This window comes from Aquimarina sp. AU474, assembly GCF_900312815.1.
Taxonomy (GTDB): domain Bacteria; phylum Bacteroidota; class Bacteroidia; order Flavobacteriales; family Flavobacteriaceae; genus Aquimarina.
Map to the genome: position 1 here is coordinate 1,557,132 of NZ_OMPE01000009.1, position 57,671 is coordinate 1,614,802.

General features: G+C 34.4%; 34 protein-coding genes (2 of these 34 cut by a window edge). 12 read left to right on the forward strand and 22 right to left on the reverse strand.

The genetic code is table 11. The annotated features are described in order from the left end of the window. From DK508_RS20185 to DK508_RS20220, 8 genes are all read right to left on the reverse strand, one after another. Window positions 1-1,814 carry the 5' end (the start) of a DUF4114 domain-containing protein gene (locus tag DK508_RS20185; RefSeq protein ID WP_109302578.1) on the reverse strand. The gene continues 2,194 nt to the left of window position 1, outside the view, so 1,814 of the gene's 4,008 nt are visible here — the first part of the coding sequence; the start codon lies at window positions 1,812-1,814; its stop codon lies beyond the left edge, outside the window. A gap of 120 nt (window positions 1,815-1,934) precedes the next feature. Continuing rightward, a complete protein-coding gene (locus DK508_RS20190; protein ID WP_109302579.1) occupies window positions 1,935-2,648 on the reverse strand; it encodes a LytTR family DNA-binding domain-containing protein in 714 nt (237 codons plus the stop codon). Between the two features lie 15 nt (window positions 2,649-2,663). Further along, on the reverse strand, window positions 2,664-2,984 hold the full coding sequence (locus DK508_RS20195; protein WP_109302580.1) for an Hpt domain-containing protein: 321 nt from the start codon (window positions 2,982-2,984) through the stop codon (window positions 2,664-2,666). Beyond that, a complete protein-coding gene (locus DK508_RS20200; protein WP_109302581.1) occupies window positions 2,981-4,048 on the reverse strand; it encodes an ATP-binding protein in 1,068 nt (355 codons plus the stop codon). Before DK508_RS20200 ends, DK508_RS20195 begins: the two co-directional genes overlap by 4 nt. 1 nt (window position 4,049) lies before the next feature. Then, the gene (locus DK508_RS20205) at window positions 4,050-5,183 is read right to left on the reverse strand and encodes an FIST signal transduction protein (RefSeq protein ID WP_109302582.1); all 1,134 of its coding nucleotides are present in this window, start codon (window positions 5,181-5,183) and stop codon (window positions 4,050-4,052) included. A 5-nt stretch (window positions 5,184-5,188) separates the two neighbouring features. Then, complete coding sequence (locus DK508_RS20210) at window positions 5,189-6,784, reverse strand: PAS domain S-box protein (RefSeq protein WP_109302583.1); 1,596 nt, start codon at window positions 6,782-6,784, stop codon at window positions 5,189-5,191. Next, the gene (locus DK508_RS20215) at window positions 6,777-7,322 is read right to left on the reverse strand and encodes a heme NO-binding domain-containing protein (protein ID WP_109302584.1); all 546 of its coding nucleotides are present in this window, start codon (window positions 7,320-7,322) and stop codon (window positions 6,777-6,779) included. Before DK508_RS20215 ends, DK508_RS20210 begins: the two co-directional genes overlap by 8 nt. A gap of 12 nt (window positions 7,323-7,334) precedes the next feature. Next, a complete protein-coding gene (locus tag DK508_RS20220) occupies window positions 7,335-7,742 on the reverse strand; it encodes a response regulator (protein WP_109302585.1) in 408 nt (135 codons plus the stop codon). Between the two features lie 442 nt (window positions 7,743-8,184). Between DK508_RS20220 and DK508_RS20225 the strand changes: the two genes are divergently transcribed. From DK508_RS20225 to DK508_RS20250, 6 genes are all read left to right on the forward strand, one after another. Continuing rightward, window positions 8,185-15,951 carry a SpvB/TcaC N-terminal domain-containing protein gene (locus DK508_RS20225; protein WP_109302586.1) on the forward strand — a complete coding sequence of 2,589 codons (7,767 nt, stop codon included), beginning with the start codon at window positions 8,185-8,187 and terminating at the stop codon, window positions 15,949-15,951. Between the two features lie 194 nt (window positions 15,952-16,145). Beyond that, a complete protein-coding gene (locus DK508_RS20230) occupies window positions 16,146-25,421 on the forward strand; it encodes a neuraminidase-like domain-containing protein (protein ID WP_109302587.1) in 9,276 nt (3,091 codons plus the stop codon). 272 nt (window positions 25,422-25,693) lie between these two features. Next, complete coding sequence (locus tag DK508_RS20235) at window positions 25,694-26,404, forward strand: hypothetical protein (RefSeq protein ID WP_109302588.1); 711 nt, start codon at window positions 25,694-25,696, stop codon at window positions 26,402-26,404. 79 nt (window positions 26,405-26,483) lie between these two features. Then, complete coding sequence (locus tag DK508_RS20240) at window positions 26,484-27,731, forward strand: OmpA family protein (protein WP_109302589.1); 1,248 nt, start codon at window positions 26,484-26,486, stop codon at window positions 27,729-27,731. A 131-nt stretch (window positions 27,732-27,862) separates the two neighbouring features. After that, window positions 27,863-28,633: a hypothetical protein gene (locus DK508_RS20245; RefSeq protein ID WP_109302590.1), complete on the forward strand. Its 771-nt coding sequence runs from the start codon at window positions 27,863-27,865 to the stop codon at window positions 28,631-28,633. A gap of 213 nt (window positions 28,634-28,846) precedes the next feature. Then, entirely contained in the window at window positions 28,847-31,609 is a 2,763-nt protein-coding gene (locus tag DK508_RS20250; protein WP_109302591.1) for a CHAT domain-containing protein, read from the forward strand. On the opposite strand, the gene DK508_RS20255 is transcribed toward DK508_RS20250, so the two are convergent. The 11 genes from DK508_RS20255 to DK508_RS20305 form a co-directional block, all read right to left on the reverse strand. After that, window positions 31,606-32,346, reverse strand: coding sequence for a tol-pal system YbgF family protein (locus DK508_RS20255; RefSeq protein WP_160114809.1), 741 nt, complete (start codon window positions 32,344-32,346; stop codon window positions 31,606-31,608). The two genes, DK508_RS20250 and DK508_RS20255, sit on opposite strands and share 4 nt — an antisense overlap. Beyond that, on the reverse strand, window positions 32,343-32,915 hold the full coding sequence (locus DK508_RS20260) for an RNA polymerase sigma factor (protein WP_109302593.1): 573 nt from the start codon (window positions 32,913-32,915) through the stop codon (window positions 32,343-32,345). The genes DK508_RS20255 and DK508_RS20260 overlap by 4 nt, the downstream gene beginning before the upstream one ends. A 130-nt stretch (window positions 32,916-33,045) precedes the next feature. Next, complete coding sequence (locus DK508_RS20265; RefSeq protein WP_160114810.1) at window positions 33,046-34,317, reverse strand: hypothetical protein; 1,272 nt, start codon at window positions 34,315-34,317, stop codon at window positions 33,046-33,048. A gap of 11 nt (window positions 34,318-34,328) precedes the next feature. After that, window positions 34,329-35,855: a hypothetical protein gene (locus DK508_RS20270; protein ID WP_160114811.1), complete on the reverse strand. Its 1,527-nt coding sequence runs from the start codon at window positions 35,853-35,855 to the stop codon at window positions 34,329-34,331. 14 nt (window positions 35,856-35,869) lie between these two features. Continuing rightward, entirely contained in the window at window positions 35,870-37,840 is a 1,971-nt protein-coding gene (locus DK508_RS20275; RefSeq protein ID WP_160114812.1) for a hypothetical protein, read from the reverse strand. 14 nt (window positions 37,841-37,854) lie between these two features. Next, window positions 37,855-39,777 (reverse strand): hypothetical protein, encoded by a 1,923-nt coding sequence (locus DK508_RS20280; protein WP_109302597.1) that lies wholly within the window; start codon window positions 39,775-39,777, stop codon window positions 37,855-37,857. A gap of 30 nt (window positions 39,778-39,807) precedes the next feature. Beyond that, window positions 39,808-41,550, reverse strand: coding sequence for a hypothetical protein (locus tag DK508_RS20285; protein ID WP_109302598.1), 1,743 nt, complete (start codon window positions 41,548-41,550; stop codon window positions 39,808-39,810). Between the two features lie 13 nt (window positions 41,551-41,563). Beyond that, the gene (locus tag DK508_RS20290) at window positions 41,564-43,330 is read right to left on the reverse strand and encodes a hypothetical protein (protein WP_109302599.1); all 1,767 of its coding nucleotides are present in this window, start codon (window positions 43,328-43,330) and stop codon (window positions 41,564-41,566) included. Further along, complete coding sequence (locus DK508_RS20295) at window positions 43,327-44,475, reverse strand: hypothetical protein (protein ID WP_109302600.1); 1,149 nt, start codon at window positions 44,473-44,475, stop codon at window positions 43,327-43,329. The genes DK508_RS20290 and DK508_RS20295 overlap by 4 nt, the downstream gene beginning before the upstream one ends. A 29-nt stretch (window positions 44,476-44,504) precedes the next feature. Then, on the reverse strand, window positions 44,505-46,928 hold the full coding sequence (locus DK508_RS20300) for an RICIN domain-containing protein (protein WP_109302601.1): 2,424 nt from the start codon (window positions 46,926-46,928) through the stop codon (window positions 44,505-44,507). 13 nt (window positions 46,929-46,941) lie between these two features. Then, window positions 46,942-47,517: a hypothetical protein gene (locus DK508_RS20305; protein WP_109302602.1), complete on the reverse strand. Its 576-nt coding sequence runs from the start codon at window positions 47,515-47,517 to the stop codon at window positions 46,942-46,944. A gap of 259 nt (window positions 47,518-47,776) precedes the next feature. On the opposite strand from DK508_RS20305, the gene DK508_RS21300 reads away from it, so the two are divergent. Further along, window positions 47,777-47,938, forward strand: a complete 162-nt coding sequence (locus DK508_RS21300) for a hypothetical protein (RefSeq protein ID WP_235016447.1) — start codon at window positions 47,777-47,779, stop codon at window positions 47,936-47,938. A gap of 126 nt (window positions 47,939-48,064) precedes the next feature. On the opposite strand, the gene DK508_RS20310 is transcribed toward DK508_RS21300, so the two are convergent. The 3 genes from DK508_RS20310 to DK508_RS20320 form a co-directional block, all read right to left on the reverse strand. Continuing rightward, window positions 48,065-48,814 (reverse strand): LytTR family DNA-binding domain-containing protein, encoded by a 750-nt coding sequence (locus DK508_RS20310; protein ID WP_109302603.1) that lies wholly within the window; start codon window positions 48,812-48,814, stop codon window positions 48,065-48,067. Window positions 48,815-48,821: 7 nt separating this feature from the next. Continuing rightward, the gene (locus tag DK508_RS20315) at window positions 48,822-51,887 is read right to left on the reverse strand and encodes a two-component regulator propeller domain-containing protein (protein WP_109302604.1); all 3,066 of its coding nucleotides are present in this window, start codon (window positions 51,885-51,887) and stop codon (window positions 48,822-48,824) included. Window positions 51,888-52,047: 160 nt separating this feature from the next. Then, window positions 52,048-52,623, reverse strand: a complete 576-nt coding sequence (locus DK508_RS20320; protein WP_109302605.1) for a hypothetical protein — start codon at window positions 52,621-52,623, stop codon at window positions 52,048-52,050. Window positions 52,624-53,239: 616 nt separating this feature from the next. On the opposite strand from DK508_RS20320, the gene DK508_RS20325 reads away from it, so the two are divergent. The 5 genes in view from DK508_RS20325 to DK508_RS20345 are tightly spaced (at most 38 nt apart) and all read left to right on the forward strand, a layout consistent with a single transcriptional unit that may run on beyond the window. Next, window positions 53,240-53,815: a DUF4255 domain-containing protein gene (locus DK508_RS20325; RefSeq protein WP_109302606.1), complete on the forward strand. Its 576-nt coding sequence runs from the start codon at window positions 53,240-53,242 to the stop codon at window positions 53,813-53,815. Next, window positions 53,815-54,816: a hypothetical protein gene (locus tag DK508_RS20330; protein ID WP_109302607.1), complete on the forward strand. Its 1,002-nt coding sequence runs from the start codon at window positions 53,815-53,817 to the stop codon at window positions 54,814-54,816. The genes DK508_RS20325 and DK508_RS20330 overlap by 1 nt, the downstream gene beginning before the upstream one ends. 28 nt (window positions 54,817-54,844) lie before the next feature. Beyond that, window positions 54,845-56,767, forward strand: a complete 1,923-nt coding sequence (locus DK508_RS20335) for a phage tail sheath C-terminal domain-containing protein (protein WP_109302608.1) — start codon at window positions 54,845-54,847, stop codon at window positions 56,765-56,767. Window positions 56,768-56,805: 38 nt separating this feature from the next. After that, on the forward strand, window positions 56,806-57,249 hold the full coding sequence (locus DK508_RS20340; RefSeq protein WP_109302609.1) for a phage tail protein: 444 nt from the start codon (window positions 56,806-56,808) through the stop codon (window positions 57,247-57,249). A 1-nt stretch (window position 57,250) separates the two neighbouring features. Then, window positions 57,251-57,671, forward strand: partial view of a phage tail protein gene (locus tag DK508_RS20345; protein WP_109302610.1) — the 5' portion only. 23 nt of this gene lie beyond the right edge of the window; only the first 421 of its 444 coding nucleotides appear in the window; its start codon is at window positions 57,251-57,253; its stop codon lies beyond the right edge, outside the window.

A 57,671-nucleotide genomic window follows, 5' to 3' on the forward strand; every position in this document is an offset into this window, starting at 1 on the left:
GTGTTTTTGTATCCTGCTCCTTCGCCTACAAAAGTAACCCATATATCAGCTTCTTCTTGTAATACTACATCGGTATCATATCCTGATGAGATGTAATGAGGATTAAAATCTGGTACCGGATAACTTTCAGGTAACGCATCATTAATCATATCAATGGTTTCTTCACTAACAACATCTTTTTCGTCTAAGTATAGCGGTGCACCATCTGCAGTAAATTCGCCTAAATAATTATATCGGTCACATATTTCTGGAATTGGGAAACTATCAGGGGTTTGTCCTCCGTTTTCTGGAGAAAGACTAGTTTTTCTTAAATCAAAACTATCGTCTAATCCATCTTGATCAGCATCATTACCAGAAGCTGTGGTTTCTGCAATTCCGTCACCATCACTATCATAAGCTTCAGTAGTATCAAGTACTCCATTATTATCAGAATCAGTATCTAAGTGATCAAAATTATCTGCACCATCGGTGTTTACTGTTCCGTTAAGAGTACCTCCAAAATCAGGATCAAAAGCATCATCTAATCCGTCATTATCTTCATCTTTATTAGATAATGGTTTGTACGAGTCGCTATACTGTCCTTCTATAATATCAACAATTCCGTCATTATCAGAGTCAGTATCATAGCAATCAAAAATACCGTCATTATCAGTGTCTACTGGTATAAACGTACTTCCTGTTTGATCTGCATCAAAAGCATCGGCTATCCCATCATTATCACTATCTTGAAAATTGGCATCAGATCCATTACATACACCATCATTATTTGTGTCTTTATCCCCACGTCCCGTTTCAACAATATCATAGATTCCGTCATTATCAGAATCAATATCTAAAAAATCAGGCATACCATCGCCATCTCTATCAAAAATGTCTTGAACTACATTATCACCATTACCGCTTATGTCATTATCCAGATAATTGAACAAATCATCCCCATCATCATCTCCATAAGGATCGATTCCATTACATTCTACGATATTTAATATTCCATCACCATCACAATCCGCATCCATAGAATCTAATATACCATCTTGGTCTTTGTCTAATGGAGAAATACCATTAGCACATTTAAAACCATCATTAGAGTTAGTTGTTTCGGTAAGATTAAGTAAAGTAGCCGTTGGTGTATTACCCTCATAATCGTTAATAAGGTATAAACCACCATTATTATCTGAAAAATAAAGTCGATTATTCGCATCTGCATAAGCAGCGCCAAAAGTGCTTTTGGGTAGATTAGCAACTGTTTTATAGGTAAACACTGGAGATCCTGAAGAAAGATCCCATTTATAAATTTTCCCTCTACTACCACCATAAAAAGCTCCATTTACATAAGCAATATCGGCACAAGTACTAGGAGAAGCTACATTGGCTTCGATAACCTCAAAAACAGGTGAAGAAGAACCATTATAATCTTGTAAGTTCGTTATTTTATGAAATGTTTTTTTATTGTTGTTTTGAAATACCCATAGGTTACCTTCTGGATCTACATCGGCAGCATAACCACCTCCGAAGGCTGTATTGCCAGCAGGAGTTAAAGCGCCCAAATCGACAACCGCATCTTTACCTATTCGTAACAAGTGTTTGTCACTTCTTTTTATGGCGTATAGATAATTGTCAACTGCATTATATCCCCCTGCGTTATAAGCAGAATAGCTATGCAATGCATCAGAGTAGCCACCAGTTACAGGGTCATATGCTTTTAATACTCCAGAGATCACCTGGTAAAAATTACCTTCGGCACAATCAAAGGGTTGTTGTGCACTTAAAATCGTGGTCACTAGAATTGCTAGTAGAAGAGTAATTTTTTTCATAGTACTTAGTTTTTGGGTTTCAGAATACTCAAAACTAGTTCAAAAGCACGATGAAGATGATCGTTATTCGGTCACTGGACGTTTGCTATAGACGAATGGAAATATAGAAAAGATAAAGGTTTATAATAGGTTGAGTCGTTTCATTAACTCTGGACGATTAGAACGACTTACTGGGATTACATCTTTTTTGATAAGAACGCTATTGTCTTCTATATCAATGATTTTCTTGGTATTTATGATGTATGAGCGGTGTACTTTTAGAAAAAGATCATCGGGTAACTTTTCTTCAATCTTTTTAAGGGTAGAATGCACAGTGTAGTTCTGGTTTTCTGTTTTGATTAATATATAATCACCCTTAGCTTCAATAATATTAATAGTAGGGATGTCAATTTTAATGAGTCTACGATCAATATTGACATACAGATCGTTTTCTTCAGAAGATATTCCTGATACGCTTTCTGTAGAATTTGTAGAAACCGAAGTTTCTTTACTTTCTGCTTTTTGAATTGCTTTTAGAAACCGAGGTAATGTTATAGGCTTTACCAAATAGTCAACTATGCAGTCATACTCAAAGGCTTCTAGCGCAAAATTCTTGTCAGAGGTAATAAGAACAATTTTAGGAGGGTTTTTTAAAGTCTGAATAAAATCAAAACCGGTAAAATCGGGCATATGAATATCTAAGAATATAAGATCAACCGAATTTGTATTAAGGAATTTCATTGCCTGTATGGCATTAGGGAATTCATTTATAACATCAAGTTGATCAACCTGTGAGCAAAGCTGTTGAATGATTGCTCTTGAGGTTTCTTCATCATCTATAATAATGCAATTCATATACGTAAATTATTTTTATATTCCCTTCAGGAATTTTTCTATAGCTTCTAAAATTAATATAAATTCTTTAAATAATACTGGATTATCCTCCTTTAATCCTTCTTCAAAGTCAATAGCAACCTGATATCCTCTTTCAAATCCAAGCATTCCAATTTTATGTTTTAGTTTGTGCACATTCTCAGCAGCTTTAGTAAATACTTTACTATTATAATTCGCAAGAAACTCTTTCTTTTCCTCGGGAAACTCACGCTTTATGATACTGATAAGTTTTTTTTCAAAATCTTCAGATCCTGCAGCCAAGTCTTTGATATATTTTAGATTAGGGGTTTCGGTCATTTATGTTTTTTTAAAGTAAAGTAAAATGTAGTTCCTTTATTTTCTTCGGATTCTAACCAAATTTTACCATTATAAAATTCAACAATTTTTTTGACAATGGATAACCCTATCCCTGTAGATTTTTTTTCATCATCTAGAGTTTGAAATATTTCGAATATCTTATGGTGATATTTTTTAAGAATCCCTTTTCCGTTATCTTTAACTCCATACTTCCAGAAACCAGGAAGATCTTCAAATAGAACCTCTATTTCTCCTTTCTCTTTATCTATAGCATTACAAGCATTGTTAAGTAAGTTTTGAAACACTTGCTTTATTCTAGATGGATCGGCATGGATGATAGGAAGCGAACTGGGAACATGGATAGTTATGTTTTCTGGAAGTTGCATGAGGTATACAATTTCTTCGACCAAGTCGGTTACATTAATATCAGATTCAAGATTCCTTGATTTATCATCAATGATTGAATATTCTAAAATCCCGCTGATTAGGTTATCCATTTTTTCAATATTTTGATCGATGAGATTAAGATTATTCACTGTTGACGTATCTAGACTTCCTTCAGAGTCTTCTTTGATCCATGCAATAAGCGTATTAATACTTCTAAGAGGAGATTTTAAATCGTGCGAGACTACTTGTGCGTAATCGTTAAGTTCTTTATTACTTTTTTCTAAATCTTTGAATAGTAGTTCTCTTTGTTTCTCTATTTCTGAAATCTGAATTGCCTGTTCTTCGATTAATGAAGCGAGTTCAATACCGCTAAGCTCTTTTCCTTGTTTATCACCTTTTGGATTTTTAATGGTTAGTGATTGTAATGTTTTAGTGGCATCGGTTAGACTAGCGATTACCTTTTGTTGTTGTTCTGCCTCTTGTCGTAGTCGATGATTTGCTTCTGATAATTCTTGAGAGCTTATAGACATAGCTCTTTGTAACATGCTGAACTGTTCTTCAAAATTATGATAAGATTTGTCTACAGCATTAAGAAATTTTTGAACTTCTTCAAGTTCTTTGATTTCCTCGCTTACATGTAAGAATTTTCTAATTTGTCGTGCTAATAATGAATGCATATTATTCACTAAATAGAGTTAATGTCATCGTTTGATTATGTAATTCGCAATTTATATTCCCAGAAAAAGGAGCTAATTCACCATAAGAATAAAATCCGGCTACAGTTGATTGAGAACCTATATGTTCCATAACTTCTTCTACCTCTTCTTCGACACGTTGATCCATTACTAATTTTCGACCTATACAACTCACTAATAATGCTAGTTCTGGTTTATTCTTTCTATGTTCCATACCTATTTCGGCAGCTCGTAAAGCTCCATCAACAATATGATCAATATTGGCCATCATTAGCTGTACGATAGATCCTTCTGGCACATCACCTGCCAAAATCATGGCATTGGCTTTTTCATCGATAGTTAGTATGGTTCTAACAATAGATTCTTTTTTATCCTTAGATTTAACACTAAGAGGGTATAATAAAGCAGATTGAGGAAGTTCTGCAGCCTTGTCTCCTAAATACTTTTTATATAAATCTAAAGCCGGTAGATTATCTAATTCATACAAAATATTATGATCCGATTTGGTAATCATTCGTTCTGGTCCAAATGGAGTCCAACCACCATATTGCGCAAAACTAATTTCGAGAGATTCGCCATAAAAAGCAATTAATACTACTTCTCCTTCACTAGGGTTTTCATTATAACCGGAAATGGTCTTTTCAAATCTAGAATCATCACCGCACAAACCACCTGTTATTGCTACGTCATTTGTCATGGTTTCGAGACCTTCAATTAATGCCGAACCGTTTACAAAACTTCCTTCAGAAACAATGAAAATATGTTTTAATCCTTTTTGTGGTACCTTATTGATAAGTTTACGTCCTAATTGTATGGCATCTTTATCATTGTCAAGGCTATTCTCTCTAAAAACAGAAAAAGTACTTTTTTCAAACTCTATTGCCGTAAGCGTTATAGATTCATCAAGAACATTGCCTCCAATAATTTCGCCAGCGGTAGAACCAAAAACAATTTCACCATCAGGAAAGAGTTCTTTTACTTCATTATAAATATTCGTATTTTCTAATGCATATCGATTTCCAAAGACCAACACAAGGGGTTTTTTTAATGTTATTTCTGTTTTCTCTTTGGCAGTCCACTCTTGATTTTTCTTCTTTTCAAATTGTTGAAATCTCATAAGGTTTATTTTTTTAGTGTAAAGTAAAATGTTGTACCTATTCCTAGGGTACTTTCTAACCATATCTTTCCTTCATATAGATCTACTATTTTCTTTACGATAGCAAGTCCTATTCCAGATGAGTTTTCATTATCACCAACAGATTCGAACATCTTAAATATTTTACTGTGATGTTCTTTTTTGATTCCTACACCGTTATCTTTTATTGTAAAAAGATGATGTGTTTTTTGATCCTTATAATCGATTTCTACGATCCCATTTTCTTTATCGGTATAGATTACAGCATTACCAATTAAATTTTGAAACAATTGCTGTATTCTTGTAGCATCGCCTTTTATTACCGGTAATGGTTTAACAGTAGAAACTGCGATGTGTTCGGGAATCAATATCACGTTTTTGATTTCACTAATAAGGTTGTTAAGATCTATGTTTTTACTTTCAAGATTTTCTTTATTGTTGACACTCGAATAGCTAAGAATGTCATTGATTAAGGTCTCCATTTTCTCCAAAGTTTTTTCAATCATTGATAAATGATTTAGTCCTCCTTTATCAAAAACATCTCCATAATCTTCTTTAATCCAATTTACAAGAGCATAGATATTTCTCAAAGGAGATTTTAAATCGTGGGATACGATATGGGCATAATCTTTTAACTCTTCATTGGTTTTCTCGAGATCTGCTACTAATTTTTCACGCTGCTTTTCAAACTCCAATTGTTCTGTAATATCTTCTATTAAAGCTACCTGATATTTGATGTTTCCGTCTTGATTTCGTACTGCAGCAACATTGGTTTTAGCCCAAAAAGTTGACTGATCTTGCCTAACATACCTTTTGTTTATCGAAAAGTTATCAATTTCTCCTTGATTCATTTTCTCAAGATTATCAACAGCTTGATCATATTCATCTTTTAGAGAAATGTCCTTTACGTCCTTTTCAAGGAGTTCTTGTTCGGTATATCCCAAGATATTTTGAAAGGCTTTGTTGGTCTGTAGTATTTTACCAAATTGGGTGAGAGCGATACCTAGAGAAGAATTTTCTACAATTACAGAAAGCTGTTTTTTCTGTTCTTCAAATATTTGTTTTTGTAAAAGTTCATCGGTTATATCTCTAACAATACCTTGTGCTCCTATAGGATTGTTTTTTTTATCTTTTATAAGACTAGCATTGATATGAACAGTTCTTACTCCATTATTTTTGGTATATACTCGAGCTTGATAATCTGAAAATGATCCTTTTACCACAAGTTCTTGAAAAGAAGTCATAGCATATTTGATGTCTTCTTTATAGATAAGACTGGTGACATTTAAGTCTTCTTGCGTTATATCGTATCCAAATAATGTGTTGGCAGCATGATTCATTTCCAAAACATTACCCATGATATCCATAAGGACATATGCGTCGACCAAATTATCAAACACTCCCTGTAGTTCAGATTCTTTTTTATCTACCCTGTATTCTAATTTTTCATTAGTTTCTTTTAATTCTTGGGTAAGTGTATAGAGTTCTCGGGATTTTTCTTCAAGGATCTGTTCTGCTTGTTTTCTAGCATCTTTTTGTCTTTGAAGGGCTCTTTTCAGTATGCGTATTTCTTCATCACTCATTTGTCTTAACAATACTAAATTTCACTTCGGTTCCATCTGGTTTTAATTTTTCGAGAGAAATGTGTGCTGTAGAGTCAAAATGTTCAAAAGTTTTGCGCATCAAGCCTAATCCAAAATTATACATGGCTCTGCTAGATTTGTAGATCATGACTAATTTAGATTCTGATTTTTCGAGTACTTCAAAAGTGGGTAATTCTGCGTCTGGGTATATTTTACGAACTTCGACATGAATATGATTTTCAATAGAAGATAACAGTTCTATCGGATCTTTATATTTATCGATTAAACCAGGATAACTACTGGCCAAAACACTAAAAAAATGTTCAGAATAAACAAGAAGAAGATCATCAATACTTAGTTGTGTATGTTCACTTAAATGTTTTAACAAACCAAGCATTTCAGAAAAATCATAAGTACCAATAGCGGTATATACTCCTTGTGATGGGAGATTAGATTGTTCTATGATTTTATCGACAACTTCTAAGCCAAATTTGTCTTCTACCAATTCTAAAAATTCTGTAAATACAATACCCTTCATATAAATTATAATTTATCCTTTTATAAGCTCATTTACGGTCCAATAATCTACAAGGCATTTAATTTTATATGCGTAATCCTCATATTTTAATGGTTTAACAATATATCCTGCCGCTCCAATTTTATAAGCTTCTTTTAAATCTTGATGATTGTTAGAAGTACTTAAAATAACCACTGGCAAATATCGCAAAGAGTCATCTGATTTTAGTGCTGTCAAGAACTCCAAGCCGTTCATTTTTGGCATGTTTAGATCCAGAAAAATGATATCTGGTAATTGTTCTTTATTAGCTAAAACATCGAGTGCTTCCTCTCCATTTTTGGCTTCAATAATGTTGTAGGGGTAATTGTTTTTTTGCAGAACTCTCGCAAATTTTAATCGTTCTATTTCGTCATCATCGATTAATAAAAAATTTAAGCTCATATCTAATATGTGTTTAAGGTAAACATAATTTTTGAATTATGCTAAGATGGTTTTTTTATTCATGTAAAATCATTGTCTTTCGTCGAATGGTAGATAAGTGTAGTCGAATGGTAGATTTGTTTCGGTTATTAAAATCCTCCTTAAATCATTCATGCTACTGCCATACATAGATGGATGGATATTGGATTAGTTTTACAAATAACTCAGTGTTTTTCCTTAAAATAGGGGTGATTAACCCTTTGTAATTCAGGTGTGTATATTCTTATATTTAACTCCTCTTTAATGCAGTGCTAGAGTTTTGAATCTGTTATAACTCTGTATGTACTAATATTTTTCTTGTTCGATATTACTCCAGTGCAAGAAGTAATCCCCACGTAATTAAATCAATTATTATAATTGATAACCCCAGAAAAAGAATATAAATAATTTCAAATTATTTGATATGCTAAAAAATGATTCTGAGGATAAAAATACCGGGAAACAGCAGTCAACAACAAATGTTGATCTTCTTACAAAAGAAAACGCAACACAGTCTAATGCAATAGAGGTTCCTTCAATTTCGCTCCCAAAAGGCGGGGGCGCCTTAAAAGGGATCGATGAGAAATTTGAAGTAAATCCATCCAATGGTACAGCAGGGTTTAGTATTCCATTACCCATTTCTCCAGGCCGAAACGGTTTTTCTCCGTCGATAGGATTGAGTTATAATTCTGGAGTAGGTAACAGTGTGTTTGGCATAGGTTGGTCTATGGGATTATCTTCTATAAAAAGAAAAACCGACAAGGGATTGCCTAAATATCTAAATGATGATCTTGCTGAGGATACATTTGTTTTTTCTGGGGTAGAAGACCTGGTTCCTTGTATTGAAAAAGCATCTTCTGAAAAATGGGAAACAAAAATTAATCAAATTGATGGTTATACAATTAAAAAGTACCGTCCCCGTATCGAAGGAGGGTTTGCAAAAATTGAAAAAATCAGCCATTCTGATCAGGGTGTATATTGGAAAGTAACGACACCTAATGATCAGGTTACATTTTATGGTTACTCTTTAAACGCTCGCATAGTCGATCCAGAAGATGAAGAAAGAGTTTTTGAGTGGCTACCAGAGTTTTCATATGATAATAAAGGGAATTACATTTCTTATGAATATAAAGAAGAAAACCTTGATAATGTTGCAAACGAAGTTTATGAAAAAAATAGAATTAACGGCTTAGCATCTTTTACAAATAGATACCTAAAACGGATCACGTATGGAAACCAAAACCCTTATTTTCCTAACACTCAAAAACCATACATGTTTGAAAAACCATTGAATGACCCATGTCATTTTGAATTGGTGTTTGATTATGGTGAGCATAATAACGAGGTACCAACACCAGATGGATTTTATGCACAACAATGGGGTTATCGCAACGACCCGTTTTCTTCGTACAGATCAGGTTTTGAAATTCGTACCAATCGATTATGTCAACGAATATTGATGTTTCATACTTTTCCAGAGTTACATACAGGTACTCCAACTTTGGTTCGATCATTAGATTTTGAGTATTTGTCTTCAACATCATTAAAAGAAAAGACAGATCGTCCTGCAGAACTCACCTATTTGGTAGGAATTACACAAAAAGGATATGTTAGAAAACCTGACGCAACCTATGCTGTAAAAGCATTACCTAAAATGACTTTTGATTATCAATGGTTGCATTGGAATACGGAGGTAAAAGAAGTTTCTGAAGAAAATTTGAGACATGCTCCTACTGGCCTTTCAGGTAATTATCAATGGGTAGATCTTTATAATGAAGGAATTAACGGAATTCTCACAGAGCAGGCCAATGCCTGGTATTATAAAAGTAACTTAGGAGAAGATAATCATGGAAATGTACGTTTTACTAATGCTAAAGCGATTATCCCTAAACCTTCATCTTTAGGAATTAATAATGGAGTAGTGCAACTACAAGATTTGGATGCTAATGGATTAAAACAAATTGTAGTACATGCTCCCGGACAGCAAGGATATTTTGAATTAAATGATGATGGCAAATGGCAGCCATTCAAGAGTTTCTTAAAAGAACTACGTATAGATCTGCGTAATCCCAATGTGCGCATATTTGATCTTAATGGAGATGGAAAACCAGAAGTAATTTTAAGTGACCATGGAGCTTTTTGGTGGTATGAAAACAAAGGAAAAATTGGTTATGATAGTGCGCAATTTGTACCAAAACCTTATGATGATGAATCCGGACCTGCAGTAGTTTTTCAAGATCAACAACAACGTATTTTTTTGGCAGACATGACAGGAGACGGTCTTACAGATATTGTAAGAATTATGAATGGTGAAATATGCTATTGGGCAAATCTGGGTTATGGCCGATTTAGTGCCAAAATTACTATGGGAAATGCCCCTTGGTTTGATACTCCAGAACTTTTTAATCCTCAATACATACAGATTACAGATATTAGCGGAACAGGAGTATCGGATATTATATACCTGGGTAAAAACACGTTTAAAGCATATCTTAACCATAGCGGAAATGCATGGAGCGATGCAACAGACATAGGACCATTCTTTACTACAGAACAACCCAATAAAATTACAATAACTGATCTATTGGGTAATGGTACCTCTAGTATTGTTTGGTCTTCAGAGCTTCCGGCTTATAAAAATGCCCCTATGCGATATATAGATCTTATGGGAGGTGTTAAGCCACATATCATGAAAAGCTATGAAAACGGATTAGGTAAGAAAAGCCAGGTAGAATATAAGAGTTCGACATATTACTACCTTAAGGATAAGCAAGAAGGAAAGCCATGGATAACCAAACTACCGTTTCCTGTACAGTGTGTAAGTAAAACCATTATAACCGAAGAAGTAACCAAAGTTAGATTTGCTACAGAATACTCGTATCATCATGGATATTATGATCATGCCGAAAGAGAATTTAGAGGTTTTGGTAGAGTAGAACAAAGAGATAGCGAGTTTTTTGAAGTTTTTAAAAAAACAGGAGCGAGTAATGTGGTAACCAAAGAAGATCACCAACCGCCAGTACTGACCAAAACCTGGTATCATACCGGAGCTTTTCTCGATGTCAAAAAAATAATCACCCAATTTAAAAAAGAATATTGGTACGAAGGGTTTGTACAAAAAGGATTTGATGTCGACCCTATCGAATATGAATTACCAGATGCAGTACTATCTGTAGCAAAACATCTAGCCGATTTTAATATAGACACATTAGATGTTCAGGAATATAGAGAAGCGCTAAGAGCCTGTAAAGGAATGGTACTTCGTACCGAGGTATTCTCTTTGGATGCAAAAGACGAAAATGATCTTGAACAGTTAAAAAAGCAAGCTACTCCTTATAGTGTGGCTACCCATAATTGTGAAATTCAATTACTACAACCAAAATATCAGAATAAACATGCTGTATTTATAGTAAAAGAAATCGAAGCTATAACCTATGCTTATGAACGCAATCCTGAAGATCCCAGAATAGCTCATTCCTTAAATATCGAAATAGACGAATATGGTAATGTTCTTGAATCGGTTGCTGTGGTATATCCACGTATACAAACAGAAGAGATATTAAATGATTCCCAGAGTGATACAATGGCAGCTCGCCAAGCAAAACAGCACGCTCGTAATGCTCAACAAAAAAACTGGATTACCTATATAAAAACCGATTATACCGATGACATCATTACTGACGAACATTATATATTAAGACAGGGTTGGCAAACCAGAACATATGAATTAACGGGTCTCACTCCTGGGAATAATATTTTTGTTATCGATGATTTTAAAAATCTTGTAGATGCATTACCTGAAATCGAGTACCATAAAAAAACCAATGACGCTCAGCAACAAAAAAGGTTAATTGAGCATGTAAAAACTAAGTTTTATGATAATGAATTAAAAATACCATTAGCCGATGGTAAAATAGGGATTTGGGGAATTAATTATGAAAGCTACCAATTGGCATTTACTCCTAATCTTTTACAAGATATATACACTCCTAGTGATCATTCGCAAGCCTTTGAAGTGGCCGATCAGGATATGTTACTGGCAAAATATTATCAGGAAGATACGCATTGGTGGATTAGATCAGGAACCATTCAATTTATTAAATCGGGAGAAACTATAGAGGATGTGAAAAATCGTTTTCTACATCCAATATCATACACTGATCCTTTTGGTACCAAATCCGAAGTGTTTTATGATCCACTTTTGTTATTTGTGAACCGTACTTTGGATGCAATAGGCAATGAAACAAAAGTACTAGAATTCGATTATCGCACATTTTCTCCTACAAAAATGATGGATATCAATGATAATATATCGGCTACAATACTAGATGAGCTGGGATCTGTAAAAGCTATGGCGATAGAAGGTAAGGATACTAATAATGATAATATAGGTGAAGAAGGAGATACTTTAATTGGCTTAACCGAAATAACCAGTGGTAATGAGCAATCTCTAATTGATAATTTTTTTGCTACTGCTCAGGTACATGAGATTTGTAACTATACCCAACTACAAAGCTTAGCAAAAGACTTATTACAATCGGCAAGTAGCAGATTGATTTACAATTTTGATCAAATACCAACTGTAGTGGCTAGTATTAGTAGAGAACAACATGCCACCGAAAATCAGGATGGCCCTTTACAAATCGGTTTTGAGTATAGTGATGGTTTGGGTAATGTGGCAATGGCCAAGGTACAAGCTGAGTCTGGCATTGCCAAAAAAGCAATTCCTCTAGCCAATGATAACTGGCAAATAGAAGAAGTAGATACTGCCAATCAATTACGGTGGGTAGGTAATGGACGTACGGTTTTAAATAATAAAGGAAATCCAATAAAACAGTATGAACCTTATTTTTCAGTATCTCCTGTATATGAAGATGCTGCAGGTTTGGTAGAAACAGGTGTTACGCCACTATTATTTTACGATGTAGCTGGGCGAGCTATCAAAACCGAATTACCTAATGGAACATGTACAAAAATAGAGTATGATGCCTGGAAACAATATTCGTATGACACCAATGATACTGTAAAAGATAGTGCATGGTATAAAGAAAGAATGATTCTTGCTGATAATAATCCAGAAAAGAAGGCAGCCTTAAAAACAGAAATACATGATAATACCCCTTCCTGCGTCGTATTAGACACCTTAGGTCGAGCAGCTGTTGCCATTGATCATAACCGATTTAAAGATGCCAATGAGCAAACTATAGAAGAATTTTCATATACCTATGCCATTACTGATATTGAGGGTAATGCTCTAGCGGTAATTGATGCCAGAGGCAATACAGTAATGCAGTATCAATATAACCTTTTAGGGCATCGCGTTGTGCAAACGAGCATGGATGCAGGTAAACGATGGATGTTTATGAATGTATTGGGCAATCCGGTCAAAACCTGGGATGAGCGTAAATACGAATTCTCGTTTGTATATGATGTTATACACCGACCTATAGAACAATGGGTAAAAGGAGGAGAAGAAACTGTTCCCATTCATGTGTTATACGAAAAAATAGAATATGGAGAGGGGCAACCCAATGACAAACAAAATAACCTACGAGCTAAGGCAATTACAGTATATGATACTGCTGGCAAAATAGTAACCGATCAATACGATTTTAAAGGAAATGTACTTTCTTCAACTCGAATATTTGCAAAAGAATACAAAACTACGCCTAATTGGAATGTTGTTAATCCTGATGATCTATTAGAAGGGGCCAAATATAGCTTTACTTCGAGTACTGAATATGATGCATTAAATCGCCCGATCAAACAGATACAACCTGATGGTAGTGAGCATATGCCATTTTTTAATTCCGCAGGTTTCCTAGAAAAAGTTGAAGTCAAAAAAGAGAATACTACCACAAATTATGTACAAAACATCAATTATGACGAAAAAGGGCAACGTAAAAATATCCTCTACGGAAACCAGATACAAACACAATACAAATACGACCCCAAAACTTTTCGCCTAAAACAACTTAGAAGTATAAAAAATAATGGAGAAGTACTACAAGATCTCAATTATACCTATGACCCATCTGGGAATATAACTCAAATACAGGACAAAGCAATCCCCGTAGTGTTTTATAATAACCAAAAAATAAATGGTAAAAATGAGTATACCTATGATGCCTTATATCGCTTGATTCATGCTGTTGGTAGGGAACAAAGTACCTATACCACAGACTTTAGTACTGGTGATAATTGGAGCGATGGCAATACCAAATTTAATCACAATCCTAATGACCCAATGGCAATGCATAGTTATACGCAACGCTATCAATATGATCATGTAGGTAATATAATGCAGATGAAACATATGGCAGGCCCTAGTTCATGGACACGGGATTATGTGTATGAGACCAAAAATAATCGGATCAAAAGTACCGAAGTTGGTAATTATACGCATGAGTATATGCATCATCAACAGCATGGATATATACTAGCGATGCCTCACCTACCTCTAATGCAATGGAATTTTAAAGAGGAACTTACAGTGAGTGCGAAACAAGTACGAACCGATGGTGGTGTTCCCGAAATGACCTACTATGTATATGATGGTAGTGGGCAACGAGCTAGAAAAATAACCGAAAATCAGGCAGGTGCGGGCAATACCCCAACTCAAAAAGATGAACGTATCTATGTAGGAGGGTATGAGGTGTATCGACATGAAAATGGGTTAGAACGAGAAACATTGCATGTCATGGATGATCAACAGCGCATTGCTATGATTGATACAGAAACCGAATCAAAAGTATTGCTTGGGATCTCTATTGGCCGAACCACACCGGTACAAACGATACGATATCAATTAAGTAACCACCTCGGATCTTCTAGCCTCGAACTTGATGAAAATGCGACGGTTATAAGTTACGAAGAATACCATCCTTATGGTACCACGGCCTATCAAGCCAAAAATGCAGCGATCAAAGCGGCCGCCAAACGCTACCGGTATACCGGTATGGAACGGGATGAAGAAACAGGATTAGCATACCACAGTGCACGCTATTATTTACCATGGTTAGGACGATGGTTAAGTGCCGATCCTAGTGGAGTTAATGATGGAATAAATGTTTATAGTTATGTAAGTAATAACCCTATTAATTTATATGACCCTACCGGGCATGAAGGAAAATCTTTTTGGGATACTTTTAAACCTGGAGGGGCTGTATTTGAAACATTAGATAGCGCGGTTAATCCTTCGAACCCAGTCGCCAGAGCAGTTATGAATAATTTAAATGATAGAGGGGAAGCTATAGTCGATTCTACTTTAAATAGTTTAAAAGAAAAGGGTGAAGATTTAGGGGATATAGCTTATGGTATAACTCATATAAATGAAGAAGGGTCAAAAGACAAACTTACTGCCGCGTTAAAACGTAGAGGGGAGGCTCCTCTCAAAAGTTTAGTAGGTGCTGCTAAGGGTTTTGCTGGTCTTGTAGAAAACACTGGGAATGGACTTGGAGATATAGCTTATTATTCGACTCATAGTGATGAACCCGATGCAGGTGCAAAAATAGGAAATGCTGTTACAGATGTTATTTTGGATGGAGCAGCAATTGTGTCAACTATAGCAGGAGCAAAAGCCTCTCTAAACAATGTAAAGAGTGCACTTGCTAAACCAAATCCTCCTGCACCAAAACCTCCTGCACCAAAGCCCCCTGCACCAAAACCTCCTGCACCAAAACCTCCAGTATCTGCACCTCCCGTTGCTTCGCCTCCCGTTGCTTCGCCTCCTGTCGCTTCGCCACCACCAGTGACAGCGGCTCCCAAACCCGTGTTACAGTTGCCAGATAATCCTAGAAGATTACCTATTGGGCCAGATGGTAAACCAGAATTCCATGTTTGGAAAGGAGCACTACTAAGAAAGAAAATTGTTACAGGTGCGACATCAGATGGTATTACTGCTTCGCTTAGAAAAAGATTTCAAAGATGGGCAGAAAAACATGGTACTGCAGATGGACCAGCTATTCCAGGAGCAACAGGTAGAGATGTTCAGGTAGGACATGTTGAAGGTCAGGCACATGTGCTCTCTCCGCAAGGGACTACTGTGCAAGTAATGCCTCAGTCGGCATCTGGAAATCGATGGTGGAGTACTTTCGAAAAATCGTATGCCGATAGAATAAGAGATTGGAATCAAGCTCACCCTGGCGAAACTCCAATACCTGTAAGACCTAAAGGTCAACATAGGAATTAATAGGATAACGAATTAAATGATATAGAATAATAAAATATTGAGGTAACTGATCTTCAAAATAATTATTCAAAGAAGTTAAGAACTCGATAGCGCGGATTTCCAATCTGTGTTATCCAAAAAACCAAATGTACTCTAGTCTTGTACCAGTGACAAATATATTTAGAAATTAAGAAGAATATAAGAACAATATAATCATGAAAACCACAGTCAATACTAAAACCACAACACGCCTTAATTTCTTTAAAGCAGATTTAGGGAAGGAGAAAATCATAAATGAAAAATTTACTTCGATTTATGAAGAATCTAAAGGGAATTGGGATAAGATCTCGGTAAGATTAGAAAAAGAACCAGGGTTCTCAAAAGAGATGTGCGAAAAATTACATTTCACTCATAAGATATCTCAATGGTGTGATGATAGAGAGAAATTAGTTGAGCGATTTCAAAAGGATAAGAAAATCAATTCCATGCGGGATGTGGCACTTAATTTCAATAAAGAGGCTTTAGTAAAAGTGGTAAAAAATACTAATGCTGTTATAGAAGCAAAAACTCCGAAGATTATAGCAAGCGAGTTACATACGCGTTTATTTCATGCGCAACCTACAGCGACAATACAACGCATGCTGGGTGACCCTAAAGAAAGCCCCGTTAGCGATAAAACCAGAAGCGGCCAATTAGCAACGTTCTTAAGTAATCAACCCCAGAGTTTTAATATAAAAACGATGTCGGTATATGAGGCATTTAAACATGAGAATGCCTTTAAGGATATCAATAGCGAAAGTGCAGAAGAGGTTGTACAAGAAATAAAAACACTACAACGAGTGGTAGCTTTAAGTCCAGTCCCAGAAGTACTGCCTGTTTTGATAAAAAGTAATATGACTTCGGCATTGCGAATTAGCGATATGCCAGAAACTCAATTCATACATACATTTTCAAAAGATTTTGGTGAAGACGGAGAATTAGTAGCAAAGCAGTTACATACCAATGCCGTTAATGCTAGAATCCGGAATGAACATGCATTGATCGCTCTTAAAGAGGTAGGACAGGGAACAGGTGTTGATTTTATAGATCGATCATTACAAAAAACTTCTGCTGACGATATTAAGAGTGTGGGAGCCATGGCTTCTACCTCGCATGCTACCGAGGGAGTCGTTCATAGAGTGTTACAAGATCATCATTTAAGTTGGGATGCATTATTTGGTGATGCCGATTTTTGCGAATGCGGAGAGTGTAATTCAGTATATAGTGCTGCTGCATATTTCGTAGAGTTATTACAATACCTAAGAAATAATAATCTGGATCCTCATGCAACTGGTCCAACCGCAATACAACCGCAAGATAATCATGATATATCCAACACGCCACTAGAAAAACTCTTTAAACGCCGTCCGGATTTAGGATGTTTGCAACTTACCTGTAAGAATACCAACACTATACTCCCATATATCGATCTGGTCAATGAGGTAATGGAAAACTATATCGTCCATCATCATACCAAACCTTTTAATGTTACGGATCAAACTTCTGGCGAGCTATTGGCACAACCTCAAAATACCGAATATGAAGCCTATTGTATTTTGCATAAGGCAGTGTATCCTTTCACTTTGCCGTATCATCAGCCTATTGATGTAGCCAGAGTATACCTCAATCATTTAGATACCAGTCGTACCGAGCTGATAGATACTTTCAGATCGGTACGAAAAGAAAAGACCGAACCTGTACCAGACGAAGGAGATCCATCTACTGATTCATCAATTACCTTTACCGAAGAAGAAGAAAAAGAGTTAGATGATTTACATACAACCTATATAGATCGGGCGGTAGATGCAGAGTGTTTGCAACTTACACAAGAAGAATATGTAATCCTTACAAAAGAGGCTTTTGTTACCAAGGAGTATTGGGATAAGCAATGTAAAAAGGAACACACAGATCAGGAGTATCTTGATAAAATTGGTGTAAAACCTATACACGAGTACTACGGATATGACACAGAAGCAGCAATGCTAGATGATGCAGAGACTTCAAAAGTAGGGCTTACCTTTGTTAAAGATCAATTTTTGAGGCGTACAGGAGTTTCGTATGTAGAATTAGTAGCATTACTCAAAACCCAATGTCTTAATCCTAATATCCCCAGCGGAGAAGCTTTGCAAATTATGCAAAGTATTGCCTTTAGCTATCGGTTTTTACAAACATTAGTTGATCATAGTGCCAGCAACCCAAAGGATAAATATAAAGTATTGATAGAAGGTTTAAATAAGGCACAACCACTAGTTCCTATATATGAAGAATTACTAAATCCCGACCCTTGTGGTCCAAAAGCTGATCCTTGTGCAGATAATAAAGATTTTGAAAAATGGGTGTATTGCTATTTTGAACGTATCGGAAAGATCATCGTGCTAGAAAACGGAGTGAGTTGCATTGATGGTGAGTTCACCTATCACTTTTCTTCAGACATCGGTAGTTTAACCTTGGGAATAGTTAGAAATTGTCAAATCATTTTTACCGATCCCACAACGGGCGAAGAGTCTGTTATTGCAACTATCGATAAATATACGGGATTAATAACCATAATAGATGAAGATCCCGGTGCAGATTATAGTACCTGGACACTTTTTAAGTTTGAAAGTAGTAATGGCGAGAAAGGAAAAATAATTGAAGTAGGTGATGATTTGTATCTGGTAAGTGAAAGAAGAAACCTTCCTTTTTCTGTAGGTAAAGTCGATAATTGCGATCTCGATACCGTAAGATTGATTCATTTAGACGGAAGCCCGGTAACAGCACAGGAATATGATCATATTCATCGATTTATACGGTTATGGAAAAAATTGGGATGGACTATTGATGAAGTAGATAAAGCGCTTATTGGTTTAGGAGATCATCAAGATGATTGTATGGACGACCTTTTACCAGGTGATGCAGATTGTATTTCAGATTGTGATGATTTGTTTGAAGATACAGAAGACTGTGGCGAAAGTGAAAGTAATGGAGATTGTTTTAGAGCAAAAGATATTCAAAAAATACAATGCGAGATTACGCCAAACTTTTTACATCAATTAATTGCCGTTAAAAAACTGTTGGATGTCACCGGATTAGAATTAATCAAATTGCTCACCTTTTGGACAAACATTAGTACTGCCGGAGAGAAATCTTTATATAAACGCTTGTTCCTGAAACATAACCTAAAGGGAATAGACAAAGTTTTTGTCGAAGATAAGAACGGGAATTACCTAACCAAACAAACCAAAATCACAGAGCATATGCCTGTTATTATGGCGGCATTTAATAGTTCTTCAGATGACATAAAAGCAATTATGAAAGTTGAAGGGATAGAAGATATTTTGAATATTTCCAACCTTACTATGATATACCGCTATCGACTTCTTTCAAAAGTTATTGGATTGAAAATTCCTGCCTTTATACGTGTTCTTCCGGTATTTGGAGACCCTTTTATTGACGCACATACCTCTTTGATGTTTACGGATAATTGGGCCAAAATGGAAGATACAGGATTTAATTATCGTCAGTTAAATTATGTAATAAAGGATGATGATGATCCCAAAAGACCTTTAGCACCATCGTCACAAGAAATACTACTGTTGGCCAAAACACTTTATGATGGATTAAATGCCATAGATGAAACCCATAAAGATATTAAAGAAGAGGACGAACTGACCATCGAGATGATTCGTACAAAAGCCGTTTTGTTATACCCCCAGGAATTAGTAGAGAAAATTATTGGAATTATAGAAGGAATGAACCCTTTTATAACCAATACTCCTAAAAACTTGACAATTGAAATTGCGGAAGGCAAAACATTAAAAAACAAATTGCGCTATAATCCCGAAAAAGGAAACATTCAGATCACAGGAATATTATCTCAGGCCGAAACAACTGATTATAACAGTTTAACCAATGACCCTAAATGGGGGGAAGCCTTAGAACGAATTGAAAAACAGCAAAGTAAATTATTTAAAGAAGTATTATTTCATGTTTTTGAAACTGAAAAACAAAAATCACCAGAGCGAAAAATAGAAGTAGAAGCCGCTGAGGTAATTCTGAAATCGGGTGATATCCTTGTTCCATTTGAGGAAATAAATGAAGGAGAAGAAGATCCAAATACGGCTCCTAAAAAGAGTAGAGCCTTTATGAATGTATTCTTACCCTATTTGAGAGATCAGCTCACACATCGGTTTGTCGTCGAAACCCTATCACAGTCTATCGGCCTTGAAGAAGAAGAGACTGATGTACTCATTTCAGAAATATTGACTGCAGGCAATCCCAAAAAACCTATCTACACTATTTTTGAAGCCATAAAAGAAAGTGCAAAACCTGTACAAACCGATTGGAATGGTTATCTAATTCCTTCAGCAAAAAATGAATATACTTTTATTATAAAAGACACCGATACAGTACCTGTTATAACTTTAGATGGTAATATGCTATCATTTGCTCAACAGGAAGACCCTACCAACGAATGGTGGAGTGACCCGATAAAACTTGAATCAGGAAAGTTATATACATTACATGTTTCAGGTAAAGAGTTGAATACTGTTTTCTGGAAAACACCAACATCATCAATCGAGAATATTCCGCCCTCTTTACTACTTCCGGATTTCACAACAACAATGACAGAACAGGCATATATTCTTTTGTATAAGACTTCGATTCTGGTAAGCGGTTTTGATATTGCTAATTTCGAACTTAAGCATTTCAATGAATATCCTTCTGATTTCGGAAATATAGATTTTAATGCTATCACTTTTGATCATTGGTTGCGGTTAGAGGCTTATATCCGCTTACGAAACTCATTACCTAAGACAGCAACTAATTTAATAGAATTTTTTAAGTGGACACATACCCCTGACGATGCCTCTAAGCTTAGCGAAAATATGTCTACACTTACCCTTTGGGAAAAAGAGAACATCGACATATTGATTCATGAAGACCATTTTGATATGAACAAACCTGAAGCTTTTCAGAATGAAATTAACTTGTTGAAATTACAAAAAGCTTTAGAAGTCGCCGATAAGATAGCTATGGATATCGATCTATTGTTCGAATGGGCCAAACCGACATCAAACTTCAAAAAAACCAGAAAAATAGCAGATAGTATACAACATGCCATTCGGGCAAAATATAAACAAGAGGATTGGGAGCAAGTTGTAAAACCTTTGAATGATCAAATTAGAAATCACCAGGAAGATGCTCTAATCGCGTATCTATTACAACAACCTGATCTTATCCAATGGGGAGTAACGGATGCCGATGGATTATTTGAATATTTTTTAATCGATGTACAAATGGATGCTTGTATGGAGACTTCCAGGATCAAACAAGCACTATCCTCGGTACAATTATTTGTTCAAAGATGTTTTCTAGGTTTAGAAGAAGTGCATAGTGGGATTACTCCCGATATTCTAGATAGAGAACGTTGGAAATGGATGCAGCGCTATCGCGTTTGGGAAGCGAACAGAAAAGTGTTTTTATATCCCGAAAACTGGATCGAAAGTAATCTTAGAGATGATAAAACGCCTTTCTTTAAAGAGCTAGAATCCGAATTACTGCAAAATGATATCACCAAAGAAAATACAGAATACGTCCTTAAATCTTATCTGTATAAAGTTGATGAAGTAGCTAATATGGAAATTGTTGGACTTTATATCGAAGGAACTAAAAATGTTTCAGATATATGGACCGAAGGAAGTAAGCTTCATGTGTTTGCCAGAACCCGAAATGCCCCTTATTTCTACTATTACCGATACTTGACATTAGATCAGATGAATTGGTGCCCTTGGGAAAAAATGGAAGTAGATATTCCGTCGTATGATGTAGTAAATTCAAATAATGAAATTGCGAATAATGGATGTTATTTAATTCCTATTGCATGGCAAGATCGATTATTGGTGTTTTTTCCTCAGTTCATGAAAAAAGTAAAACCTGCAAATGATGGTAGCCAAACGATAACTGATATGGCAAATACTTCTGTAGCGAATAATAAACCTAAAGAATATTGGGAAATAAAAATGGGAATGAGTGAATATCGTAATGGTAAATGGACTTCAAAACAATTGAGTAAAGATACCATCAATTTTGTAGATGGTAGTACACTTCCAGATATCGAGCGTTTTGAATTTATACCATCAATACACTCTTCCAACAAAGAATTCAATATTAAGATAAGCTATAAGAATAGTAGTACAATAATTGGTAAAAATTCTTTTAAATTTAGTGGAACTAACTTAACCACTTTTTCAGATTCATCCACTAACAATAACGATATTGAAGTAGTCCGTTTTCATCATGATAATCTTGGTATAATAAAATCTCTACAACCACAAGGTGCAATTAAAGACGAAATTGATAAGTACGAATTCAAGGATCAAAATGCAACTACTTATAATGGAGGAGATAATTTTTATTTTGCAGATAACCATAATTTACTCAGTAAATTAAACTCGGGAAACCTCACCACTTTTTTTGGCTATAATCTTAATATTTCTAATCCTGACGAAGCTTTTGGAGCATATAATCATGATAATGATTTAGCGACCCATGATGTATACCATGAGTTAAAAAGACCTTACTCCCTTTATAATTGGGAATTATTTTTTCACACTCCGATGATATTGGCCAACACTTTAAGTGAGTCGCAACAGTTTGAAGATGCTATGAAATGGTATCACTATGTATTTAATCCTACAGCAGATGGGATTGATAATAAACGTTTTTGGCAGTTCAGACCGTTTAAAGAAATAGATACTAAACAGATTTTGGATTCAATTTTTAAGAATTTAGAACCTAATACATCTAATCAAGATATTACCGCATGGCGTAATGATCCTTTTAAACCACATTTGATAGCGAGAAGCCGCCCTGTAGCGTATATGAAATGGGTAGTCATGAAGTATATCGATAACCTGATAGCTTGGGGAGATTATTTATTCCGTCAGGATACTATCGAAAGTATTAATCAGGCAACACAACTTTATGTATTGGCATTTCATATACTAGGCAAACGCCCTCAAATGATTCCTAAACGTGGGAAAATCAAACCGCAAACGTATAATTCGTTATTACATAAGTGGGACGCCTTCTCAAACGCTATGGTAGAGCTTGAGATGGCAGTACCATTTAGCAATCAAACTTCATTACCTGTAGGAGTTGAAAGTGGAGTCGTGGGATTTGCTAATATATTTGGTTTTTCATCTTCATTGTATTTTTGTATTCCTAATAACCCAAAATTGATGCGATATTGGGATACTGTTGAGGATCGTTTGTTTAAAATAAGACATTGTCTAAATATTGAGGGAATCTTTCGTAAACTTCCACTGTTCGAACCGCCTATCGACCCAGCATTATTAGTGAAAGCCGCTGCACAAGGCCTCAGTATTGCTTCAGTATTAAATGATCTTAATACGCCAATGCCAAATTATCGTTTTTACTATTTACTACAAAAATCAATTGAACTTTGTAATGAATTAAAATCTTTGGGAGGAGCAATGCTATCTGCATTAGAGAAAAAAGATGGCGAATCTCTGGCATATACTAGAGCTACTCACGAAGGGATAATGAATAGTCTAATTATGGAAGTTAGAAAGAAACAACTAGAAGAAGCAGAGAGTACTATTCAAAATCTAATGGAAAACAGAAGGTTACCTGAACAGCGAATGAAGTTTTATTTGAAATTGATTGGAGAAACTGAAGATAAGGTGCCAAATTTCGAAACCGACTTTAGTCCATTAGAAAATAAAATCAAGATACCCGAAAGTTATAGTAATGTGTATGTAAATACATATGAGAAAGTGGATATGCAAAAGGCCAAAGATGCTCATGATTTACAAGATACCATTGGGAAAATAGAATCTATGGGTAGCGCATTATCATATATACCAGATATTGAAGTTAATGCAAAACCATTAGGTTTGGGGGGAACAATAGTTTTTGGAGGCTCGCAATTAGGTCCAGCTACTGCAGCAATTGCCCGTTGGATGCAAACTGATGCGGCAGAACATAGTTATGCATCAGGTAAAGCAGCTAAAAAATCAGGTTTCCTTCGTGCTCACCAAAATAGAGTACTACAAGCAAATATTGCAGGTTTAGAACTTAAACAAATAGACAAACAAATCTTGGCGCAGCAAATTAGGGTAAACATTGCCAATCAAGAAATTAGTAATCAGCAAAAGCTAATTGATAATGCCAAAGAAGTAGAAAATTTCTTGAGAGATAAATATACAAATGAAGAATTGTATACCTGGATGAAAGGGAACCTTAAAACGGTATATCACCAAGTATATAGTTTGGCTTATGAGTTGGCAAAAAAAGCAGAAAAAATATATCGTTTTGAACGTGGACTGAGCACTTCGGATTTTATACAATCAGGATATTGGGATTCGGGACGTGATGGATTACTAGCCGGAGAACAATTATATGTAGGATTAAAACAACTTGAATCTGCATATCACGAGAAAAAAACTCATGATTATGAAATCACAAAACACGTATCCCTACGACAAATAAACCCGTTAAGTTTGATACAACTCAAAGAAACAGGTATTTGTGAATTTAATCTTCCCGAAATTTTGTTCGATATGGATTATCCAGGGCATTATAAGCGTCGTATCAAATCAGTTTCGTTATCTATTCCTTGTATTGTGGGCCCATATACTGGGTTAAATGCTTCATTAAGACTATTAGAACATAAGTTTCGCAATAGTGCTATAGCAAAAAACAAGAATGATTATAAAGAGAAGATAGAAGAAAGTGATGATCGTTTTATGACGTTTAATATTCCTGTTACTGCTATTGCAGCTAGTTCTGCACAAAATGAAAGTGGAATGTTTGAACTTAATTTCAAAGATGAACGGTACTTGCCTTTTGAGGGAGCTGGAGCGATTAGCAAATGGCGATTAGAATTGCCAGATTTCCGTCAGTTTGATTATGATACTATCTCAGATGCCATCGTTCATGTTCGTTATACGGCTAATGAAGGAGGAGAGCGAATGAAAAAAGCTGCAATTGATACAGTTGTTGATTTTAATAAGAATAATGAAGAATTGGGACAGCAAGAGGGGTTGTTTTCAATTATTGACCTTAAACACGATTTGAGTAACGAATGGTACAAGGCAATGCAGGTCAATGAAGGAGATGCAGAGCGAATACTACCCATTAAAAATATTATAGATTTTTTACCATATTATGTGAGGTTGGACCAGAATGGTAAACCTAGAGAAGCAAAAGATATTAAATTAACAGATATTATTTTAACAACAGATTCGGATTTACAAGCTTCAGAAATTGTAATTGAGCAAGGAGATGATGAGGTTAATTTTACTGATGGTATATCCGTTGGCGAAACTAAAACTTTTGCAATAAGAGATGAAGAAATTAAAGCCGACAGTATGAATGTAATAATTAAGAATGTAGATAAAGAAATCAAGAAAGCGTTACTGGTGGTTCGGTTTATTTTAAAATAAAATCTAGTCAAAACGATTGATTACGTGCCTTACAACAATTTACCCTTTCAATTTTTATTGGATTACAGATTGTAGACCTTGATTAACTTAGCGTAAAAGCCATTTAATTTTTTATTAAATGGCTTTGTCATTTGTTATGGTGAATATAAAATAACAGGTACTAGGTGTTAACCTTTTTAGGATAAAAACATAAAAAGGAAATAAATAGTAAAACCATGACTAGAGTCTTCATTTTCGTATGTATTTTTCACTTTGCCATATTGGGTTCATGTATGTCAAAAGATAATTATGCCTATTGGTTGCCAAAGAGTATAATTGAAGTAAACACTGCTAATCCAAACCAACAAACAAAAACTTCATTTGGTTATGATGCCTCTTATCGCTTGACCGCTGTAACTAGGAATACAACCTATAATGATGATGTGTTTACTGCATTTATAACGTATAACGAAGATGGGCTTATTTCTAAAATCCAAGAAATTTCAACCAACCCATCAATATCAAATTCAGAGTTCTTATTTGAATACGAAAAGAATAGTGTTACACAAATAAGAATCATCAACACCAGTACGACAAAATACATTAATGTAACCCATAATAAAGAAGAAAATATCTATTCGTATGTAATGAATAAATCTACACAATCATTCAATTTTAATGATGATGGGAACCTTAAAACATTACAAATCGGTGATATACAAATGATCGAAATAGCAATGACGTATCAAGATGGTTTATGTAAAGATGTTAATATCCAACCAGCATTGTTTTTGGTGCAAAATTTACTTCATGCTACAAATTCATTTGGGATGCTATTATACAATACTCAAGAAGTTCATTCGATTAGTTACGAAGGTCATGAAATGGCAATTGAAAATGAATTTGATGAGTACGGAAATATTGTAAAAGTTAGATTTCTAGATCATCCAGATGATCCGTTAGAGCTTAGAATAGCTTATGAAATGAACAATATGAGATTATAAATTCACATAAAACTGTTCAAAATTAAAATAACAAGATGTAATTCGTATCGAATTAAAAAAGTAAGAAAAATTAGAAATTATGAAATTATTGACACTACTATTAGTATGCATTACACTGGGCATATCAAACCCAGCAGAAGCTCAGATATGGAAAAAATTGACAAAATCTGCTGGGAAGACAGCAGAAAAAGCAATTTTAAAAAAAGCCGAAGAAAAGGCGGCTAAAACCATCAAGGGAAACTCGGAGAAAAAAACAAAAAAACAATCTAAAAAAGATAAAAATAACTCTCAAGAACCTATAGAAGAGGTATATGCTGAGGATACTTTTGGATCGGTAGAGATGTATTCTAAATTTGATTTTATACCTGGTGAAGAAATTTTGTTTTATGATAATTTTGAGAGAGATAATGTTGGAGATTTCCCTTCTAGATGGGATGGTAATGGAGGAGGTGAACTGGTCGAGATAAACCATCAAAAATGGTTAAAGTTGTCTTCAAAAACGATATATATGCCCTTGCCTTTAGAACAGTTACCAGAAAATTTCACGATAGAATTTGACGTATATCCCGTTAATTTTAAACAAAGTGGTGGTGGGCCAGCAGTACGGTTTTGGTTTTGGATAGATGATGATAAAAATTATAAAGCAGGTAGAAATTGGGCAGGAACATCATTTACATTTTGGACCGCTATAGATACACGGGTACAAGTGAAAAATAATAGAAACGGAAAAGTAGAAATAAATAATAGAATAGAATATGCTGATCTGGCACAACATTTTTTTCATCCTGCACATGTTTCTGTTGCAGTTAATAAAAGGAGATTTAGGTTATGGGTAAATGAGAAAAAAGTAGTTGATATGCCTAGACTAGCTCCCGAGGCTAATTGGGCAACGTTTAAGTTTAATGTTGATGGATATAACGATCCATTTTTGGTATCAAATTTTAAGGTGGCAGCTGGGGGAGTAGATTTTAGAACGCAATTAATCAACGACGGTAAATTTTTCACAAACGGAATACGTTTTGACTCAGGATCAGCTGTTCTCAAACCAGAGTCTTATGGGATACTAAAAGAAATAGCAACGGTCTTGAAACGAGATAATTTTAAGATTCATATTATCGGACATACCGACTCAGATGGAAGTGAAGAAATTAATCTACAACTATCCGAACAAAGAGCTATGGCAATAAAAAATAGTTTAGTATCTCAATTTAATATTTCAGAAACTTTGTTGAGTACAGAAGGTAAAGGGTCCTTAAAACCTCTTGCAGATAATACAATACCAGAAGGAAAAGCAAAAAATAGAAGGGTAGAATTTGTTAAAATGTAATTAAAGATATTCTAAGCAGATATAGTTTGATCCGTAAATTATTGATTTCAAATTGTTTAGTTCATTAGTAATTACTTATTTTTAAGAAAGGTAAAAAATAAAGTAAACAATCAACCATAAAAATTCACACAATGAAAACCACAAAAAGGCTAGCTTTGATTTTATTTTGCACTGTTTTTTTTGTTGCGCATTCTGTTAATGCACAAATAAATAACAAGGAACTAAAAACCAAAGTGAAAATTAAAAATAATCAGATTATCCCAAAGAAAATAACGAAATGGGATCTAAGATTAAATACAAAGAAATTTAATGGAGAATATGTTTTATTCGAATCTGATTTGTACGTAGCACATCTTAAAAGAAAAAAGGGAAGATTGCAATATCAAAAAAAGAATGCTGCAAAACCTTCAAAAAGTTCGGGTAAAGTTTGGAAAAAGGCTAATCATGAAATGACAGTTGTAAACAATCAAATTAAGACTATAAAAGAAAATCCGAAACAATATGACTATTCCTTAAATAATGGTAGTGATTGTGGTAAACGAATTACACAACAGATATGCGATAATATTAAAAATGCAATGAGGATAGAAACCATAGAAGAGGATGAAATACCTCGAGATTGTCCAGATGATACACGACCTCATTGTTTTCCTATTAATATTAATAGAAATCTAAAGTATTTAGTCTTACCAAAGTCTGTTACCAAATTTAAAGCGGTCTTTTATGATGTAAGAGGAGTAAAAATAGGATCAACTGGTAAGCCGTTATTGATAGATGGTGATAAAAATCATATTGTGTACCCAGTAAATATAAAAAATAGTAAAGGAAATATTTTTGTTAAAGTTTTCAGGTCTGGACCAAAACTTAAAGGTAGTTATCTGGCCGCTATAAAAATGAATTAAAATAAAGACTATTAATAATAGTATTTATGTCAAGTTTTATATAAGTCTAATTAAACTTAATAAATTCAAGATTTAGAGATAGGCGGGATTGTAACATTATAAGCACTATATAAGCAGTAATTGAGGAGTTGAAAAGTAAGAGATTTTAAATAAATATTACAAATAATTGTTTAATAATTAATACATTAACCTCACATAAAATGTGAGGTTTTTATGAAACTAGTTTGGATACTTTTTATTTTATCAATGATTTTTAAAGTCCAAGGTCAAGAAATTGATTCCTTAGATATAATAACTGCTAATAAACTTTATAGTAAAGGAAGGACGTATCGATTTAAGAACTTAGATTCTACATGTTATTACTATAAGCAATCCTATCAGCTTTTTAAGAAACAACAAGATTGGTTAAATGCCATTTTTGTTTTAAAAGGAATTAGTTTTTCAAGTAGCTACCATTATGATTTAAATAGATTTAGGAAAACTTTAAATTCTATTGATTCTGTTTTAGAACAAAGGTCATTGTATTTTGATTCGTTAAATGTCAACACATCATTAAAAAGTCGACATTTTCTCGAAAAAGCAAACTATTATTCAAAAATTAGAAATTACAAAAGAGTAAGAGAACACGGAACTAGTGTTATTGAAATTATCGAATCTATTCCAGATTCTCTGATTACAGCCAAAGATATTAAACTAAAATGTGCTGCTTATGAATATATTGCAGGAGCGTACAAACATGAAGGAGAATACACAAAAGCCGAGGAGATCTATAAAAAAAGTCTAAGAATCATCTCTGAACATTTGGATGAAGATTTTGCACTGCCTACCTATAGATTATTGGGTGATTTGTATAGAAAAAAGAGAGCATATCTTAAATCCAACCAATATCTTAGAAAAAGACTAGACCAAGAGATAAAAAAGGGAACTGCATCCAAAAATAGAATTGTAAAATCTTGTTTTGCTATTGCAGATAATCATATACAATTGAGTAATTCAGATAGTACCCAATACTATCTCACTATTGCTAAGCAACAATTTTTGGATAATGACCCATTAGCATTTCAATATTATCAAAAACTAGGTGAAGCCTATCTCGCTGAAGGTATAGGGCAAAAAGCAATTACCCAATTTGATATGGCCATTGTGCTTTTAACAAGGGATAATTCTAAATTAAAACGTGTGGAAGAAGCTAGGTTGTATGTCTTAAGAGCTCAGGCTTATGACCAAATTGAAAATCATGAGATGGCCCTACAAAATTATCAATTTGCACTGGCAAAATTGTCTATCGAGTTTGATTCAAAATCCCCTATAGAAAACCCTGAACCTAGTACAGTACAAAACAAATTTGAATATCTTAAGGTGCTTATTGAAAAATCCAAAACACTTGTTAAAGCAGATAAACTCAAGGCAGCTTTACAAACCTCTAAAGCGGCAATACACATTATGGATGAGCTGAAACCATCTTTCCATAACGAAGAAGATAAACAGTTTTTAATAGAAAACTTTTATACAGTTTTTGATACAGGTTTAACTTCGGCATATCGATTATATCAACAAACTAAGGATAATACTTATATTGATGATGCTTTTTTCTTATCTGAAAAGAGTAAAAGCGCTATTTTATTAGGAGCTTTGATTAATTCAAGGGCTTATAAATTTTCTGATATACCAGATCATCTTTTAGAACAAGAGCAACAACTAAAAGCTTCAATTAATTACCTTCAAAAAAAGGTAGCAAAAAAGAAGAATAGGAATAAGTGGGAAGATCTCTTATTTGAAGAAAAATCAAAATATAGTGCACTTATTAATGAATTTGAAAATCAATTTCCTAGGTATTATAATTTGAAACATAATAATAATGTTGTTAGTATAAGTGATTTTCAAGACATGATAGAAGATCATACAATGGCTATTTCCTATTTTTACGGAAAAGAAGCGTTATACATACTGTCACTATCAAAAAGAGGTAAGGAGTTAACTTCTATTCCTTTAACCAAAAATGTAAATAAGCAAATACTCGAATTATATTCATTATTAACTAATTCTTCTTCAAAATTGTCAAAATTACAAGCGACTTCTAAGCTAGTTTTTGATCAAATAATACATCCAGTTATTGATAATAAAGGGTATCACGATCTGATAATTATACCAGATGGGATATTAAATTATATCCCTTTTGAAAGCCTATATGATGGGGAGAAGTATGTAATCGAAAATTCAACAATAAGTTATAATAATTCTGCTACCTTATTAGCGCAGTTACGGCATAAGGAAATCAACAATAGTGAAGTTCTTGTTTTTGCACCAAGTTTTTCAGAGAGGTATACGCGTCTTAATCATTCTGAAACAGAAGCTAAACATATATCATCTTATTTTAAAGGAACAACCTATAGTGGAAATCAAGCAACATTGGATAAGTTCACAACTAAAAGTTCTAATTATGGAATTTTACATTTAGCTACTCATGCGATAATAGATGATAAAAAACCTGAAAATTCTCATTTAGTTTTTGCTCCGCAATCTGATGATGAATTATTATACATTAATGATATCTATACTATGGATATTAACGCTTCCTTGGTTTCTTTAAGTGCTTGTGAAACAGGGATAGGAAATTTAAAAAGCGGAGAAGGTATGATTAGTTTATCTAGAGCTTTTTTCTACGCTGGAGCTTCGAGTTTGGCGAATACAAAATGGCAGATTAATGATCGTTCGACAGCGGATATCATGAATAACTTTTATAAAGAATTATCCAAAGGTAAAAGAAAAGATGTGTCTTTGCATTTGGCCAAAATTAATTTTCTGAAGAGAAATTATGATAATGGATATAGACATCCATATTATTGGGCTGGACTTGTTATTACTGGCGATACTGCTGCTATAAAAAGTAATACGCCTATCTGGGTATGGTTGGCAGGATCAATAATGTTAATACTATTGGTAGTTTTATGGAAAAAAAAGAAACGTAAAACTTAATCCATAATTCCTAATAGTACTTTTGCCTCCTTGTTTTTATAACCTCCTTTTTCAATAATAGTTTCTAGTGTGGCCGTCGCTTTTTTGATATCATTGTTTTTAAGATATGCAAGTGCTAAGTACCATCTTGAAGGTGAAGAAAATTCGTTATTTTCCAAAATTGTTTTTTGAAATTGCCCTATTGCATGCACTAGCTGACCATTTTTTAAATAAGATTGTGCCAAATAAAAATCAATATATTCTGGATGTGGTTTTTCTTTAAGGGCTATAAAAAGCTCAATTGCTTTGGTATCATTATCAGTTTCATAAGCTTCAAAGGCTAGTTGTTCGGGAGTTTGCGGTTGAGTACCACTACGAACAATTGGAGATACAGTATTGGGGTATTTCTCATAATTAGAAGCAAATAACTCTTCGGTACCCTGATTAAATACAGTGTTGTACATGTATACTCCTAATGAAATGATAACCGCTAAAGAAGCTGCAATACCAAGAGGTTTCCAGTTTATGACTTTTCTCTTAGTGATGTTTTTCGATTGATCCTCATCCTCAAATCCCTGTATTTTCTTTTTTAAACCAATTCTTTCTTTATGTTTGATAACACGTTGTACACTCTTTTCAAATTCGAATTGAGCTTTAAATTCATCATCATCTTGTAAAAGAGAAGTAAACATAGTCTCTTCTTCAGATGTGAGTTCATCCAAAAAATACCTGTGTAGTAATTCTTCTTTATTCATCATTTTTTTGGGGTATTGGTGAATAATTGTTTTAGTGTTTTTAAACACCTTGATTTCTGGCTTTTTACAACATTTTCAGAATTGTATTTACCAGCAGACATAATTTCCCGAATACTGTATTTTTTATAATAAAACATGACCAGTATGGCTTTGCACTTTTCGCCTAACTGATTAAAATATTTTTCTAATAATACTTCTTCAGGAGTTAATTCTTTGGTCTCGAGTTCAAAAGATTCTAAATGATCATCTTTTTGATTAGCGAGTTCAAGAACCAATTCATTGTTTACGTTTTGTTTATTTTTCCTTAATCTATCTAGAATCTTATATTTTCCGATACTAATTAAATATGTGGACAAAGTGCTAGATAATTTCACCAATTTTCCATCCTGAATATTTTCATATAAAGTGATAAACGAATCCTGGTATATATCTAACAAATCATCTTGGCCTAATCCATATTTTCTAGCAAAGCTTAAAAATAATGATTTGTTTTTTTGGTAAACTTCTTTAAAAGCCTCATCAGAGCCGTTTTTTAAAGATTCAAAGAGAGTAAGTTCTGATTTTTGTACCATACAATGACCTGGGTGAAGGGTAACATTGACCTAAAGGTAAAAAAAACAAATAAAATGCAAACCTGTTTTGCTATTTCATCATACTTTAAAAGTTAAGTTTAGTTCTTTAAAAGAGTTTGATATTATCTTTTTATCTATTTTCTAATAGTCTTTGTTCAGTTCTTTCTATGTTATTATCTATTTGTTCTAAAATGTATTCATGTTGTCTAATAACTCCTACTTTTACCCATTGGGGCTGATTATCTAATGATTGCATTTCTCGTATTGCCCGTTCCATACCGGGTTGTTGAAATTCTGCATATCCCCATGATCTTACCTGATCAATACTTCCGTACTGAAAGTACCTTTCCCAAGCTCTTCTATATCCTGTTAGTTGAGACATAAACTGTATATGAGAAAGCCTTCCCGATTCGCCAGTACCTCTGGGAGGTAATCTCGAAGGCCCCATTCGGGTCACAATTCGTTCCATACGTTGTCGTATTCTTTGTTGTCGATCCTCACTGTGTTCTGATCGTACCTGATCATCGTCAAATGTATGTTCTTCAGTACGAGTACTAAAACGAATAAATAAGACATATCTACGAGAATCTCTAACTATATTCCCGGATAGACAAACTTCTTGCCCTTCTCTAAAACCAATTCTCATAGAACCTCTATGGATGTGTCGTAGATCTGGCCTTCTATCGATAACTGTTCCGGCATGCAAAGAATCACTTCTATAAATCATACCTCTTCGTAGTTCGGTAGAATTACGCACAACAGATTGTCTAAATTCTTCATAATTTCGTTTAAATGGAGCACATACCTCGAAAGACGATGCAGAGGCTTCACTTTCTGGTACTTGATCATACCAACCTGTATTTCCGCTAGCACCTCTCAAAACTCTCAAAAATTGTGCTTGAGTCCTGGCAAGCCCTAAACTATTCATTTGATGGGCTCCCAGATGTACAATACGTTCATAATCATCCCCATGTTCTTGAGTGCCACAAATGAAGAAATGATTTCTTCGGATACAATTTACCCAGGTATTTGATACTGCGTCATTAGTTAAATCATCTGTGTCATCATAAAAAAAGATAGCCACCCGTTCTCTAAAACCTCTTACTGTAGTTATTATATTTTCATGAAACTCCGACTGCTGCCCATTTTCTTGAAAAATTGCCTGTACCAATTGCTGGGCAATCTCCATATTGGGATTAGATCCAAAAATATTTCCAGGACTATTAATGTTAACTGGTCTGGCTTCAGTATTGGTATTTGGGTTTTCTACATAATATACCCGAAGCCTTTGAGAAATTATAGATGAATCGTTACTATCATTCTGTGCCATCCCAATTTGGCAATAGCTTAATATGCAAAATAGAATGAGATGTCGAATCTTGATGTATGTTGAATTTTTCATGTTTTTTGTTTTTAATTTGAAGGTGTATTGGGATTTTGCGAAATCCAACGATTGGCATACCATTCTACGAGACCTTCTTTAAAATGATAATCTCTTGAGTTTCGATAAGAATTTGGTTCACTAGTTACCAAAGGGAATAAAGAATTTGGAACAAAAGGAATTTCCTGAGCAATCCAAATACCTATATTGTCATTACTATTTGTTGAGAAATTACGAGTATGTAGCAATTCATTTACCTTAGCCGTAAGATGATTTCTTCCCCAAGAAGAGAATATGGGATGATGTTTTATAAAGGGTAAATCTTCATAAGATCTTCCGCTTGTATTGGAGCCTTTAAAAACTCTCCAAACTGGGTTGCCTACGGTGTGTGCAGTGGTACGATGTGCCCAGACTTGACGGTTATTTCCGGCAGTGTTTAGGTGGTTCTTGATCTCTTTAGCAATAGAACCATCGCCTGCTGTAGAAAAATCCTGTTCACGAAATCTGATATTTGCAGTGCTTCGGTTTTCCCATACGTCATCAGATATTGAACTTCCGGATAAACAAGCGTATAGAATTATGCTACCATCAGATGTAAGAATTGGATGTACACCATTGGCAAAGGTTTCAGCAGTTTCATAAGCATCGGGTGGTTGATTTCGATTTTTTTGCCTGGCGACAGTTTCATTGACTGCTATGATGTTGTGATTACCGAAATTTACATAGTTTGTTAATCCATGTGTTAATATTGCCAGAGTTTGTATTTTAAGAGAAGGGTTGTTTGTTGTTTCTCGTAGTCGCATTATAATTTCAGTTGACTTATCAATTATTTCTTGAACAGTAAGTACTGGTATTGCGGCATTCTCTCCATTTATGATATTCTGACCATTTAAAGCGATTGCGTTATGTTGCTTAGAAAATTTTTTCGCATATCGTTCAAACTCTGCATGAGAATTTGAGGTAAATGCTGTGTTTGCATTTACATAATTGGTGTAAAATGTTAAGGTAATACCATTTTGCGTTTCTGATAAAGAATTGTTATCTAAATTGAGTAATGAAAGGAGACGGTTTTTGGCTAATTCTACCCCATCATTACTCATTTGATTAGATCCATAATGAACTATACCTGCATATTCATCTCCCGGTTCGATAGTAACACATGACGTAAAATGCCCTGATTCGATACAGTTCGTCCAATTTTCTGAAGCAATTGCTTCGTCAATAGGTCCTTCATCGCTATATAAAAATAAAGCAACAGGTTTTTCATAATTTCTAAGAGTTTCGATTACCGTTTGTTGATATTCCTGATTATCCCTGGGTGAAAAAATTGCCCTTATAAGTAGCTGTGCAGTTTCCATTTGGGGATTCCCTCCAAATAGATTTCCTTCTGTTGTCATTTCGCCGGGATTTAGCAATCTATATTGATCAGAGGATGGATCCTCGACGTAGTAGACCATTAATCGATCTCTTAAAAAATTCGTAGCGTTTGATTCCTGAGCAATTACCTGTGTAGTCAGAAACAACAATAGAAAGATGTTGTAGTATATGTGATTTTTCATGATTTCTCAGGTTTTTAAAATTGCCCTATATCACTTAAGAATATAGTTTCATCTGATGAAGCAGCACGTGTTTGTGTAACAGGTGGTCGTCCCTTAATATGCCATTTCACTTCATAGTCGTATTGTAATTGATCATCTGCTTGGATAATACCTATGCGCTTAGAAAGTTCATCTTTACTAAGATCAATACGTATGCGTTTTGTCTTTTCTTTTTCACCTTGAGGGTAGTATAATTTTACCTCGGCAAAGCGTACTTGATAATCGTCTTTTAAAGTGTCGTCTATTTCGATATAAATATCTTTTTTCTGAAAAGGAGGTGCTAAAGCTATAGAACCAGCTTCTCTCTTGCTCCACGGTGTAGAAACTTCATGGCCTCCAAAAAAACTCCAGGTGGTTTTGTAATCGTATTCCAACCATTTGCCTCTATTCTTGTCACCTTTCCATCCATATGGGTCAAATTTGAAAAGATTACCATTATTAAAATTATTACGATCAATTCTTATTTCGCGTTGTGTAATTTGGCCATTTTCGTGTTTTTTCTTTAACAATACACTTACAAAATTGACAAATTGCCCAAAATCATCAGTATTAAATCCATCTACAAAAGCCACAATTTCACGTTGTTTATAGAGTGGGTCATCTAGATTAACCATATGAAAACAGTCTTTACATTTAATGCGCCCGATACCTTCATCAAAGTTGATCACTTGATTACGAGGCAAGGATTTTTCCATGTTTAGATTAAATGTTCCTGTTTTTTTCACACTTTTAAATCTAAAAGAAGCTGCTATGGCTATTGATGGAGCTTGAGGTTCGTTAGTCTCTCTAGGTTGGTGAGGAGGGACTGTCGAGGGCTCATCTTCGGGACTTGCTCGTCTTACAGCAGTACCTGCACGAGGTTCGATATCATCGCTATCACTATCCGCTGTATCTTCATCATCATCACTCTCAGAACTAGATGTTGTGCTGCTACTTGTATTTGTGGTCCTGTTCGTATTTGATACTGTACTATTTGCAACTCGTGCTCGGTCACGTTCACTATTATAATCCTGTCGTTGCTGATTCAAAAGTGCGGTAGCACGATCCAACATACTTGGTCGGCTACCGCTTCCTGAAGTGAGCTCTGATAAGGAAGGGGTAGTTGAATTTTCTTGTGATTCGAACATTTCTGTTCGAACAATTTCCATCACCATATTACGTATTTCGTCAAAATCTTCATCTTCACCTATTTCTGTGATCGAAATGGTATTGTTTTCCATCATTTCATCCATTGCGGCATCAATTTCTGCAGATAATACAGGTGTGGCTATACCAGCCTGAAAGTTTTTATGCTCATATATTTTTTCCCATTTAAAATTAACCTTGGCCTTGATAGGGGAGTTATACCCTTCAATTTCCATATTGAATTTAAAAACAATATTCGGTGTGTTGGTTTTAAAGGATTCCCAAAGAATTTTGGATCCTTTTTTGGTCAATTGAATCGATACAGAGGCTTTTTGCCCATCCAAAACAGGTGCAGGCCCTAATCCTAAAACTTGCTGCGAAAACTCTTCGTTTTCTGCATTAAAAGCTGAGACCAATGCGACGGTTCCTCCCCGATACATTACAGGACCTTTTATTTTTCCTCTCGGATTGATTCTCCTTAGTTCCTGTTCTGCTTCTTGTTTTTGTTCATCAGATACTTTTAACTCTACCAATGCGGTAACAATACCGCCTCCAGCGCCTTCAGTATCTTTATAATTATCTTCGGTGGTTGTACTTTGGTTTTCTACCCAACGAAGGAACGAAAATTGAGGTTTACCATTATCATCTTTTGCCAATCTTACTTGATCAGAAAGGTAGTAGTATTCATTTTGATTATAAATACTGGGAAATAGTGTTAAATCTCCTGCTTTTACGAGTTCATCTAATACGATCGCCTGGGCATTTGCAAAACTCATCCAGCCGATGCATATTATCAAACAGATATATATATTATTTTTCATCACTATATTTTTTATTATTTGTTAAATAGCTCTTCAAACTTATCCAGTACTTTTTCACCTGCACTTTTTACTAGTTCTTTCCCAGTTTCTTTGGCAATTTTAAAGACTTCAGATTCGGTGTCCAGATCTATTAACTCATCTGGGATATTGGCATAGATATAGTTGTCGTTGATCATAGGCTCCCATGGTAGGATCAGTTTTTTCTCTTTTTTATGATTGATAATCAATCGATATACATAACCATTGGTGTCTTTGTCCAGAAAGATCTTTTTCTCGGTAAGAGGTTCTCCTTTAGATGCTGAAACATGTATGTTGGATTCTACTTCTTGTCCAAAGCGCTTATAGCGAATTTGGGCAGTTATTCTAGAGATATCACTACTCTGTAGCTGATCTATATCTGCTTCTAATTCAATGGTTCTAGTAGTAACTGGGGGTTCTAGCGTAACACCTTCCCATGCACCTCTTTTCCATCTAGGGTTTTTTGGATAAATATTACCACCACGTAAACTCCATTGCGCTTGGTACTCATAGGCAGAAGGATCGGTATCTTCACCACGTGCATAGGTTTTTACGCCAGTAATACCATTTTTGGCAATAAATGCTTTGTCGATAGTTAGGTGATCTTCATAATCATTACCAGAACTTCGTTTTTTACGAACGTTAACGGTTACGTAGTTTACCGCTTCATCAAACATCTCTTTGGCTTCTAGGTCTAATACAAATCGAATATCTCTATGCTGAAAAAAAGGATCGTTAAGATTGATGCTATATACACATTTTGGATTATCCCGAACTTGATTGTACCAACTGGCAAGATTACCAACTATTTGATAAGGTTGTTTTACTGGTAGACGTACCTCTCTTAGGTCAACCACTTGCGTTTTTCTATTAAAAGAAGTTTTTGATAGAGAAGTTCTAAATTTATATCCTGCTCCTCCTTTAATGTTAGGAACAGAAAGAGTGTCTGCTAATGTTGGAGTATTACTCTCATCGGGTTTACCCGCAGTACCTTTTTCGGTAAAAGCATTCAAGAAATATTGAAAAAAAGCTTCTCTAATTACAGTAACTCGTTCATCATTAAGTTTCTCTTCCCACTCGAAACGAATCACTTCTCGCTCTCTTAAATAATCATAGTGACTTCTTATCTCTGCATAGGATCGATATGTTTTATTACATAAAAATCCACATCCTTTATCTCTTTTAGAATATCCAGCAGATATGTTATCATACTCACGTGAGAATTTACTCCAATCAAATACGATCTTACCTTTTACTGCAGGTGTTTGTAGTGTGAAATAGTAATCCAATACGACAGATAAATCAGTTATAGATTTTGCTTTTTCAAATGTAGAAGCCAGTAATTGAGCTCCATATTTATCTAACTGAGAAGCAGCTGCGACCTTACCACTTTCGATCAAAGGTGCTTTACCCGAAGTAACTACCTTAGAGGTTCTTTTATCATTTGATAAGGTTGCCGATAGAATACGAAAAGATTCGGTTTTTTCATCTAATTTCATAGGGACGGCTCCCATTACTTTGGCTCCCTTTATTTTTTTTGCCAGTTTTTCTTCGAGCTCTGTTTTTTGACTAGGAGTCAATCCCCATTCCATTAAAAAATGGATAATACCTCCATTGATTCCTCCTTGATCCGAACGTTCTTCTGTTGTAAATTTTGCAAAAAGAAATTCGGGAGTACCATCTGGTCTCGAACCAATTTTTAATCCAGTCGGTAGATAATAAAACCTATTGGTTTTGAACCCAATTTGTCGAGAACTTTGACCATATAAGATTACAGAAGTTCCGTCTTCAAGTTTAATGTCTATTCTATTTTCGGCATCAAGTGCTTGTGCTCCTATTTGAATAGGTAAACAAAATAAGAGAATCGTAATAACAAACCATATAGGTTTGGGTACTGTATGTTGTTTTGTATTTTTCATTGTAATTATTTTTTAGATGTTTATGAATTATTAATTTGCTGGGTCATCCACAAAAATGATCCCTGAGTTATCAGTTCCATTTTTGGTAACTCGTTTTCCGTTTTCTCCAATCCAAGTCATCTTATATTTGTAGTCTTGATGATTTAGAGGTAGTGTTATTTCAAAACCTGATTGAGATAGGTCATCACCTTGTTTAACAATTTTTTGTGGACGCATAGTTTTTCCAAAAAAAGGATATTCTATTTGCACTGCAACGGCTCTGTATCCTTGACTTTGTATGGTCTCCATATTCCCGGCTAGTTGAATATGAGTTCGCTCGAAAGGAGTGAATAAATTGATCATAGAAGCCGAGGCTGACTCCCAATCTGTTTCGTGATTGGCTCCTCCTTGAAATTGCCATATAGTTTTGTATTCATAATCTAGCCAGAGAAAACGATCTTTATCGCCTTTGGATCCATAAGTGATAGAAAATGGTTGAGCATTATTTTGATTAAATTGTATTTTATTTACTATTAAAGAGCGCATCGTTTCTTCGCCATTCTGATGCTTTTTCCTAACCAATACAGTTACATTATTGACCATTTTATCAAACTCTTTGTATAATGAGCCATCTATACCAACACGTACTTCTCTTAATTGAAAATCTTCATCTTCGATAGAAGTGGTTTTGAATATGCTGTTATCACTTTTATATTTTTTGTATAGATTACCGATATTGAAAGTGATAAAATGATGTCTCTCTACTGGTAGTCTTGAGTTAAAAGAAACAGTACTTTTACCTGATTTTTTAACCTCTTTGTATTTATAAGAGGCCTGAAAACCAAACCCTCCGGTACTCAATCCTGGTTGTTTATTATCTTGAGATTGATTCATTAAACCAGATAACATTTCGGTGATAGCATCTTGGTTTTGTTGAGGAGGTTGCTCTACAGGATCAAAAAGCATTTGAAGCATTTTTTCCATCACTGTATTCATGAGCTGATCCATCTGTTCATCTGCTCCGTTGGTGGTAAGCTTTATGGCCTGATTTTTCATTAGCTCGTCGATTTCTAAACCTGCTTGCGCACCTATAAACATATACCCTCCACCTACGCTCGCTTCATGACGTTTGTTTACCTCTGACCAATCAATTTCTAAAAGAGCATCGTATGCATTACTTAAACCGGAGAAAGTAAGGTCAAATACCAGAGAAATATCTGGTGTGGCCATTTTGAAACTCTCAAATAGAAGTTTAGAATCTTTGGGGGTTAATTCAAAGGACAAAGCAATTTTATTACCTTCTAATACAGGTGCTTTTCCTTTCATCATCACCTTACGTTTTTGTCCTCCTTCTTCAGGGTCTATAATTGAAGATATTAGTGCATAACTTCCTTCCTTAAAAATAACTGGCCCTTTAAGTTTGGCATTATAATCACCAGTGATGTAAGCCAATTCGTCACTTACGATCTCCAATTGCTGTTCTGGAGTCTCATAGAGTACTAGAAAATGTAATACACCTCCACCTTTTGCTTTAAGAATGCTATTACTAGTTTCGCTTGGTTCTGCTTCTGTACTTACATATCTCATAAAAGAAAACTGTGGTTTGTTTTCTTCTATACCTAATCTCGATAGAGATGGCAAATAGTAATATGAGGAAGGGTCTTCTTTTGATGGAAAACACCAAACTCCTTCGACTCTTATACCTTGATCTATTAAAAGTTGGGCAAATACTCCCTTTGAACCCCCTAAAAAAATTATTAGAAAGATCCCAATACTTGTTATTGTTGTTTTCATTTTTCTCTGTTTTTTAGTTACCTAATTTTTTTGGGGGAGTGAGGTATATGTATCCATTTTCCAATTTTTGATGAGGGCTTTTAACTTTATCACCTGTTTTGGTATACCAAATTGTACGGTAAGCAACATCACCATTGTAGTCATAGAATACAGCTGTTTTAGAATTGTTTTCTTCTCCTGAACTTCTAAGAGTAAGTGATTTCACAAATTGAGTTTTACCAAGAAAATCTGCGGCAAAGTCCACAATAACAGAGGCAACATCAGCTTCGGCTAGCACTTGTTTATCTAGGTCAACTTCTACTGCGAGTTTTTGAAAAGGGGGAGATATTACAATTGCCGGACTTTGAGATGTTTTCCATTGAGAATTGGAGCCCACAAACTCTGATTGACCGCGAACACTCCATGAGATTTGATATTCATATTCCTTCCAATTGGCTGATTGTTCGCCCAATCGAGGGAAGGCAATGGATTTAAAAATTTTTCCATTTTTAATATCCTTAGCATTAAAATAAAGTTGACTAGTAAAATCACGTCTGCCGGTGTATTTTTTTCTGAAATTTACAGTAACAAAATTCACTACTTCTTCAAAAGATTCTGCAAAATCAGTATCCAACTGAAAAATGATCTCTCGCTTTTCAAAATCTGCATTATCCATATCGACCACTCTAAAGTATTTAGGATCTTCTTTGAAGCTTTCATATAAACCACCTAGATTACCAGCCGTGTAAAATGGAACTTTTATGGTAGTGGATTCACTTAAGTCAAGTCTAAATCGATGCACCCGAATATCCTTTTTTTCTTTTACTACATGTTGAATATCAGGGATGAACATGCTGGCAGGACCAAAGGCAAATCCAGATAGAATACCTTTCCCTGTTTTATCTTTTTCTTTGGCGGGATCCTCAATATCAGGCCTCTTTGACCATCCTGTTTCTGTATCAAACATGATATTGATAAGCTTGTCGGTAACGATTTGCAATATTTTCTTTAAATCGCTTTTTACACCTAATGTTTTAGTGCGATCCAAAGCTTGGATTTTTATAGTACTATTATTATATAAACTATCTACTACTTTACTAACCTCATCGTGAGTAAATAGTGTTTCAGTTTTTGAGTACGAGCTAAAATGATCGTAAATCATATCCATTTCGGCTTCGACTACTACGTTGTATGCTTCAACAGCCGCTTCGTAGTATCCGTCTACTGCTATAGAAACATCTGAAGCAGCTCCTTTAAAAGTTTCCCATAAAAGAGTTGATCCTTCTTGATTTAATTTTGCTGCAAGAACGGCTTTTGATCCGGGGGTAAAAGGAGCTCTACCACTTGTAATCATATTTTTGGTAAAACTTTCAGTTCCTAATGTATCTGTTAAAATGGAAGATATTACCCTAAAACTCCCTAATGCTGATTCTCCTTCTTTTAGTGTTTCTAATAAAGGAATAGGACCTCTGATTTTGGCATCTTTTATTTTACTTTGTAGTTTTTTTTCAACATTTTTGAGTTTGTCTTCTTCCATTCTAAACTCAAACAAAGCATGAAGTAATCCTCCGTTATCTTTTTCTTCTTTCCCCACATATTTCATGCATAAAAATTCGAAATCTCCTTTGTCATTAATCGCTAAGCGAGGATATTGAGGTATATAATAATAGGTGAGCGAATCATTATAATCTTGTAATAATTGCAACTCGTCTATGGTTATTCTGCCTTTGTCATAATGTACTTGAGCAGTACCATTTATTTGGACAATTAGCCCTAACAGTATGATGATAAATTGTCTCATTTTTCTTCGTTTTTAGTGTTTTCTTCAAAATCTTTTTGAGAACTGACATCGATGATTCCTGTCCAATTCTCTTTTTGTTGCCAACTTCCTTCTATAACCTCTCCTTTTTGAGTAAGTTCAATAACTTTGTATCTTAATGGTTTGTCCAGCCTTACAGCGTATTTGAACCTTAATTCATATGCATATACATCGGGGGAATCTTTATTGAATTCGAGTTCTGAAGTAACTTTTTTATTTCGTACTCCTTCGGCTTGGAATTCTATAAGTTTGGCTACAAGATCTGGTCGTATCTGATTTGTAAAATCATAGCAGTACACATCGATTAATCCATACCTTGGAGATAGCGTGCTTTCAAAACTGATTTCATTTAGAAGTTCTGGCCATTTATTGATATCAACGTCCACAGCATATGCTCCTGTGCTAATAAGAGTTCCGCTAGCTTTTTCTTCTTTAGTTTTTAGTGAATCATTGTTCAGGTTGTGAAATACTTCTGCCAACTCTTTGGGACCATTAAACATATATGAGATACTATCGGTGTATTTGCCATTCCCCCATAAAGCATAAGCAACACTTAAAACACCTTTTTCTTTTTTGATTCCATCCCAAATAATTTGTGTGGTGTGTTTATCAGGTCTGATTGTAAATGTTTTGGTATTCCATATACCTCCTTCAAATTTTTCTTTTGAATCATTTTTTGTGTAGTTCGCGGTAAGAATTTCTTCTTTGTTGGTTTCTAGATCTACATATACAAGATGGGCTTCCATTTTTTTTATGGGCATAGGAAGAAACCTGAGTTTACACGATTGACAAATACGTTCTTTAAGTATACCTTTTACATATTTTAATTGTTTCGAACTTAAAGTTCGAGGTGAAATTGTAAATTGGATCATACTACTTTGTTTCCAGGTTTCAGTTCCTCGAGATCGACTACCTATATGTGTCATTTTTACAAAAGAGAAACTAGGTTCTCCTTCTTCGTTTTCATCTAATTGGATAGTCTTTGGCGCATAGTAAAAGGTATTTTTGTCACTCTCATCACCATAAATAATTACTTCCTGAATCAGATGTCTATCAGACATGTTTGGTTGAGCTGTTAAGTTAATAGACACCCATAATCCAATCCATATGTAGATAAGCGATTTCATAGTTTAATCTTTGAGTTTATTAAATCGTACTAGTTTTCTGTTTCTTCGAGATCTTCAGATATGTTAATTTCTGGCCATTGATTAAAATGTGGTTTTAAATTGCTAGGACTAAGTATGATCTGAAGTTTATCCCCTTGGATCCATTTGTTCATCTCGTACTGTAAACCATCTGGCATAACCATCGTAACACGATATTGAAAACTGGGTTTTTCTGAATCGAAGAGATAAACTGTAGGTGATTTTTGACGTTGGTTGTCGTCAGAAATCTCAATAGGATCAGAAGTTTCTATTGTTTTTCTTTTTCCAGGATCCATTTGTGTTGATTTAAGATCTATCCAAACAAAAGCTGCTCCTGTGCTTTTTAGAAGATTAAGTGACCTGAATGTTATTTTTTGTTTTGTTGCTGCACTCAATCCACCTGTAATATCATTGATGATATCTTGAGAACAAGGCTCGCATTCTAATAAGCTATAGTCAATAAAAGCACGTAACGGTTTTAAACTTTTTGGGATGTTAAATCTCTCTGGCTTGGTGAATTTTAAAATGTCTTTGGGTTGTATTGTTTTATTCCCCAAATCAAAAGAGTAAATAGTCGGTTTGATTCCTTCACTAGTTTTATTTGGAGTTAATACATGAAGATATTTGACTAGAATAGGAAAGGGAATTGGATTCGTAAGCTGGGATAATGATTTCAAGTTTACTTCAAATACTCCATAAGATTGTTTGTCTCTAATACTGATTTTTGCAGGGATGTCATATTTTTCTGCAGCTTCACTATCACCAGCCAGCTTGGATTTAAAATGTAAGATAAATGAGAGTCCATTTTGCAATACTCCACTTTTAAGAGCGTCTATGTTATCATCCGAGGTGGTAAAAGCAATTTCTAAAGGATGGCCAAAGTCGGAGAAACCGATGGTTGATATTTGATCATCACTAATATCGAACCCACCACCACTGAATTCTATTTTTGGGTTTTTTACAGGTAGAGGTTTTAATTTTACTTTAGGGTTTGTCATACTACCATCGATATCTCGAATGATTTTCTTGAGCATGTCCTCTATAAATCGTATTTCTTTTAGTGTAATACCCGATGTAAGTGTAGCTTGCACACGGGTGCTATTGTTTTGCTCTCCATTAGAGTTTTTTCCGTAGTCAACATTTAATTTATGTTTTTTGATGTCTTTATCCCACTCTAAATGATATGAATTGGGAAGATAATAGAACACCCCAGACTTTGGTTCTTTGTCTACAATTAGATTTGCTTGTATACGAGAGTATTGATGGGATCTATTAGGATCAAATCGATCACTTAATTCTGCTTCAAGATTGATAAAAACAGGTAAGGGCTCTTTGTCAAGATCGGGCCCCGCTGGAGCCTTGGCTGGTCCTGCTGGAGATGCGAAAGAGAAATTACCTAGATATTGATACAATGAATTGTTGTTTAGTAATAATTGTGTGTTCATTGTTGAGGCTGTGTTAGGAACTTCTTTTAGCTTCCATTTTTGTGCATTTCCTCTGTTTAGAGGATACATCCATATTGGTGTGCCATCGGCGGATCGTCCTCCTTGTACATCTAGGTAAGTACCTTTTTTGGATTGTATAAAGTAATATCCGTTAGAGGTAGGTACAAATTTCCATTTAGTATTATCATTTCCTTTACCCGCCCATAATAAGGCCAAAGCTTTTGGTTGATTTGATCTGTTTTGCACATGAATGTATTTTCCTGGTCTAAATCTTATATAAAAATATCCGCCTCCTGCATTTTCTAATGTGAATTTTTGAGCATTTCCACCATTATATCTCCATAGATGAAGTGGTGTGCCATTTGCAGTTTTATTTCCTTTTACATCCATATATTTGCCTGCAATCGCAGATTGTATATAGTATGTTTTGCCTGCTAATTTTGTTTGGGTATTTGCTGTAAATACTTGTGATCTGTCTCTAGTGGTACGAACAGTAATGGGTACTTTCTTAAGTTTCCAACGTTGTGCATTACTGCGGTTAAGGGTATATAACCAAATGGGAGTGCCATCTGTGGATTTTCCTCCTTTTACATCAAGATAGGTTCCTTTTTTAGATTGAATATAGAAATAACCATTAGGAGCTGGGACAAAACGCCATTTGGCATTGTCATTCTTTCCTTGCCATATATGAGCTAAAACTCTAGGTTGATTTGACCCGTGTTGTACATGAACATATTTTCCTGATCTGAATCTGATGTAGAAATAACCTCCTCCAGCATTTTCTAGTGTAAATTTTTGAGCATTACCACCATTGTGACGCCACAGATGTAATGGAGTACCATTGGCAATTTGATTACTTTTCACATCCATATTTTTACCCGATATGGCAGATTGTATGTAGTACGTTGCCCCGGCTCGTTGAGCTTTTAAACTTGTTAACGAGAATATTAGTACAAAAAAGAGTATGGTGTATTGAATATTTTTTTTCATGATTTCTGTAATTTTAATTGTGGATAAATGTTCTGCGAGTTTTTTCTAGAGGAGTTAGTCTTAACTCGATAGTTTGTGGGGTTCTTTCTACTATTCGAGGTGGAGTAGAAGTAGAGGAATCTTCAGAAGAGGATGTTTTTGAAGACCAATTTTTGTTCAATTCGAATACATAGGAGATACCTTTAAAACGTAACATTCCGTTTGTAAAAATTAACTCTATAAAACCCGAAGAAGTTTCTTTCGAACTCATTAGCTTAAGACGTGCTTTTATTCTCTCCTTTCCGGAAGACACCTTTTTGGCGAAGGGAATGATTTCTAATTTTGGATTTCCTGATTTACTAAGAGCTAATATTTTAAGGTGTTTTCCTGAATATCCTTTAAAATGAATATCCAATTCTAAGGTGCTTTGAGTTTGAGTGAGTACGACAACTTTTTCTACACTACCTTCCATTCCTTCTAATTGTTTTGGTTTGGTACCTTTACGTTTCTCACTTTCGGATGGAACATATTTGAGTTCTTCAGTTTGAGAAATACCTTGGAAATAGGAACAAAAAATGATCATAATCCATAAAATTTTTCTTGCCTTCATATTAAAAATATTTTGAGTTTACTTTACCAATTGTTATCAATCGGGTTAACTTTTTAATAAACCCGTTTGTCTATTAATGAAGATTCTAGAAAAGGTTAACATGGATATTCTTTATGGACAGAAATATTGGGGATATTTAGGAGATAAAAAATGTGATTGTAAAAATGAAAGACCAAAGAAATAAGAACGTTTGATCAAGGTAAGAGAAAGAGTTGATAGACTATTTCTGTACTACTATAGAATAATAGATGTGCTAATAATGAAAAAAATAGTCAATAATAGATTAAGTATAGAAAAGTTGGTGGTTGCAAGAATTTCTGACTTGAAAAGTATTAGAGGAGGGGCTGATCAAATATCATGGATATATTGTGAAAGTGATTTAACAACAAAAGGCAAAGAAATATTTGATGTAAATAATTGATAATCAATAGAATACGATGTTAATTTTGCATAGATGAATAATTATTGAATAGTAAAAGTTGAAGGTTTGAATTATTTTTTGCGTTTAATCTAAATAGTATTAGATAACTTGCTTTGCCACATTACTTTACCTGTGCAATCGATCTAGAATTTCCATAACCTCATTCTTTTTTCGAACAGAAACAGGTATGTTTTTTCCATTTTTTAGCATAAGATATCCTCCGTCGGTTTTGATAAAAGCACTTATACACTGTAAATTAACTAAGTGACTTTGATGAACTCTTAAAAACTGATAGTTTTTCAGCATATCCGCAAAGTATTTTAAGGTCTTCGTAACGAATATTTTTTGCCCATCTTGCAAATAAAAAATAGTATTGTTACTATCAGATTCGCATCTGATGATATCATCTAAGCTTACAATAATAATTTTATCAAGCGTATGTAGTGATATTTTATCCGGTTTTTGCTCTGGAGCAGATAACGTATCTTTTAAAATATTTAATCGCTCTTTATTGGGTTGAATTTGTTTTTTTGCCTTATCAATTGCTTGCCCAAGTTCCTCACTAGAATACGGTTTCAATACGTAATCTATTGCTGCAAACTTAAAAGCCCGAATGGCATATTCGTCACTAGCGGTAACAAATATGATTTTTGATTTTAATTCAGGAAAAATTTCCAAAACATCAAAACCTGTTCCGTCGCCCAACATGATGTCAAGAAAAAGAATATCAGGTTCAGTATTTCGTAATGATTTTGCCGCTTCAACCACACTTTGAGCAGTGTCAACGATTTTAATTTCGGGATGATTGTCCTTTATGTCACTTTTTAAAAGTTGTAGCGCATCGGGCATATCTTCTACTATAATAGCTGTAAGCATAATCTTTTTAATAGTCGGTTTGTAAAGGTATTTTAAAGGCTATTTCTGTTCCTTCAATAATTTTACTTTTATTGGTAATCTCTTTTATATGCAAAGAATCTTTCCCTGAGATAGATTCTAATCTTTCTCTGGTAACCGTTAAGGCCATAGATTGATGATCTGTGTTTGTTTTGATTTTTTGTGATTCAAAAATCCCCTGCCCATTATCCAAAACGGTACAATGTAAAAATTCTTGAGAAGCATGAAACTGGATTTTTAATTCACCATCTCTAGTGCCTTTAAGAATACCATGTCGTACGGCATTTTCTACAAAGGGTTGTATTAACATTGGAGGAATCAATATTTCTTCGGGATCAAAATCCAAATCTACAGTAATGTCATATGTAAATGGTTTACTAGCCATTAATTGTTCCATTTCTATATAATGTTTTAATGTCTGTATTTCTTGATCCAAAGTGATGTAATCTTTTCTCGAATTGTATAAGGTTTCCCTTAGCAAGGTAGCAAAAGTATTGATAGTAATATTCATTCGTTGCGGATTACTAGTCCCCATTGCTTTTATTCCATTGAGGACGTTAAAAATAAAATGGGGATTCATCTGTAATCGCAATGCTTTTTGTTCTAAAGAAAGTAGGTGATTTTGCATTTGTAAGCGCTCTTGCTCCTCTTTGTTTTTTCGTTTTACTCTTCTTATATAAGACAGGGCATAGCCTCCAAGCACAAGCAATATTGCTGCCAGAACGGCGAGTTGAAACCAGGTTTTTTCATAAATAGGACTATCAATAAAAAAACGAAAAGTAGAGAGATCACTTTCTTCCCATCTATAATTTCGAGATTGAGCAGAAAAGTAATGTGATCCATATGCTAGCCCGGCTAAATTTTGTCTGCTCTCGGAAGACCAAGGACTCCATTCAGAATTATTTAATCTAAAACGATATTGAATATCATTAGGATGGTCAAGATCAACAGTTTTGTAACTAAAAGATAACTCGGTTTGATTAGGATTTAATTTTAATACATGATCACTATTGGTCCAAGTATTTAGGTTAATTGAATCCACACTTTGATAAGTCACTTCCACATCTTCAAAAAACAATCTTGGCTTTACAGTAACTTTAGTAGTTTCGGTAGGTTCATATTTTGTTAAACCGTATATAGCTCCAAACCATAAATTACCCTCTTCATCCTTGGTCGTGGCATTAAGATGAGTTTCGATACCCAAAAAGCCATCGTTTCTTCCAAAGTGAAAAATATCTACAATATCATTAGATTGATTAAGTTCGATTTTATCTACTCCTCTTTCACTACCCGCCCATAGATTACCTTGATCATCGAATATCATTTGATATATATTGTCAGAATAGGGTCTTTTTCTACCTTTTAATTTTTTGAAAGTAATATTGTTTTTGTCGAGCTCTGTCCACCAAATCCCTCTACCCGCAGTTCCTATAAATAATTTGTTTTCATGAAAAAGTAAAGTGCTAATGGCGGTCTTTTGATTAAGAACATTGCCCAAGTGAGTAACTCGATTTTTGCTGATATAACCAATATGACCATTTTGGGTAGCATACCAGATTTTACCCAAAGAATCTTTTTTCATGTGCCTAATTTGCAGGTCTTTGATTCCTTTTTTTCTTTCGAATTTTTGAAGATTGGTTATTTTTTTTCGATCTGGGTCATATTTAAACTTAAAAATTCCGGTCGAATACGAGGCAGCCCATATAGTAGTGTTATCAACAAGTACAGTTCTTATCCAATCGGATGGTAATCCTTTATCACGATCAACAATATGATTTTTGTAAATGGTCTTTGCAATAGTGTCTATTTGTACTATATAATCAGTATTTGTTCCTTGAACTTGATTAGAATCGATAGTTATGCTATCGATTTGCATCATTTCTTTAAAAAGAATGCCTTTTCCATCGGTTCCAGCCCAAATGTTTCCTTGAGTATCACTAGTTATTGTTTTGATCTTGATCTCGGCCAAATGATCATCTTGTTCTATATGATGCACACCAACAGAATCAATCTTAATTAATCCAACTTCAGAATTTGATGCCCATATAGCATCCTTTGCATTATGAACAGCATATACCCTATTGCCTTTTAAACCTGTATCCTGATCGTAATGAATAAAATTGTTCTGAAAATATTTATAGAACCCTCCACCAGATGTTGCAATCCAGATATTGGACTGTTGATCTATGATGCTTTTTCTCATATGAGAAACAGCCAAACCATTTTTTCGATTTATAATTTTCTTTTGCGTGTTTTTTTGTGCATCAATAATGCTAATTCCTTCATTATCTGTGGCAAACCATAGTTCATTATCATTATGAACCGAAATACTAGTAACCCTTACTGGTTTTGATATCCATCGATTACCATAAGATCTTGCATTGGTATTAAGAACTAAAATACCTTCATTAAAGGCTGCAGCAAAAACTTTGTTATTATGAAATATTGCAGCGGTAAAATTATGCGCGCTATGACGTTCTATAATCGTGGCGCTTTTATGTATCTTATTTAATTTCCAAAGCCCTTTGTTGGTAGCTATCCAATAAAGTTTTCCATCAAAAGCAATATCATTTATGATACTGGTATTAATTTTTGTATTCAATGATATTTTTTTTAGCCCCAATTTTTTATCATACCTATATATACCAATATTGGTGGCTAGAAAAGTCTTATTTCCAATTCTACATACTTTATTAATTCTAGGGCCTTCGAGATTAGTGAACCTATTTTTGATTTTAATAGATAACCCTCTTTTAGTACCAATAAATAAGCTGTCGTTGGCAAAACCAAGAGCATGAATGTAATTTGATTGTAAACCATCGCTTTCATTCCAGATATCAAATTCTTCGCCATTAAATCTACAAAGTCCGCCTCCTTGAGTACCTAACCACAGGTACCCCATTTCATCCTGAATAATATCATAAACCTGAGATTGCGGTAAGCCATCTTCTAAGGTATAGGCTCTCAATTGATTATTTTGGGCTTTTATCGAGCAGATAGAACACCAAAAACAAAAAAGTATAGAATAGATATAAATATTTCGGTAATTGGTCATAAATGGTAAATCTGGTTGAGAACAAATATAATCAAAACTGATTTCGACTTTAAATAGTATGTATTAAAAACAAAAACCGACAATACCTAAAAAGGTTTGTCGGTATAATAAACAAAAGTTTCCCCCTTTTTGTTTATCAGATTGAGTCGTGTAAAGATTCTTAATATCCTGTGATTGCAGTAGTTTTAGAAATGTCTATCGTACCTTCATTGTCATTCCATGCATAACTCTGCTTTAAATTCACATATTTTATATCTGTTGTATTTTTATAAAATGTTTGGGTTTGCAAAATATTACCGGCTATCCCATATTCTTGAGTGGGAAATATATATTGAAAATCTGTATCAGAATCTTCGCAGTATACGTTGTTTAGTTCTGGTAGCGCAACAATATTACCATTTTCTTCTACCATATAATAGTAAGATTCTACATGCGCGCAACAAGCCAGATATTCTACTTCCATCTTGATCACCTCAGAGATCCCTTCTAGGCCGGGATTCTCTAAGGTGGTAATAAAGATGTCCTCAAAAAGTTCTGTATCATTAATGGTTAGCGTGGATATTTTTTCGGAGCTATCGTCAGAGCGAACCAAATTAACAATATAAGCAGGAAAATCCTGCTCCTGATCAGTAATTTCAGTGGTCACTAAATACTTTTCAGTTTTAATAAATCCTTTTTGTGCATTCAGGAATTGAAAACCTTGAAATAAAATAATGATTATGGCTACATTTTTCATAACAGAGTATTTTGAGGTTGGCTATTTGATGTAAAAGTAGAGTCTTAATTTATCTAAAAAGATAATGTTCTAGAATTCGTTATGGTTCAACTAGAATTCGTTTTAAGCCTAAAAATTCAATATTCGTTCATGTATCTTGATACTATAAATTATGGTGCAGATGTATTTGCTAAACTAAGAAAAGTAAAACTTCAAAAAAGATATTTCTAGAACACCTGTTTCTGGTTAATTAAATCTATCTGAAATGATTAAATTTTGAGATGCTGAAACCTCTGGTAAGGCTTATTATTACTTGAGTTACGTTAAAACCATAAACTTTAAAATTAATTTTTTCATAACATTTTGGAAGCACTTTTTTTTGTATCTTCACCTTGATTACCCCGATAAAGTTATGAGCCAAAAGGTTTATAATTCTTCTGATTTGTTTATACCCCATATAAGTAAATCCGTTCCCTTTCGATATTTGAGAAGATGAAGATTTGTATTGTTCTAGTATAAATCTAAATGTCAGAGATTATAATTTTTCAATTAGAAGACATTGCATTTTATGCAAAGTGTTTTAGATAATTTTTTGTCATTATCCAATGTGACTTGTTTTATAAATTAATAATTGATTATGATTTTTCAAGTACTGCAAATAATAAAGGAAGAAGTAAATGATTATTTCGAAGATGATAACCCTGTCGAGTTAGCGAATATAGCTACTGTAGATATTGGAGATAATGATGACGCCGACGCCGATATTATTTTGACCTTAATTAATATAGACGAGGAACCTACTTTAAAAAATATTCCTAATTATAAAATTGAAGGTACTTCTGTTTCCTATATGAACCCTAAAGTTAATGTTAATCTTTACGTCATGTTTAGCGCTAATAATAGTAGGTATACAGAATCTTTAAAAAGTCTTTCTCAGATTATAGCTTTTTTTCAAGGTAAAAATGTATTCACTCATGCAAATAGTAATTTTAATAGAGATGATGCTGATATGCAAGATCTTGGCAATTTTAAATTCATCACAGAATTGTATACTCCATCCTTTGAACAACTAAGTTATATCTGGGGCATCTTAGGCGGAAAACAATATCCATCAGTATTGTATAAAATAAGATTATTAGAGATTGAAAGAACAGCATTGCAAGCGCAAGGATCTGTTATTACAAATATTAAGGCAACCTTAAATAAGAATTGATGAGTTTTCAAATAGAGTATAAACCCTTAATAGATATAAAGATCCATCATGACTATTTTTTGGATGATGGTACAGATAAATTTATAGATTTATCTGATGAGCAAAAGAAAACTCAATTAGCAGAGTATCGGTTTTTAGACTATTTATCTGTTGTTCCTACATTAAAAACACAAATCCAGCTTAGAAATCATAAGATTGTTCTTCGACATTCTAATGAAGGGTTTCATCTTTTTGTTAATGTAGAAGAATATACCAAGGCCGGAGAAACTGCGAAGGTGTATTGCCCAAAGATTCAAATGGAGGGTGAGCTAACACTTACGTTTGAACTCAGGTTTTCAGATCCTTATTTTAATAATTACACAAATGATAAGGATGCTAACGAAAATAGATATTACTATTTTACAAATACTAAACCCGATGGTGAGCCTAATTCGTTCCCTAACTTTTTTGATGCAAGTGATGTACATACTAAGTTTTTACTGAAGGAAAAAACAAGTAGGGAGCTACTTTATGATATTATTACAAAAGAGGTGGCACCAATTAATGACTTGGGATTAGATCGTATAACGGCCATTGATGAAGCCGACTTAACATCTCCAGAAAATGTTGATGTCCTAAATAATTATATCGAGACCGAAAAACGTAACGGGTTATTGGGGTATATACGTTTTAAGGTTAATGGAGATAATACTAATGACCTTATTGAAGATAATTTGGTTGAAATGTCAAGTGGTCCAGATCAAGTTTTGGGGTGCTTACCAGATAATACTCCTAATCCCACAATTCGATTTGAAAACAGAAAAACATTTTGGAGATATATTCAATTAACAACAGATGATGTTTTTGAAACCAAGAGAAAACAACCCCTTACTCAAAAAGGATTTATTGATCTTAGGCCAAATGATCTTAGGCCTAGATTAAGGAATGTTTTTCTTCTTAATCCAGGTAAAAGCGGGGTAAGAATAGAAGACGATAAAATTTACTCAGAAATATTTATTTAAAATTTAATACAAATTAAAATTCAAAATTATGGCAACGTACAGCACACCAGGAGTCTACATTGAGGAAATAGCAAAGTTTCCTCCTTCGGTAGCTCAAGTAGAAACTGCTATTCCAGCTTTTATTGGTTATACACAGAAAGCTACGAATAAGACCGAAGGAGATCTTAACGAGATTCCGACACGTATTACTTCTATGTTGGAGTATGAAACTTTTTTTGGCTTAGCCGAATTAGAAAAAGGAATTGATGTTGAAGTAGTAGAAGATGTTATCTCTGTAAAGACTCCTACAACAAAGTCTCCTTTTTTGATGTATTACTCTTTGCAACTGTACTTTGCTAACGGAGGAGGACCTTGTTACATTCTTTCTGTAGGTCAATATGGAGAAGGTACGACGCCAGTCACTGCTGTGACTTTGGGTTCAGAAACTACTGCTGGATTGGCAAAAGGATTAAAATTGCTAGAAAAAGAGGATGAGCCTACATTAATAGTCTTTCCTGATGCTACATCATTAGCAGGTAGCGGTGATTTCTATGGTTTGTATAAGTCTGCATTAATTCAATGTAACAAACTACAAGACCGATTTGCAATTATTGACACCTATTCCTATGATAATAGTACTCCTGTAGATACGAATATCAAAACATTAAGAGATGGAATAGATTTAGGAAAAGATTTTATTAAATATGGTGGAGCTTATTATCCTTTTGTAGAAACTATTTTGGATTATAGATACGAAGATCAGGATGTTGACGTAGATGTTACTCCAGCTGGTAAAACTGCTGATGAGGTAATTAACGAAGCTAAAAAATCATTTACCGAATATGTCACTCAGATTGTTAGTCTTAAAGCAGATGTTAGTGCCACTACCAGCGCTGGTGATGCAATAGCTTTAAAACCCGCTTTATCTTCATTGATTGATGATATGATAGACTTAGCAACAGATACTAATGATGCATTAACTACGCTATATACAGATGCAAAAGCAAGTACAAATGCAGATGTTGCGGCTTCTGGAGCTATTTTAGAAACATGGGTAGATACTAATGTTAAAGACTTAGCAGCAGATCTTACAACCCGACAAACAGGGATCAACGATGCTGCTACAGATACCAAAACAAAAATACTCGGGTTTATTTCTACAGGGTCGAATAATGTTTATGGCGATTTAGGAGTAAATGAAACTACGATAACCAGCTCTACGATACTTGTGCAAATCGATGCTTTAAAAAGTGGAGGAGATATTACTACAATTAAAAACGGATTAGGAGATCCAAAAATCCCAGGTAAAAAAGCTTCCTTTAAACTATATGAGTTAGAAACTCAGGATAATGCTCTTTTTAACAGAGTTAAAGCCGAGATAGGTCAATTACCTATAATATTACCTCCGAGTAGTGGTATGGCGGGTGTTTATGCACGTACCGATAGTACAAGAGGAGTTTGGAAAGCACCGGCAAACGTAGGAATGAATTATGTGATTAAACCAACGGTACATATTTCTCATGAAGAACAAGAGAGTTTAAACGTTCATGAAACTGGAAAATCTATAAATGCTATCCGTACATTCTCTGGTAAAGGAACATTGGTATGGGGAGCTAGAACATTAGCGGGTAATGATAATGAGTGGAGATATGTTTCTGTTCGTCGTTTCTTTAATATGGCTGAAGAGTCTATCAAAAAAGCTTCAGAGCAGTTTGTTTTTGAGCCTAATGACGCTAATACTTGGGTTAAAGTAAAGGCTATGATTACAAATTTCCTGAATTTACAATGGAGAGCAGGAGCTTTGGCAGGACCTACACCAGATAAAGCATTTTATGTAAATGTTGGATTAGGAGAAACCATGACGGCTCAAGATGTTCTTGAAGGATATATGATCGTAGAGATAGGTATGGCTGTGGTTCGCCCAGCAGAATTTATCATTCTTAAATTCTCTCACAAAATGCAAGAAGCATAAATAACAAATCATCTTAATAATTTTTAAAGTATATAAAAATGGCAACAACATATCCATTACCAAAGTTTCATTTTAGAGTATCATTTGGAGATTCAGAATTTAATTGTACCGAAGTATCGGGCTTAGATTTTGAAACAGAAATGATCGAATACAGAGCGGGAGCCGATAACGAATATCATAAAACAAAGCAACCAGGACTTTTTAAATATAGTAACATCACTATCAAAAGAGGAACATTTGCTGATAGTAATAAACAGTTTTACGAACAATGGGTGAAAACTGTGTATTTTCAAGAAGGAGAAGAGCAATATCGTGGAGATTTAACGATAAGCCTGCTTGATGAAAAACATGAGCCTGTAGTAACATGGAAAGCAGAACGAGCATATATCACCAAAATTCAATCTACAGATCTTAAGGCAGATGGGAATGAAATTGCTATAGAAACTGCAGAGTTTGTTCATGAAAAACTTTCATTAGTATAATATGGCAGCTTACTATCCACCCGTTGGGTTTCATTTTAAGGTTGAATTTCAAGATATTGAAAATAGAACCAATGATCACCAGTTTCAATCGGTTTCAGGTCTATCTGTAGATCTTGAAACCGAAGAGATTGCTGAGGGTGGAGAAAATAGATTTAAACATAAAATCCCCGTGCGTACTAAATATCCCAATTTGGTATTAAAACGCGGGCTTTTGATTGATTCTGGACTAATTGATTGGTGTAAAAAAGCTATAGAAGATTTCGAAATAGAACCGATTAATCTTACTATAAAATTACTTAACGAAAAACATGAACCCTTATTAACATGGAATGTAGTTCATGCCTACCCTGTAAAATGGACCGTTGAGGATTTTAATGCCGAAGAAAATAAACTATCTATAGAGTCCTTAGAACTGTCATATA

Coding starts and splice junctions, on each gene's coding strand:
- DK508_RS20190 (WP_109302579.1), bottom strand. CDS start 2,648: ATGAATTGCATTATTATAGATGATGAAGAAACCTCAAGAGCAATCATT.
- DK508_RS20195 (WP_109302580.1), bottom strand. CDS start 2,984: ATGACCGAAACCCCTAATCTAAAATATATCAAAGACTTGGCTGCAGGA.
- DK508_RS20200 (WP_109302581.1), bottom strand. CDS start 4,048: ATGCATTCATTATTAGCACGACAAATTAGAAAATTCTTACATGTAAGC.
- DK508_RS20205 (WP_109302582.1), bottom strand. CDS start 5,183: ATGAGATTTCAACAATTTGAAAAGAAGAAAAATCAAGAGTGGACTGCC.
- DK508_RS20210 (WP_109302583.1), bottom strand. CDS start 6,784: ATGAGTGATGAAGAAATACGCATACTGAAAAGAGCCCTTCAAAGACAA.
- DK508_RS20215 (WP_109302584.1), bottom strand. CDS start 7,322: ATGAAGGGTATTGTATTTACAGAATTTTTAGAATTGGTAGAAGACAAA.
- DK508_RS20220 (WP_109302585.1), bottom strand. CDS start 7,742: ATGAGCTTAAATTTTTTATTAATCGATGATGACGAAATAGAACGATTA.
- DK508_RS20225 (WP_109302586.1), top strand. CDS start 8,185: ATGCTAAAAAATGATTCTGAGGATAAAAATACCGGGAAACAGCAGTCA.
- DK508_RS20230 (WP_109302587.1), top strand. CDS start 16,146: ATGAAAACCACAGTCAATACTAAAACCACAACACGCCTTAATTTCTTT.
- DK508_RS20235 (WP_109302588.1), top strand. CDS start 25,694: ATGTCAAAAGATAATTATGCCTATTGGTTGCCAAAGAGTATAATTGAA.
- DK508_RS20240 (WP_109302589.1), top strand. CDS start 26,484: ATGAAATTATTGACACTACTATTAGTATGCATTACACTGGGCATATCA.
- DK508_RS20245 (WP_109302590.1), top strand. CDS start 27,863: ATGAAAACCACAAAAAGGCTAGCTTTGATTTTATTTTGCACTGTTTTT.
- DK508_RS20250 (WP_109302591.1), top strand. CDS start 28,847: ATGAAACTAGTTTGGATACTTTTTATTTTATCAATGATTTTTAAAGTC.
- DK508_RS20255 (WP_160114809.1), bottom strand. CDS start 32,346: ATGATGAATAAAGAAGAATTACTACACAGGTATTTTTTGGATGAACTC.
- DK508_RS20260 (WP_109302593.1), bottom strand. CDS start 32,915: ATGGTACAAAAATCAGAACTTACTCTCTTTGAATCTTTAAAAAACGGC.
- DK508_RS20265 (WP_160114810.1), bottom strand. CDS start 34,317: ATGAAAAATTCAACATACATCAAGATTCGACATCTCATTCTATTTTGC.
- DK508_RS20270 (WP_160114811.1), bottom strand. CDS start 35,855: ATGAAAAATCACATATACTACAACATCTTTCTATTGTTGTTTCTGACT.
- DK508_RS20275 (WP_160114812.1), bottom strand. CDS start 37,840: ATGAAAAATAATATATATATCTGTTTGATAATATGCATCGGCTGGATG.
- DK508_RS20280 (WP_109302597.1), bottom strand. CDS start 39,777: ATGAAAAATACAAAACAACATACAGTACCCAAACCTATATGGTTTGTT.
- DK508_RS20285 (WP_109302598.1), bottom strand. CDS start 41,550: ATGAAAACAACAATAACAAGTATTGGGATCTTTCTAATAATTTTTTTA.
- DK508_RS20290 (WP_109302599.1), bottom strand. CDS start 43,330: ATGAGACAATTTATCATCATACTGTTAGGGCTAATTGTCCAAATAAAT.
- DK508_RS20295 (WP_109302600.1), bottom strand. CDS start 44,475: ATGAAATCGCTTATCTACATATGGATTGGATTATGGGTGTCTATTAAC.
- DK508_RS20300 (WP_109302601.1), bottom strand. CDS start 46,928: ATGAAAAAAAATATTCAATACACCATACTCTTTTTTGTACTAATATTC.
- DK508_RS20305 (WP_109302602.1), bottom strand. CDS start 47,517: ATGAAGGCAAGAAAAATTTTATGGATTATGATCATTTTTTGTTCCTAT.
- DK508_RS21300 (WP_235016447.1), top strand. CDS start 47,777: ATGAAAAAAATAGTCAATAATAGATTAAGTATAGAAAAGTTGGTGGTT.
- DK508_RS20310 (WP_109302603.1), bottom strand. CDS start 48,814: ATGCTTACAGCTATTATAGTAGAAGATATGCCCGATGCGCTACAACTT.
- DK508_RS20315 (WP_109302604.1), bottom strand. CDS start 51,887: ATGACCAATTACCGAAATATTTATATCTATTCTATACTTTTTTGTTTT.
- DK508_RS20320 (WP_109302605.1), bottom strand. CDS start 52,623: ATGAAAAATGTAGCCATAATCATTATTTTATTTCAAGGTTTTCAATTC.
- DK508_RS20325 (WP_109302606.1), top strand. CDS start 53,240: ATGATTTTTCAAGTACTGCAAATAATAAAGGAAGAAGTAAATGATTAT.
- DK508_RS20330 (WP_109302607.1), top strand. CDS start 53,815: ATGAGTTTTCAAATAGAGTATAAACCCTTAATAGATATAAAGATCCAT.
- DK508_RS20335 (WP_109302608.1), top strand. CDS start 54,845: ATGGCAACGTACAGCACACCAGGAGTCTACATTGAGGAAATAGCAAAG.
- DK508_RS20340 (WP_109302609.1), top strand. CDS start 56,806: ATGGCAACAACATATCCATTACCAAAGTTTCATTTTAGAGTATCATTT.